This is a genomic window from Salinisphaera sp. SWV1 (assembly GCF_052044155.1).
In the GTDB taxonomy this organism is placed as follows: Bacteria; Pseudomonadota; Gammaproteobacteria; order Nevskiales; family Salinisphaeraceae; genus Salinisphaera.
Genome location: NZ_JBQDYE010000037.1, coordinates 1 through 41,048, shown reverse-complemented (window position 1 = coordinate 41,048; position 41,048 = coordinate 1). Strand labels below are relative to the sequence as shown.

Genomic DNA, 41,048 nt, shown 5'->3' with positions numbered 1-41,048 from the left:
CTGGTACGCCTCGGCCGATTCCATCCTGCGCAAAATCGAACGACTATGTGAACGAATTTCCGTTACAGGACACTAGGGTCTGTTGCCGTTTCGTACACGTGCCGCGTTGGAGACCGCAAATCGTGTCCGGCAAGGCGCGAGTCTGGGTCGTGGCGCGCCACGACCCAGACTCGCAACGCCGCCGGGCGCCCCTAGTAAATTTTTTGGGCGGCCCAACCCTTCGGGACAAGTGCCCAATATATCAACAATACGACGGCAATCCAGCGTTGTAGCCCTCTCACGTAGAACGACTACGCCACGTTCGCTACGCCTCGTCTTGCCGCAAAACAGCGCTTGGCGCGGACGCGTACGAAACGACAACAGGCCCTAGCCTTGCCGGCGAAACGCTCACGGGGCGCGAGTCGGGGGGTGAAAGCGATCGATACCGGGCAGCACGCCACAGGCATGCGACGCCAGTTCCTCGGCCGAGCCGAAGTTGCCCGCCAGTCGATGGGTGCGCGTGGCAAGCAATACGGGACCGGCGCCGTTGACCGCGGTCAGCGCCATGCCGTAGTCGCCCATATGCTGGCGCGCATGGTCGTGGTCGGCCAACAGCCGCACCGCACTCTCGCGCTCGAGCCGGTGGATCGAAACCCGGCGGGCGATGTAGCGATGTCCGCGCAACGGCTGCGGCAGGGCGGCCCAGTGCCGGCCGATCCGGTCCGCCATGGCGGTGAGCCGCTGCTTGACCACCGGATCGATACAGGAGATATGGATGTGCAGTTGGTTCTGGGTCCGCCCGTGGCGCGAGTTCAGGGCCAGCAGGATGTCATCGTCGGGGATCGGGTGTCCGAAGCGCCGGGCCATGATGCCCCGGCGCCGCCATGCCTCGGCGAAATAATGGGGCGAGCCGGGGGCGAGTACGGCCGGGCTTTCGATTCCGGTCACGCGCCGGGTTGGAATCAGCAGATACTGCAGCGGCCCCACGAGATCCTTGAGCAGCGCATAGCCGCCCGCGGTATCGACGCGCGCGCAGGGTCCGGTGCCATGATCAGCCCGGGCGGCGGGTACGCACTTGTCATGCACGATGTGCCAGAGCGCATTGGGATCGTGCGCGCAGGCGGTGCCCGCGGCGATCATGCCCGACAGGCCGATCGCGGCCAGTAGCACAAGTGCGACGCGTGGGCGTGAAGGGCGCATGACGTTCCACGGCGGATCGAGGTCACCGAGCTTAGCGCAAGTGCCATCCGTGTAGCACGGGATGCGTACGCGCCATGTTGCGTGCATGATGCATTCAGTTACTCAGGGCCTGGAGGCCGGACATGGCTTTGACGGTTGGTCGGCCTTGCAGGCAAGGCTGCCGCTGATTCCGGGCCCTCGAGTGCGCCGGCGTGCCGCGGCGTTTGTCGTGCCTCGCGTCGCTCACGGCCGCCCGGGTGATCGGCGTCGCCGCGATCTTGCTATCGAATCGAATCATCCAATGGAGTGACCATGGAATACCGCACACTCGGTCTGACCGAACTCAAGACCGCCCCGCTGATTTTCGGCGGTAACGTGTTCGGCTGGACGCTGAACGAAAAAGACAGCTTCGACATGATCGATGCCTGGCTGGATGCGGGCTTCAACATGATCGATACCGCCGATGTCTATTCGAAGTGGGCCGAGGGCCACGCCGGCGGAGAATCGGAACGCCTGCTGGGGCGTTATTTCGCCGAACGCGGCAATCGCGATCGCATCGTGCTGGCGAGCAAGGTGGGCATGGAGATGCCCGGTCAGGGCCAGGGGCTGTCGCGCGACTGGATCACCACGGCGATCGAGAACTCGCTGCGGCGCCTGAATACCGATTATCTCGATCTTTACTTCGCCCATACCCACGATGACAGCACGCCGATCCACGAAACCATGGCGGCTTTCGATCGGTTGATCGACGACGGCAAGGTTCGCAACATCGGGGCATCCAACTACGATGGCTCGCGCCTGGTCTCGGCGCTGGGCGCGGCCCGCGATCTGGAGGTGCCGCGCTATGAAGTGCTGCAGCCGTTCTACAATCTTTACGACCGCTTCGATTTCGAGAATGATCTGGCCGAGATCTGCCGCGAGCACGAGCTCGGTGTAACACCGTACTTCGCGCTGGCCAGCGGTTTCCTGACCGGCAAGTATCGCAGCCGCACCGACGCCGAAGGCCGTGCGCGGGCGCCGTTCGTGGACAAATACTTCGACGCGCGCGGCATGCGCATTCTCGATGCGCTGGACGCGGTCGCCGCGCGCTACGAGACCACGCCGGCCGCGATCTCGCTGGCCTGGCTGATCCAGCGGCCGAGCGTGACCGCGCCGATCGTGTCCGCGACGTCGATGTCCCAGTTCGACCAGCTCGTTGCCGCCACCTCGATCACACTCGACGAACAGGCCCTCGCCACGCTGGATGAAGCGAGCACCACCGCGCCCGAAGAGCGCGAATAATCGACCCACGGCCGGTCGCGTCGCGCCGACGGCGCGGCCGGCTATCCATCAGTCAATGCTCAGGAGGACGAGATGAGCGATTTCAAGCATTCCGGGCCACGCCTGGACCGCATGGGATTCGGCGGCGCGCCGTTGGGCGACATGTTCGCCCATTCCGACGACGACCGCGCCCGCGAGACCCTGGCCACTGCCTGGGATCATGGTATCCGGTATTACGATACCGCCCCGCATTACGGCGCCGGCCTGTCGGAGCAGCGCTTCGGCTCGTTCCTGGCGCGCCGGCCGCGTTCCGAGTACGTGTTGTCGACCAAGGTCGGGCGTGTGCTCGAGCCCGCCGACGCGCCCGAGGCCACCGGCCCGTTCGTGGGCGGGCTGTATTTCAAGCGCCGTATGGATTATTCCTACGACGGCGCCAGGCAGGCCGTGCACGACAGCCTCCAGCGCCTGGGCGTAGGCTATCTGGATATCGTCTATATCCACGACCTGTCGCCGGACGCGCTCGGCGATGCCTGGACCGAGCATTTTGCCACCGCGATGTCGGGCGCGGCGGTCGCCCTGACGGAAATGCGCGACCAGGGGCTCATCCATGGCTGGGGCCTGGGCGTGAACACCATCGAGCCGTGTCTGCGCACGCTGGACGAAGCGGACCCGGATATCTTTCTGTTGGCCACCCAGTACCATTTGTTGAACACGGCCGGTGCCGACGATCTGTTCCCGCGTTGTCTGGAGCGGGATGTCAGCGTGGTGGTCGGGGCGCCGTTCGGCTCGGGATTGCTCGCCGGCGGCGATCATTATCTGTACGAAAAGGCCGCCGCCGAGCCGGTCCGTATTCGCGATCGCATGGCCGCGATCTGTGCGGCGCACGATGTCGACCTGAAGGCGGCGGCGCTGCAGTTCGCGGCCGCGCACCCGGCGGTGGATTCGATCATCCCGGGCGCGAGCAAGCCCGAACGCATTCCCCAGAACAAGGCGTTGTTCGAGGCCGATATCCCCGCCGAGCTCTGGGCCGGGTTCAAGCGCGAGGGACTGTTGCCGGAATCGGCGCACGTGCCGGACTAGGGCCGCTTTCGCGTCTTGAATGCCGCCTACCGGGCCGGCCCGATCAGCCCGATCGGGCCGCTTTTTTCTGACCGGCGGGGTGCTGGCGATGGAATGGGCGGGCTATAGTGCCACCATCATTCAGATCATGATTGGTTTCATGCACAACCAATTTCGGCGCTGTCTTCGTCTCGTCTGCGCCGCGGGGTTCGTGGCTGTTGCGCTTGCCGGCAGCGGGGTCGCCGGCGCCGCCAGCGCGAATGCTTCCGGCATTGCCGCCAGTGCGCTGGACGTCACCGCACCGCCCACCACGCAGGCCGCCCTGGCAAAAGCCAAACCGGTGACCGCCCGGCACGCCATGGTGGTGACCGCACAGCATCTGGCCACGCGCGTCGGCGTGAAGGTGCTGGCCGATGGCGGCAATGCGGTCGATGCCGCCGTGGCCGTGGGCTATGCACTGGCCGTGGTACACCCCTGCTGCGGCAACATCGGTGGCGGCGGTTTCATGGTGCTGCATCTGGCCGGTTCGACCGGTCACCCGGCCCGGAATCTGTTCCTCGATTTCCGCGAGAAAGCGCCCGAAAAAGCGACGCCTACGCTGTTCCAGGATGCCCACGGCAACGTGGTCAAGGGCCGCAGCACGAAGACCTATCTCGGCACCGGCGTGCCCGGCACGGTGATGGGGCTGGAGCAGGCCCGACGTCGTTTCGGCACGATGAGCCGCCAGCGGCTGATGGCGCCGGCGATCAAGCTGGCGCGCCAGGGCTTTACGCTCGAACAGGGCGACGTCAATATCCTGCACGAACGCAGCGACGATTTCGCTGACCAGCCCAATGTGGCGAAGATATTCCTGAACCATGGCCAGCCCTATCAGGTGGGCGATACGCTGAAGCAGCCACAACTGGCGCACACGTTGTCGCTGATCTCGAAGCGGGGCACGAAAGCCTTCTACCAGGGCCCCATAGCGAAGGCGGTGGTCAAGGCCAGCAAGGCCCATGGCGGTATCCTCACCATGCAGGATTTTGCCGATTACACCGCCCCCTGGGGTAAGCCGGTCACCTGTGGCTACGAGGGCTATACCGTGGTTTCAACGCCGCCGCCAAGCTCGGGCGGCACCACGATCTGCGAGATTCTCGGCATTCTGGACCCGTTGCCGCTGAAAAAATGGGGCTACGGCTCGGTCAAGACCTCGCATTATCTGATCGAGGCCGAACGGCGTGCCTTCGCCGACCGCAATACCTATCTCGGCGATCCGGCGTTCGTCGACAACCCGATCGGCAAACTGCTGTCCGCCGATCACCTGAATCGTCTACGTGGCGACATCGACCCGGACAAGGCAACGCCGTCGTCACGGATCCACGGCAGCCTTGGCCCGCGCGAGGGCCAGCACACCACGCAGTACTCGGTGGTCGATGCCAAGGGCGATGCGGTGAGCGTGACCTACACCATCAATTATCTGTTCGGCAACGGTCATATCGCCGGCAACACCGGATTCTTCCTCAACAACGAAATGGACGACTTCACCGCCAAGCCGGGCGTGCCCAACTCCTTCGGCCTGGTGCAGGGCAAGGCGAATCAGGTCGAGGGCGGCAAGCGGCCGCTGTCGTCGATGTCGCCGTCCCTGGTGCTCAAGAACGGCAACCTGTTCATGGTGACCGGCAGCCCGGGCGGCTCGACCATCATCTCGACCACGCTCGAGAGCATGCTCAACGTGATTGATTTCGGCATGAACATCCAGCAGGCAGTCGACGCGCCGCGAATCCACAATCAATGGTTGCCGGATCACACCAAGGTCGAGCCGGGCTATCTGACCGATGCGGTGAAACAGAAACTGGAAGCCATGGGGCACAGCTTCGACGTGGTGCGCTCCTGGGGCGCCGATGAGGCGATCCGGCGACGCCCGGACGGATCGCTCGAAGGCGCCAACGATCGCCGGCGCCCGGCGGGCCTGGCGGCCGGGTACTGATCCGGCGCGTGTCGCCCGGCGAGCCGGCGGTGCTCGACCACGGCCGTTGGCCGTGGCCGGGCTCACCACATCAGGTCGTCGGGGACTTCATATCCGGCGTAGGGATCGTCCGGATCGGTCGGGCGCTTGTCGGCTTCGGTGATGCGCGATACCGCCTTCGGGACCAGCGCCTCCAGGCGCTCGGCGGTCTCGACGTCGACCAGTGAGGTCTGGCCGTCGTAGCGCACGATGGCCAGCCGGCCGTCGGCCAGCCGGCGACGCTGGTCGCGACTGACCGGCAGGCGGCGGATCTTGCCCTTGACGGTATAGCTGTAGGGCGGCTCGTCGGCTTCCGGCGCCTCGATGGCGATGCGGTGCTCGTTGATGATCTGGATCACCTGGCGCTTGCGTTCGCGCTGCTGGCGCTCCGCGTTGGCCACTTCGGCGCGCTTGCGGTCGGCTTCGCGCTTCGCGGCGGCCGCGGCCTCGACTTCCTTCGACAGTTTGCGCTGTTCCTCATCGCCGGCGCTGCCTGCCCGGCGTGCCGCCTTGTTGCGACGCGCCTTGTCGTGGCGTGCCTTTTTGGCCTGTTTCGGCTTGGCGATACCGGCCTTGAGCAGCTGGTCCTGTAGCGACTGACCCATGATGATGCGTCGATTGCGGTAGATCGGGGACTATTCTAGGGCCTGTCGTCGTCTCATGCGACGTCGAGTTAACGGACGTTAACGGACCGGGGCGGGTTGCGGCGCCACGGCTCACCCATGGTCGCCGCTACCAATCGATGTCGCAGCAGACGACCTGCGTGGGCGGGTTGCCGCGCGCGATCGAGAGCGTGACACACATGTAGGCGCCCGTGCTCGACAAATAGGGGCGCGAGGTCTGCAGGCGGTGCGGTTCGGCCATGGCGGCGCGGAAATACTGGCGTCGATACCAGGTGCCACCCGAGGTGTCGGTGATCGGACCGGCATGGAGGATGCGGCGCGTACGCAATGAACGACCGACGACATGCATGGTCTGTTCGCCGCGCTCGTTGAGAATATAAAAGCGCGCGGCGCGCGGCATGGTCATCAGCTGGCGCGCGGCGGCATGCGGCGCCTCGCCGCGACCGATGCGCTCGACGGCGTCGCGAAAGGCCGCGGCGTAGGGCGCGATGCGGTCGGCCTCGATGCGCTCCTCGATCGTGGCCGTGGTCTCGAAATGACGGGTGATATCGCTGAGTATCGGCAGGCCGTCGATCCGGAGGTGATCAATTTCGCGCGATGGGCGAGCGAAGTAGAAGCCCTGGACGAAGTCGACATCGGCATCCATGGCGAGCAGTGCCTGCTCACGCGTTTCGATACCTTCGGCCAGTACCAGGGAGCCGGCTTCGTGAATCAGCGACACGAGGTTGGGCAACATCTGCCGCAGCCGGCCGGTGCGGTGTTGTTCGGCTTCCACGATCAGGCTGCGATCGAGCTTGATGATGTCGGGCGCGAGCCGCCAGATACGGTCGAAATTGGAATGGCCGGTGCCGAAGTCGTCGAGCGCGACCAGTGCGCCGATGGAGCGAAAGTAGTCGACCGCCGCGAACAGCTGCGGCTCGTCGTCGATCGCGCCCTCCACGATCTCGATGACCAGGCGCTGCGGCGGTACGCCGGCCTCGCGCAACGCCCGGGTGAGCGTTCCGTCGTGATACCAGCGGTCGGCGATGGTGCTGGGGTCCAGGTTGAGGAAAAGCCAGCGTTCTTCGGGCGCCTGGGCCGAGAAGTTGCGGATGTGCAGGCTTTGGCAGAGCGTATCCAGCAGGCGGATGTCGCCGTGCTCGGCGGCCTCCCGCATGACATCGACGGGTGCATGCGCGTGGTTGTCGGCATCCGTGGAGCGCAGTAGCGATTCGAAGCCGACGCTGCGTCGGTGGCACAGGCTGAGAATGGGCTGGAAGACGCTGTGTAACTGGTAACCGTTGTACTGCTCCGTGATCGCGTTCATGGCAGCTGCGGCGCCTGCCAATGGGGCCCGGCCGGAGCACGTCGCGATACGCGCAAGTGCGCGGATCGGCCCGGTGGTCCGGCCCGGTGGCGACAAGGCGAAGGCGAAAGCGGATTGGTCATGGGTCGTCTCGGTAGACCAGGCCGGCGATTGTCCCGGTCACGCCGCTCATCGAGCCTTGTGGGCGGGCCGGGGTATCGATGGCGTGCGCGTATTGTCACGGACTGTAATAAAGGATACGCGCAAGATCGGGGCGAATCGAGCGTTTCGTGCGCCATCTTGATTCGGTTGCGAACGCCGCTATCTTGAGCATGAGTGTTCGGGTTGCTTGTTTGAAAGAGGGTGCTTGAAATGAATGCGTTGCGTACGACCATTCTGCTGGCCGGCCTGACCGCGTTGCTGGTTCTCGTCGGGGGCGCGCTCGGCGGCCGTGGCGGCATGCTGCTTGCCCTGGTGATCGCGGCGGCGATGAACTTCGGCAGCTACTGGTTTTCCGATCGCATGGTGCTGAAGATGCATGGCGCGCGTGAAGTGTCGGCCGCGGATGCCCCCGAGCTCTATCAAGTGGTACGGGAACTCGCACAGAGCGCCCGGTTGCCGATGCCGCGCGTCTACGTAATGGAATCGGACACGCCCAACGCCTTTGCCACCGGCCGCAGTCCGACGCATGCGGCGGTGGCCGCGACCACCGGCCTGCTGCGGATCATGAACCGTGATGAGTTGCGCGGTGTACTCGCCCACGAGCTGGCGCATGTCCGCCATCGCGATACGCTCATCAGTGCCGTCGCGGCCACTTTCGCGGGCGCAATCACCATGATCGCGAACATGGCGCAGTGGGCGATGCTGTTCGGCGGTTTCCGCGGTAACGACGATCGCGAAGGCGCGGGCGGCATGCTCGGCGCCTTGGCGACGATCATACTGGCGCCGCTGGCTGCCGCCCTGATCCAGATGGCCGTTTCGCGGTCGCGCGAGTTCGCGGCCGACAAGGGCGGCGCCGAAATCTCGGGCAGCCCGATGGGGTTGGCCAACGCGCTGCGCAAGCTGGAGCAGGCCAATGAGCAGCACCCGATGTCGTCGGCCGAGCGCAATCCGGGCACGGCGCATCTGTTCATCGTCAACCCGCTGGCGGGTGTCAACATCGGCAAGCTGTTTTCGACCCATCCGCCGACCGAGGAGCGTATCCAGCGGCTGGAAGCGATGTCCGGGCGCGCCCGGATGTAGCCGCCGCCGGTGCCGGACCAAAAGAGGCCGCCGATCATCCCGGCGGCCTTTTGTCGCTCGGCGGCGTCTAATGCCCGGTAATATAATGCTCGAGTTGCTCGATCATGAATTCCTTGTCGGCGATCACCCCTTTGACCAGGTCGCCGATCGAGACCAGCCCCACGAGCTTGTCGTTGTCCATGACCGGCAGATGCCGGAAACGTTTTTCGGTCATCAACGCCAGGCACTGCTCGATCTCGGTTGCCGGGGCGATATAGGCCACCCGCTGGGTCATCACGTCCTGCACCGGGGTCTGTTTCGATGACCGGTTCTCGAGCACGAGCTTGCGGGCATAGTCGCGTTCGGACAGCAGGCCGACGAGGCGGCCGGCGTCCATCACCAGCACGGCACCAATGTTCTTGTCCGCCATCAGCTGCAGCGCGTCGTATACCGAATCATCCGGCGCCACCGTCCAGATATCCGATGGCTTGTCACGAAGTAAATCGTTGATGGTTGTCATGGCTGCTCTCCTCCCTCAAATCGTGGAATCCGGATCGTACCGTGTTCGCGTTCCCGATAACGAGTGGCGCGGCGCGGACACCGCAACAAAATGGCCCGGCTTGAGAAGCCGGGCCATTGCGTTCGGAGCGGGCGCGCCTAACCGTTGTTGGCGGTCTTGGGTTTTTTAGGTGTCTCGCTATTCATCCGGGCCTGTTGGGTCGGCGTCAGCAGATTCTGATGTTTCCAGCTGATACCCAGGATCGATGACTTGTCGTAGTGTGAAAAGCCATAGACCGGCCCGACGACATCCTGCATATCGCCGGTCTTGGCGTTATAGAACGCGATGCCGAATTTGGCCACGCCGGTGCGGCGCGCTTTCTTGTAGAAGGCGAGCTCTGGCGTGCTGACTGTCCCGGTCAGCGGGATCGGGATCGGAATGCTGGGGATGCCGAGCATGGTGTTGGCCTGATCGATCGACAACGCGCCGTTGCTCACCAGCGCGATGGTGTCCGCCTTGTCGGCCGAACCGACGAGCTTGTAGCCATCGGCCAGCAGTTGCGACTGGATCTGTGCGATGGCGTATTTCGTCTTGTACTCGGCGTTGTCGGTGAACTCGCTGGAATCCACGTAGATGGCGTTGCCGCGGGGCACGTTCGGCTTGATCTGGGCGCTGGCGTGATCGGCCGCGGTGGACAGCATGAGCTGCTCGCGAGCCGTTTGCGTCGGCTGGGTCTCGCGCACGGTCGTGCAGCCAGCCACGGCCAGACACGCGCCCACGATAGTCCCCGTGACCAGGATCTCTTTCGGCATTGATTTCATATTGGGAGCTATTAATTCGACGGACGATCGACCGTACCAGAGCGGTGTGTCGAAAGCGAAAACGGGCGTCGAATCCTTATGTTATAAGGGCGCATCCCAGCAGGTGCCGGCGGGCATGAAAAAGGCCGGCGCCCGGCGAAGCGAGCGTCGGCCCTGGATCGGCCGCAAGCCGGCCGGCTGCTGACCGGGCTATTTGCGGTTCGCGGCCACCATCGCGATGGTCTGATTGAGCGTGGCGCTCGGGCGCATCACTTCGGTGGCGCGCTGCGGATCCACGAAGTAATAACCGTTGAGCTCGACCGGCTCGCCCTGAACCGCGTTCAGTTCCTCGACGATCTTGTCCTCGTTGGCCTCGAGCGCGTTCGCCAGCTCGGCGAAGGTCTCGGCGAGTTCGGCATCGTCCTTCTGATCGGCGATCGCCCGGGCCCAGAACATGGCCAGGTAGAAGTGGCTGCCCCGGTTATCGAGTTCGCCGACCTTGCGCGAGGGCGACTTGTTCTCCGACAGGAAGCGGCTGGTGGCCTGGTCCAGCGCTTCGGCCATGACCTTGGCGCGTTCGTTGTCGAAGGTCTTGCCGAGATGCTCGAGCGAGGCGGCCAGGGCCAGGAATTCGCCCAGCGAATCCCAGCGCAGGTGGTTCTCGCGCTGCAGCTGGCGCACATGCTTGGGTGCCGAACCGCCGGCCCCGGTCTCGAACAGGCCGCCGCCGGCCATCAGCGGCACGATCGACAGCATCTTGGCGCTGGTGCCCAGCTCCATGATCGGGAACAGGTCGGTGAGGTAGTCGCGCAGCACATTGCCGGTCACCGAGATCGTGTCCTGGCCGGCGCGTACACGTTGGAGCGTGTGGTTCATGGCTGCGACCGGTTCCATGATCCGGATGTCCAGACCTTCGGTGCCGTGCTCGGGTAGATACTGCTTCACCTTGGCGATGATCTGGGCGTCGTGGGCCCGGTTCTCGTCCAGCCAGAACACGGCCGGCATGCCGGAATCGCGCGCCCGGGTGACCGCCAGCTTGACCCAGTCGGCGATCGCCGCGTCCTTGGCCAGGCACATGCGCCAGATATCGCCGGCATCGACCTCGTGCTCGAAGACCGTCTCGCCGGCGCTGTTGGTCACGCGGACCGTGCCGTCCGCCGGGACCTGGAAGGTCTTGTCGTGCGAGCCGTATTCCTCGGCCTTCTGCGCCATCAGGCCCACATTGGGCACGGTGCCCATGATGGTCGGATCGAAGGCGCCGTTTTTCTTGCAGTCCTCGACCGTAGCCGCATAGATGCCGGCATAGCAGCGGTCCGGGATCAGTGCCTTGGCTTCGTGCTGGTCGTCGTCGGCGCCCCACATCATGCCGGAGTCGCGGATCATGGCCGGCATCGAGGCATCGATGATGATGTCGTTGGGCCAGTGCAGCACCGAGATGCCGCGGTGTGAATCCACCATCGCCAGCGGCGCGGATTGCTCGTTGACCTTCGCGATCTCGGATTCGATCGCCGACAGCTTGTCGTCGGGCAGCTGCTGGATGTTCTTGTACAGGTCGCCGAGCCCGGAGCGCGGATCGAAGCCGACCTCGTGCAGCGTGTCGCCGAACTTGTCCATCACGTCCTTGTAGAACTGGGTGACCACCCAGCCGAACATGATCGGGTCGGAGACCTTCATCATCGTGGCCTTGAGATGCACCGAGAACAGCAGGTTCTTGGCCTTGGCATCGGCGATCTCGCGATCGATGAACTCGCGGAATGGCCGGGCATGCATGACGGCGGCATCGACCACTTCACCCGCGGTCACGGCGATGCCCTTCTTGAGGACCCTGGTGTCGCCGGATTTCGGATGCAGCGTGACGGTGAGCTTGTCGGCCGCGTCGAACGTGGTCGATTTCTCGGTGGCATAGAAGTCGCCGTCGTCCATATGCGCAACTTCGGCCTTGTTGTCCGGCTCCCAGGCGCCCATGCGATGCGGGTACTTGCGCGCGTAATCCTTGACCGAGGCCGGGGCGCGGCGGTCCGAGTTGCCCTGGCGCAGTACCGGGTTCACGGCACTGCCCTTGACCTTCTCGTAGCGCTCGGCGATCTCTTTTTCGGCGTCCGTTTCCGGCTCTTCGGGATAGTCGGGCAACGCGTAGCCGGCGTTCTGCAGCTCGGCGATCGCTTCCTTGAGCTGCGGCACCGAGGCGCTGATGTTGGGCAGCTTGATGATGTTGGCCGACGGGTTGGCCGTCATCTCGCCGAGCTCGGCCAGGTCGTCGGCGGCCTTTTGCTCGTCGGTCAGGTAATCCGGGAAGTGGGCGATGATGCGTGCGGCCAGCGAGATGTCGCGGGTCTCGACGCGGATGCCGGCCGAATCGGTATAGGCATCGATGATCGGCAGCAGCGAATGCGTGGCCAGGGCCGGGGCTTCGTCGGTGAGCGTGTAGATGATCTTCGGCGTGTCGGACATCGTCGCGTTTCAACCTCGCAGAGCTTGTGTGTCATCCCGTGGGGATGGAAATGGTGACAGCTTGTCGCAAGCCGGGTCGGCGCCGCGCGCCGCCGGCGAATGACCTTTCCCATAAAGGCCGGTTTTTCGTTGTACGGGTCAGCCGGGCCGCCCCGGGGCCGCCGGCCACCGAGATGGTTGGTCTATGCAGCTATTGTACGGCACGCCCGCCGGGCCTTGGCCCCGGGGCGGTCGCGCGCTGCGTTATTCAGGGGCGCTATTCTAGCGCGTCATCGCTCTCGACGCTGATCGCGTCAGCCCGGTGCCGCCCGCGCGGCTGCCGCAGTGCCGCCCTGTCGTGTCGCGAGGCAGGGTGTTCCTGGGCTGCGTCGGGCGCCGGGCACGCGCGTTCCGCGGGTGCGCCCGACGACGCCGGATCGCGCGTCCGCGCCACCGAGGGCGGGCGCTCGCCGAACAAGACTGGCGCCGCACGACGCGGCCGCAGAACGGCGCGCGGCGGGGTTCGCGAAAACGTACCGGCGCCGTCGCGGCTTGGCGGGCGGCCGATTCCGGTTGTTTTATCGTGGGACCGATTCCGGCGTGAATGCCTGGCAAAACCTGCCTAAATTATTATTTAAGACTTTAGTATTAGACTCGGGGCGTGTATTCTACGTGCCGATTCCCTTGGCCCGTGTCGGGCTTTTTTCCTTCGATTTCGCTTATGCCGAACAGAGTGCTTCAAGTGCTGGTGTTCGTGGCGCTGGCGACCGGTGGTTTTGCGATCGGCACGACCGAGTTCGGAACCATGAGCCTGCTGCCGCTGATCCAGCGCGCATTCACTGTGGACGAATCGACCGCCAGCCATATCATCAGTGCCTATGCGCTGGGCGTGGTGGTCGGGGCGCCGATCATCACCGTGCTGTCCGCCCGGATTTCGCGCAAGCCGCTGCTCATCGGGCTGATGGCCGTGTTCGCCGTGGGCAATGGGCTGAGCGCGCTGGCGCCGAGTTATCACTGGCTGATTCTGTTTCGTTTTGTCAGCGGTCTGCCGCATGGCGCTTACTTCGGGCTGGCCTCGTTGATGGCGGCGTCCGTGGTCCGGCCGCATCGCCGGACCCAGGCGGTGGGCTACGTCATGCTCGGGCTGACGCTGGCAACGATTCTCGGCGTGCCGGCGGCGACCTGGCTGGCGTCGCTGGCGGGTTGGCGTGCCGGTTACTGGACGGTAACCGCGATCGCCATCGCGGCCGGGGTGCTGATCGCCCTCTTCGCGCCGTATCAGGGCGCGCACAGCGATGCGCACCCGCTGCGCGAGCTGACCGCGCTGGCCCGGCCCAATGTCTGGTTGACGCTGTCGATCGGCGGCATCGGTTTCGGCGGCGTGTTCGCGGTGTATACCTATCTGACGACCACGCTCACGCACGTCACCCACATGTCGAGCGCGCTCGCCCCGGTGGTGCTCGCCGTGTTCGGGGTGGGCATGACCATGGGCAACATGATCGTGCCGCGCTTTGCCGATCGGGCGCAAATGCCCACGGCCGGCGCGATGCTGGTCTGGAGCCTGCTTGCGCTGCTGGCCTTCCCGCTGGCCAGCCATCACGGCATCGCGGTCACCATCGACGTGTTCTGCATCGGCTTTGGCGTGTCGCTGGCAGCCATTCTGCAAACCCGGCTGATGGATGTGGCCGGTGATGCGCAGAATCTGGCGGCGGCGCTGAACCATGTGGCTTTCAACTTCGCCAACGCGCTCGGCCCGTTCCTGGCCGGGCTGGTCATCGCCTTTGGTTTCAGTGCCGAGATCGCCGGCTATGTCGGCGCCGGTCTGGCTGTCGCCGGCCTGGTCATGTGGGGGCTGACGTGGCATTACGACCGCCGCGTCGGCCATGTGCCGAACGCGGCGTCGTAGGTCGCGCCCGCCGTCGTTTCACCTGGCGATCGGTCCCGCAAGGCGGGCGGCAGACGTCGGCGACCTCCTGCGATACGCTGCGCCCGTCCGGTCGCCGCGGAATCGGCGCGTCGCAGCGAACAGGGAGAGCCGCAGGACATGAGCGAGATCATTTCCATCCAGAGCCATGTCGCCTATGGCTATGTCGGCAACCGGGCCGCGGTATTTCCGTTGCAGCGGCTCGGCTGGGACGTCACGGCCGTGAACACGGTTCAGTTCTCGAATCACACCGGCTACGGCCGTTTCACCGGCGAGGTGTTCTCGGCCGCGCATATCCGCGAGGTGGTCGATGGCATCCAGGCGCTGACGGGCTTTGCCGGTGTGCGCGCACTGCTGACCGGCTACATGGGCGATCAGGCCACCGGGGCAGCCGTGCTCGATGCGCTGGCGCGGCTGCGGGCCGTGCAGCCGCGGGCGCTGTACTGCTGCGATCCGGTGATGGGCGATACCGGCCGCGGTTTTTTCGTGCGCGACGGGCTGCCGCAATGGATGCGCGACCACGCGCTGCCGGCGGCCGACATCGTTACACCCAACCAGTTTGAACTGGCCTGGCTGGCCGACCGCGACATCACCACCCGCAACGACGCGATGACCGCGGCGGCGGCTCTGCGCAGGCGCGGGCCGAGGGTGGTGCTGGTCACGTCGCTGGTGGTCGACGACAGTCAGGCCGACCGCATTGCCATGCTGGTGGACACGGCCGACGGCAGTTGGCGGGTTTCCACGCCGCTGATCCACTTCGATCCCCCGCCCAACGGCGCCGGCGACTTCACCGCCGCCGTTTTTCTGGCGGGCTGTCTCGAACTGGGGCTGGGCGGCGACGGCCCGGCCCGCGCCCTGGCTCGCACGGCAGCCGCCGTTCGTATCCTGTTCGAGGCCACCCAGGCGGCCGGCGGTCGCGAACTGGCGCTGATCCCGGCCCAGAACGAGATCGCGGCGGCCTCCGGCGATACGGTGACGATCGAGCGGCTGCGCTGAGGTTACAAGGCGCTTGCCGGCGCGAGTCCGAAGCGCGCCAGGCCGGGGGTCAACGCAGTGCAGGCGGCGGCGTCGCCCGTCGTCACCGTCACGCCGACGGGGACATGCGCCGGCCATTCTTGATGCGTGAGCAGCGCAGCACAGCGCCGGGCAATGCCTTCGGCGCCGTCGACGAATTGCATCGCGGCGGGCGCCGCGCGCTGCAGCGCATCCCCGGCCAGGGGGAAATGCGTACAGGCCAGCACGACGGTGTCGATGGCGTCGCCGCCCGGTTGAGCGAGCAGCCCGGCCAGCGCGTGGCGCGGCGCCTCAGGGTCGGCGGCCGTCTCTTCGCGCAGCATCGATTCCACGTAGTCGACCAGGGCCGGGGCGCCGTGGCGTAACACGCGGCAGTCGCCGGCAAAGCGTTGCGCCAGATCGTCGACGTAGGCCTGGCGTACGGTGGCGCGCGTGCCGAGCACGCCGATCACGCGGCTGGATGAGCGTTCGGCGGCCGGCTTGATGGCCGGCACCGTGCCCACCACCGGGGTCGCGAGCACGTCGCGGACCGCGGCCAGCGCGATGGTGGAAGCCGTATTACAGGCGATCACCACGAGACAGGGGCGATAGCGCTCCACCAGCCGGCCGAGCAGGGCCGGAACGCGGGCGGTGAGTTCGGCATCGTCGCGCTGGCCGTAGGGATAGCCGGCGCCGTCCATGGCATACACCAGCGGCGCCCGCGGCAGCCGGGCCCGAACCGCGGCGAGCACCGACAGGCCGCCCACGCCGGAGTCGAAGATCAGGATCGGGGCATGGGCGGAAATGCGACCGGACACGATGGGGACGACGGCATGCAGAAAAACCAGGGGTGGTATTGTCGCGGCGGAGGGCCGGTTTCGCCACCGCCCGGGCGCTTGCGATACCGCACACATCGGCCCGGCCAGCGAAGCCGGGCCCGCGGCTCGGCGCGAACCGATCCGTTTACTGGCTTGCCACAACCCGAAAACAATAATGTCGAACGATGATCGCCACGCGGCGGAGACCGCATCGGAGCGCCGCGCGCGGCATCAGCGCGTTCGGCTGCAGAGGCTCGGGTTGTCCTGTGTGTCTTATGCGCTGCAGATCGCGCTGGCTGCGGTGCTCAGTCTGCTCGGCGCGGTTTCGCCGCAGTTCGTGGCCGGCTATGCCATCGCTCAGTGCGTGATCGTGGCGATGTTCTACGTGGCGTTTCGCAGCGGCCTGAACCTGCGCTCGCGCGAACCGAACCTGACGCTGCCGCAGGTACTGGTGCCTGCATTGCCCGGCTTCATCCTGCTCTATCAGCTCAATTCGGCCGAGGCTCAGGCGGCGCTGGTGCTGACGACGGTCGTGCCCCTGCTGTACGGCACCCTCGATCTGAGCATGGACCGATTCATCGTCGCGGCCTTGGTCTACTCGACGGGTTATCTCGTGGTGGTGTTCTGCCATGGCTTGTTGCACACGGAAGCCGGCTTGTTCTTCCACAACTGGATGCTGCTGGTGTCGTTGATCATCGTCATGCCGCAGATCGTGCTGCTGAGTGCGCTCATCAACCGGATGCGCCGGACCCTGCGCGAACGCAACCACGAGATCCGCGAAGCCATGGCCCGGATTTCGGCCATGGCCGTGCGCGATCACCTGACCGGGCTGTACAACCGGCGCTGGCTGATGGAAATGCTCGAACGCGAGCGCATCCGTTGCCAACGCTCGCCCTATGTATTCTGCGTCGGCGTGATCGACATCGACCACTTCAAGCGCATCAACGACACACACGGCCACGCCGTGGGCGACGAGGTGCTCAAACGCCTCGGTCGGAACATGGTCGAAGGAGTGCGCGAGATCGACAGCTTCGGCCGGTTCGGAGGCGAGGAGTTTCTCTGGATCGTGCCGGCGACCGCTCTCGAGCGTGCGCTGGAGGCGGCCGAGCGCTTGCGCCAGCGTGCTGCCGAACTGGTGTTCACCGGCGAGGGCGGCGCGCCGTTCTCGGTCACGCTCTCGATCGGGCTGGCGCAGAACGACAGCGACCGGCGGCTGGCGAACGACACCCTGCTGCGCTTGGCCGACGAGGCGCTATACGACGCCAAGGCAGGCGGCCGTAATCGTATCGTGGCGGCGCCGCGCGACGCGCCGGTGCACCCGGTCACGCGTCCGCGGATACGCGAGCGCCGGGGCGAGGGTCAAAATTAATCGATCTCGGCCAGCAGGGCCTGGGCCGGGTGCAGGGCGGTTTCTCCCTTGAGACGCGCGATCTGGCTGCGACAGCTGTAGCCGGGCACCAGGGGTTGCGACGTGCCGCAGGACAGCGCGCTTGTCCAGGACAGCTCGAAGACGGTTTGTGATGTCTGACGATGGCGCGCTTCGTGGCCGTAGGCGCCGCTCATGCCGCAGCAGCCGACGTTGCCGGTTTCCAGCGACAGCCCGAAGTACGCGAAGGCATCACGCCAGGCACGGGCGCTCGCCGAGGACGCTGTCTGGGCGGTGCAATGGTTGAGCAGAAGATAGCCCGGCGACGACACGGCCGTTCGCGTTGGCGCGCGTGTGGCGAGCGCCGAGGCCAGCCATTGTTCGAACAGTTGCACCGGCAGTGCGCGGCCGATCGCCTGCTGATAATCGGTCGCGAGCGCCAGTGTCACGCTCGGCTCGATGCCGACCAGAGGCCGCCCGTGGGCCGCGAGCACGTCTATGCGGCGGGCGTGTCGGCGCGCCACGCGCTCGAACTCCGGCAGGAAGCCCTTCACATGCAGCGGTTTGCCGCTGGCCGAGAAGGGTGCGACCTGGGGCCGGTAACCGAGCGCCGCGATCAACTCGATCACCGCGATCGCGACCGGGGCATCGAAGAAACTGGTAAAGGCATCCTGGACCACGAACACGCTGCGCGCGCGCTCGGCGTCGCTCATCAGTGCCCAACCGTCGGCGCTGTAACGAAAGCCGGGATGTCGCCTCAGCCAGCCAGGAAGACCCGGCCGGCTCAGCGGCGGCGGATCGACCAGGCCCAGCCTGTCGGCAAGAAGTCGCCGCAGCGCGGGTACGCGCAGCGCCGCATTAGCGAGCCCGGGCAGGCGGCTGGCGAGCGCGGCGCCGGTCTCCAGCCCGGCCAGGGCATAGTCGGCCGGCGGACGCGCATAGCGGCCGTGGTACAGCGCCAGAAACTCGCTCTTGAACGTCGGTACGTCGACCCGGATCGGGCACTGGGTGGCACAGGCGCGGCACGACAGACAACCGTCCATCGCCTGCCAGACCTGGTGCGAGAAATCGGCCTCGGGATCGGCCGGCCCGGCCGTCAGGTCACGCAAGGCGCGCCAGGCCAGCGGCGATTCGGCCGGGGCGAGATCGCCGGTACCGGTGCCGGCCTCGGCGAGCTGGCGCAGCCATTCGCGCATGGCGCCGGCCCGGCCCTTGGGCGAATGCAGCCGGTCGCGGGTGGCGCGGTACGACGGACACATGACGTGGGTCGGGTCGTAATCGAAACAGGCGCCGTTGCCGTTGCATTGCATCGCACCCGGGAATGCGCCGCGCTCGTCGGCCGGGATCTGGCGATCGAAGGTGCCGCGGGTAGGCTCGTCCATCGACGCCAGCGGGACGCGCTCCGGTTCCAGGGCCACGATCTTGCCGGGGTTGAGCTGGTTGCGCGGATCGAAGGCGCGCTTGATATCGGCGAGTGCGGCGTAGAGCTGTTCGCCGAAGAAGGGCTTGTTGTATTCCGAGCGAAAACCCTTGCCGTGCTCGTTCCACAGCAGACCGCCATAGGATTCGGCCAGCTTCGCCACGCGATCGGTGATTTCGCGCATGATGCGCTCGTCGTCCGGATCGGTGAGATCAAGCGCCGGGCGCACATGCAGGCAGCCCACGTCGATATGCCCGAACATGCCGTAGGACACGCCGTACTCGTCGAGAATGGCCCGGAAATCGATGACGTAGTCGGCCAGCACGCGCGGGTCGACTACCGTGTCCTCGACGAACGGCAATGGCTTGCGCGCGCCGGGCGCCGACCCGAGCAGGCCGACGCCGCCCTTGCGCAGATCCCAGAGTGCCGCCCGGGCCGCCGCGCTTTCGGCGCGATAATGGCCGGTCGCGCCGCTGTCGCCGGCTTCGAGTGCCACGTCCAGCCGTGCCGCCCCTTCCGGCAGGCGATCGCGGCCGGCGAACTCGACCAGGTTCACTGCGCCCGGCGTGGAGCCGTCGTCGTTCTCAATAGCGTCGCGCACCCGTTCGTAGATCGGATTGTCGCGGGCCAGGCTCATCACCGTCTCGTCCACCGATTCGATCGCGCTCGGATCGTATGCCACCAGCGATTCGGCATCGCGCAGGGCGGCATCGAAGCTGGCATAGCGCAGCGCATAGAGTACGGTCGTATTCGGGATGGGCGTGAGCCTGAGCGTCAATTCGCTGACCAGCGCCAGTGTGCCCTCCGAGCCGCCGATCAGCTTGTTGAGATGACAACGACCGGCCGCGTCTACCGCCTGTGCCAGGTTGTAGCCCGACAGATAACGCGACAGATCGGGAAATACACGGGCGATCTCGCCGCGGTTGGCATCGATGATCGATGTCACGCGTTGGTTGATGGCCGCGATGCGCTCGTCGGGATCGTCAGCGCCGCGCCGCGAGTCAATTACGTGGGCCGCGCCATCGGTGAGCACCACGCGGGTGGCCAGTACGTGATCGCTGGTCTTGCCGTAGATGCGCGAGCCCTTGCCGCAGCCGTCGGTGTTGGCCATGCCGCCGAGCGTGGCGCGCGACGATGGCGCCACGTTGGGCGCGAAGAACAGCTCGTATTCGGCAAGCGCGGCATTGAGCTGGTCCAGCACCACGCCCGGCTGCACGACCGCTTCGCCGGCTTCGGGGTCGATCGACAGAATGCGATTCATGTGCCGCGAGCAGTCGAGCACGAAGCCCGCCGTCAACGAACAGCCGATGGTGCTGGTGCCGCCACCGCGCGGCGCGAGATGAACGCCGTGAAAATCCGGCTCGGCGAGCAGGGCGGCCACGCGCTCGATATCGGCTTCATTGCGCGGAAAGAACACCCCGGCGGGCAGCTGCTGGAACGCGCTGTTGTCGGTGGCCAGCGTGAGGCGCGTCGCATAGCGCGTATCGATATCGCCGGCAAAGCCGCTGGCCGCCAGCCCGTCGACGAATGCGCGGTGCCGCGGGTCTAGGGTGTTGTCAGGCGAGAGCGTGGGCAGCATCGGGGCAGGAACGGCGGATATCCTGTGCGGCAGCATAAACCCGATGGCCCGTGCCCATCAGCTGCCGCGGGCGATCACGCGATTGCGGCCGGCAACGGATAGCGCCGGTCGGCCTTGCCGGCCTTGACCACCTGGCCGGGCACGTCATGCCCGATCAGGTCGGGCAGGGTCTCGCTGACCGCGATCAGGCTGTCCAGATCCACGCCGGTGTCGATGCCCATGCAGGCGAACATATGCACCAGATCCTCGGTGCAGATGTTGCCGGAAGCCCCCGGCGCATAGGGGCAGCCGCCGAGGCCGCCGAGGGCGGCATCGAAGCGCGTTACGCCCACTTGCCAGGCGGCCAGGGCGTTGGCCAGGCCCATGCCGCGCGTATTGTGCGGATGCAGGGTGAGATCGAGTGCCGGATGCCGCGCGCGCACGGCCTCGCACAGGGCGGCGACCTGCAGCGGATTGGCCACGCCGGTGGTATCGCACAGTGTGACCCCGGCGATGCCCAGATCCGCGATCCGCGCGACGATCTCCATCACGCGGTCGGCCGGCACGCGGCCTTCGAACGGGCAGCCGAAGGCGGTGGAGATGGCGGCGTTCAGGCGCACGTCGGCCCCCTCGGCGGCCGCGACCATGTCGGCAAAGCGTGCCAGCGATTCGTCGGCGGTCATGCGCAGATTGGCGCGGCCATGGCTGTCCGAGGCCGACATCACGAAATTGAGCTCGTCGGTGCCGACCGAAAGTGCGCGTTCGACGCCTTTGACGTTCGGGATCAGCGCCACATAGTCGACCTGGGCCGCGCGATGGATGCCGCGCATCACCTCCGCAGCATCCGCCAGATTGGGGATCGCCTTTGGCGAGGTGAAAGAAGTCGCCTCGATCTTGGCCAGCCCGGTGGCCGACAGCCGGTCGATGAAGGCGATCTTGTCCGCGGTCTCGATCCAGCGCGGCTCGATCTGGAAGCCGTCGCGGGCGGCGACATCGTTGATGAATACGCGATGGCTCATTGCGCATGCTCCGAGTCGTAAAGAACGCCGCGCTCGTACAGCGCATCCTGGGTTTCGCGGTCGATGCCCAGTTCGTCCATCACCGCGCGGGTATGCGCGCCCAGCGCCGGCCCGCCGCCGTCGATGCGCCCCGGCGTGCGCGACAGTCGCGGCATCACGGCTGGCACCTTCAGCTCGCGGCCTTCGGCGGTGGTGATGGTCTCGATCATGCGGCGGGCCGCATAGTGCTCGTCGGCCACGATATCGGCCGCCGTGTAAGGGCGACCGGCCGGTACGCGGGCGGCTTCCAGCGTCTCCAGCACGTCCTCGCGCGAGTGAGATCGGCTCCAGTCAGCGATGGCACCGTCGATACGCTCGGCCTGCTTGGCGCGGCCGTCGTTGTGGGCCAGATCCGGGTCCTCGGCCAGGTCCTCGCGGCCGATCGCGGTCATCAGGCGCTTGAAAATCGAGTCGCCGTTGCCGGCGATCAGCACCTCGGAACCATCGGCGCAGGGATAGGCGTTGGACGGCGTGATGCCGGGCAGGGCGCTGCCGCTGGGTTCGCGCACGATCCCGGCGGCGTCGTATTCCGGAATCAGCGATTCCATCATCGCGAACACCGATTCATACAGCGCGACGTCGATGTACTGACCCTGGCCGGAGCGCGCGCGCTCGTGCAGTGCCAGCAGGGCGCCGATCACGCCGTACAGCGCCGCTAGCGAATCGCCGATCGATATGCCCACGCGCACCGACGACTCGCCCGGATGGCCCGACAGATAACGCAGGCCGCCCATGGCCTCGCCGATCACGCCGAAGCCGGGCAGGTCCCGATACGGCCCGGTCTGGCCGTAGCCGGAGATACGAACCATGATCAGGCCCGGATTGATCGCCGCGAGCTCTTCCCAGCCCAGGCCCCATTTCTCCAGCCGCCCGGGCGAGAAATTCTCGATCACCACATCGGCCTCGGCGACCAGTTTCTTCACGATCGCCTGGCCTTCCGCGGATTTCAGATCCAGCGAGACCGAGCGCTTGTTGCGTGTCTGGACATGCCACCACAGCGACGTGCCATCGCGCATTACCCGCCAGCGCCGCAGCGGATCGCCCGTGCCCGGCGGCTCGATCTTGATCACGTCGGCGCCGAATTCGCCGAACAGCTTGGCCGCGAACGGGCCGGCGATGAGCTGGCCGAGCTCGAGCACCTTGATACCGGACAGGGCCTGGGGCGATGCGGTGGCGGGGTCGGTCATGGCGGTCAACGTTTGGAATCCACACCTAAGCTAAGCGGGCAAGCCAGCGGCGACAATTGCCGGGTCGACAAGCGAGGTTTCGCGGTTCGTTAAGGCTCGTTGTCGTTGTTCGAAAATGATTGTCCGCAGATCGACACGGATCAACGCAGATAAGGCAGGGCATAGGCACGCCACGCGGTCAGGTGATGGGGCAACAACGCCAGTTGAACCGTGGTGCTCGGCGTCGCTTCGCCTCTATTGCCGATCGATGGGTCTTCGTGGAGGCTATCGGCCAGAAGCGGACTTCAATGCCGCATCTGATTTGCCGCTTTCGGCGGAGTTACTCGATCCATTCTTCAGGCCCCATTTCCAACCGCACGCTCAGCATGAAGCAGTCGCTCCGCAGCATCACTACCTACGAAAGCCAATAGAGCGAACGGGTCGTCTGGGCTACTTTCTCCACCCACTGTTGCGGCTAATGCTTGACCAACAACCACCTCCCAAGGCTTTTTAGAGCCAGTAACGGATACGATAAGCTGTCGAATATCTTTAATTTTTTCATTTCTTAAGCGATCTTCGGAATCTACGAGCTTGCGCAGCGCACAAGCGTCTTTATGCCCAGCATTTTCCGCAAGCCAAGATTCAGAAAGTTGCTGTAACTGCCTCCAATCGATCCCTAAATTAGCAAGACACTCCGTCGTAACTAGCGCGTTCTCGATTGCGTAGCATCGCAAGCGAAAACGAACCACAGGCCCGACCGGCGCAAGTTGATCGGATATCCCATCCCCATCACGAAGAGAGTAGGCCACAGGCTCGTCGTAGAGTGCGCCCAAGATTGGCCCAGAGAAGCTTTCCAATTCCGACTGCTGAGACACGGAGTGGGCTAATACCGGGAAAACGCGAATACGCCCTTGCGAAGATCGAGCAGCTTGCTGCCAAACCCTTTCGTCATCTTCCCCCTCAAGAATTAACATCGGATCGCGACTGAGGCTTAGCGATAGAGGATGACCGAAGAACGGTGCGACCTTCTTAATATGGTCAGATACAGGAGATAATCGCACTGTGTCTGAATCAAATTCCTTGGTACCAACAGAAGTGTAGGCGCTACTAGCCAGCGAACAGACGAGGGGCGTGCTGTGCGTGGCTAAGCAGATTGCTATTTTTGACTGTTCATCCTGATTTAAAGATTCGAGTTGATCCACGAGATAGAAGCCGAAGCGGGCTTGCAAGTCGGGGTGTTGGTGTACATCTGGCTCATCTAGAAGAAGAACGTTTATCTTATTGGTATCCAAGTTCTGCATAAAATTTAAAACTTCTGATGCCAAGGCTATAGTCTCAGACTCGCCGCTGCTTAGCTTGTCTGCCTCGACCAGGTCACCGTGAGCGCTGCGAAATACGAAATCTGGATCAGCTTGTTCTATAGATACGTTACTGAGCATCCGATTTATTGGTTCAAGGCAGTCGACTTGAAAACTACGGCCACGGGCATCGGTATTCTGCAATTTTCTAAGGTAAGCACTTTCCGTATTGCGCAGATAAACATGCGACATAGATTTGAAGCTCGACGCTTGGTTTGATCGTCGCGTGTTATTCGCCCAGTTCTGATCTGACGTCATGTTCGTGTCAATATTACCCTCGCGCCTGAATACTCCTCCTCTTTCCGGGGTGACATAACGGACGCGGTATGTCTCTTCATTGCCCATCGTCTCGTCAAGAAGCCTTAGAAATCGGCTTTTACCCGCGCCATTTCTCCCGAGAATTATGTTGATGAGGTTAAGCCTCTGGAGCGCGAACGATTCTCCGTCCCTTTTTTGGAATGTAAAATCTTCCATTACAACCTCAAATATTGATCTTCATCTGGACGCTAACATTAGCCTGTAAGCATTGACGGCCAAGCTCGATTCGTACTTTCACACTAAGTTATATTTAGCTGTTTTGGCGTTGCCCTTATCTTACTGGAAAGCCTTCGGTCTTCTCTCAATTAGACGTCGGCTTTGGGTCGAACGCGAACACGGAGCAATCGTGCGCTCACATTACGCGCTTTATCGATTGCTAATTGATTCCCTATCCGCGCCACTCGGCCGACGAGCCAAACCATTCCTCGAGCAACTCGATGAAGCGGCGTACTTTGGCGCCGACCAACCGGGCCGAGGGATAGACCGCATGAATGCCGAGGCTTCGGGTCGTGTAATTTCCCAGGATCTGTTCCAAGTCGCCGGAGGCCAGATGGCGGTGGAACACGAAGCGGGGTCCATAAGCGATTCCGGCCCCACGCAAGGCGGCGGCTAACAGCATTTCCACGCTGTTGGCGGAAAACCGTGAACGACCGGAGGCGTTATGCATTTGGCCGTCCGTGCCGGTAAAGCCCCAGTCGCCGGCCGAAATGGCTTCGCTGAACGCGAGGCGATCATGATGGCTCAAATCTGATGGCGCTGCCGGCCGGCCGTGTTCGGCCAGATAGGATGGGGCGGCGCAGGCGATCATCTCGGTACGTGCAAGGGGGCGTGCGACCAGACTCGAGTCCGGCAGGTCACCGATCCGGATCGCGACATCGAAACCGCCGGCCACGAGATCGATAAAGCGGTCGTCGAGCGTCATCTCGACGTCGACGTGCGGGTAGCGCCGAATGTATTCGGCCACCGGGGCGCCCATGTGCAGTGCCCCGAACGTCGTCGGAGCAGTGACTCGTAACGTGCCACGCGGCTGATCCTGCAATTCGCGTGCGGCGCGGTCGGCGTCATCGAGCGATTGGAGGATATGCCGGCTGCGCTGATAATACTCCTGGCCGACGTCGGTCAGATGAAGACGGCGCGTGGTGCGGTGCATGAGCCGCACGCCTAATGATGCCTCGATCGCGGCGAGATGCTTGCTGGCCATGGCCGGCGTGATCCCAAGGGTTCGTGCCGCCGCTGCCAGGCTGCCCTGTTCGACGGCGGCCGTAAAAACCGAAGGTCCGGTGAATCGGTCCATGATTTATTCGATACCTATGTTATCGAGTGCATGTCGAAAAAAAGGGATTATCGCTTAAATCGAGGCCTCCTATGATTTGTTTCGACGCTCGAAGCGCTTTAACGCATAGGAGACAAGCCATGAAGATCAACGCGAACGGATTGACGCTGCACGCCGACGATAGCGGCCAAGGCCCGCTAGCCCTCGTTTTCCTGCATTACTGGGGCGGCACGGCGCGAACCTGGCAAGCCGTGATGGCAGCGCTACCGGCGAATCTACGCAAGATCGCTTTGGATGCTCGCGGATGGGGCCGATCGGATCGCCCCGACGACGGCTACGATATTGCAACCATGGCCGACGACGTAGAAGCCGCAATCGCCGCGCTCGCCCTGAATCGCTATGTGCTGGTCGGCCATTCGATGGGCGGCAAGGTGGCCCAGCTGCTGGCTTCGCGTCGCCCCTCCGGTTTGGCGGGGCTCGTACTGGTGGCGCCGTCACCCGCGGAAGGTAAATCGTTGCCGCAGCCGGAACGCGACGCGATGGCAGGCGCCTATGCCGCGCCGGAATCGGTCGGCTGGACGATCGATAACGTCCTGAGCGAACGCAAGCTATCGCCCACCATGCGTGACCAGGTGATCGCCGACAGTCTCGGCGGCACGGACGCTGCAAAACAGTTCTGGCCGCATACAGCGATATCCGAGGACGTGAGTGCCGACCTGGCGCGGATTGACGTCCCGGTTCGAGTGATCGGCGGCGAACACGACAAGGTCGATTCGATCGACATGTTGCAACGCGTCGTCCTGCCGTCGCTGCCCGGTGTGGCGATGCAGACCATACCGGGCGTTGGGCATCTTATCCCGCTGGAAGCGCCGCAGGCGCTGGCGGCCCTCATTGCTGAATTCGTCGATACCGAATGTTCGGGCGCATCGGAGGCGGCGGCACGGCCGGAGGCGGTGGCCGCGCTATTCGACGCGGCGCTCAATCGCGGCGATCTCGACGCGGTTATGTCGCTCTTTCACCCGGAGGCAACGATGCGGATGCAGGATGGCCGCACGATCGCCGAAGGTCACGACGCACTGCGCGACGCATTCGCTCGGCTGATGGCCGCACGGCCCCAAATACGTAACGGCGTTCGCCGGGTCATCGCAAGCGGTGACATCGCACTACTGCTACTCGAGTGGACGATCCGTATCGCCCCGCCCGATCAGGATGAGATCGTAGAGAGCGGCGTTGCGACCCAGGTGGCCGAACGCAGCGCCGATGGTATCTGGCAACTGCGGATCTCGAACCCTTTGGGGATCGATTGAGGCGATGACCATAGCCGTCGTCTGCTAATGATGAGTCCCGCTCGTCGGGCACGTCGAGTGATTTTCGAGTCACTCGACGTGCAGCGCTTTGATACCGAGCGCTTGCTCAGAGCGCGGGTGGCCAATTAACGAAGCGCTTTTCGCGCGGCTCGCTGAACATGCGAGCCTTGGATGTCGACAGGTTCTGAGCGACCAAGCCTTCGGCAAGCTTGACCGCGGCCGATACGCCGTCGATGACCGGCACGCCGGTTTGTGCCACGACTCGGCTCGTGAGCCCGGCCATGCCGCCGCAGCCGAGACAGATCGCCTCCGCGCGATCGACCTCCACAGCGTGCAAGGCCTTGGCCACAATAGCTTCGATCGCGACCTCGGGGTCTCGCTCGAGTTCGAGCACGGCCAGGCCGCTGGCATGCACGGACGCCAGCCGATCGCTCAGTCCGGCCAGTTTGAGCCGGTCTTCGATCATCGGTACGGCGCGGTCGAGCGTGGTAACGACCGATTAGCGATGACCGACGAACAAGGCCGTGGCTGCGGCGGTCTCGGTGATGTCGACCACCGTGACAGCGAAAAGCTCCTGGAGCCCCTCGCGGCCGTGTTCGCCGTACCCGGCTTGGATGATGGCATCGAATTCGCCGTCATAGGCCCGAATGGTTTCCATGACGGCCACGGCGGCCACATAGCTTTCGTAGTTGCCTTCGATGGATTCGGCGCCGAAGGCCGGGGTGATGGGGATGATCTCGGTGCCGGGGTTCGCCACGGCGCGCGCCTGCTGCGCGATGGCGTCGGTCATCGAGGTCGTCGTGTTCACATTGGCAACGAGAATGCTGAAGCTCATTGAAGGGATTTATTGCGACGGGCGGGCGATGGCTTCGCCCTCGACGTGTTGATACGTCCGGTCTTTCGGCGCCAGCATCAGGTGCAGGGGAGAAAGGGGTCAGACACGGGCGGCTTCGAGAACCCAGGGAGAAAGGGGTCAGACACGGACGGCTTCGAGAACCCAGAAAGCGCATGCTTACGCGTGCACAGGCGGTAAACGTGTCAAATGCGTTGTTCCCGGCTATGCCATACACGGATAATGATGACGGTGCCGCCGTCGAGTCGGTAGCGCAAAACATAGGATCCAGCGCCGAGCGGTAAGTATAGTTCCCGACGGTCGCTGCTGTCGTTTATTGGCCGCCCGATTTCAGGCATCTCCAACAACTTGTTTGCACCCTCTGCGATCAACGTCATTGCTCGTTCTGCAGCAAGGGTGTCTTGATGTAAAAGAAATTCAAACAGTCGTTGAATGTCATCCCGTGTTTCGGGCAGCCAGCGCAATCTCACTTCGGGGCATCAGCTTTATCGCGTGCGGTCGCCGCTAGCGCGCTTAGGTGCTCGCGCATATCAGCATCATCGATGTAGGCGCCGGACTCTTGGTACTGTCGCCAACGCTGCATATCTTCTTTCTTTTCGCGTTCGTAGCGTTCTTCGCGATCAAGATATTCTGCGATTGCACGCTTCATCAGCCAATGCGGCGAGCGCTCTTTCAGGCCTCCGAGCGCCTGCAATCTCGCCCGTGTTGCTTCATCCAGCTTGATGCCTGTTGTCGTCTTCATCGCTAGTAACACTCGGTTGCACCTTTAGCAACTGTACCATGGGGGGGGAGAAGTGGAGAAAAGGTGGAGAAAAGGGGTCAGACACGGGCAGCACTCTGAGGGGAGGAAAGGGGTCAGACACGGGCAGCACTCTGAGCACCTTGATACCGGACGGGGCCTGGTGCGATGCAGTGGCGGGTTCGGTCATGGCGGTCAACGTTTGGAATGCACATCTAAGCTAAGCGGGCAGGCCAGCGGCGACAATTGCCGGGTCGACAAGCATGGAGCGGCGCGGATAACAGCGCTAAAAACAGCGGCGTGGCATCATCCGGAGCGCCGCGCGAAGGGCGTTGGTTCGGCGCGATGGGAACGAGCCGTGGGGCGGCTTTTCAGTACGCCGCCCGTATCTCTTGCAACGATACTTCGCGCCGCATATCGATCGTGTCCGGCTGGACCTGTTGCTCGGAAAGACAGTTCAACCAAGCCTGTGACGGTCTGGCTCGATAAAAGCGCCGCAGACCGGAATCGAAGAAATTGTCCAATTGGACTTCTTCGCCGGGATAGAGCAGTTCGTGCGCGGCTCGTGCTTCGTCGTAATCCTCAACGACCACGGCCTCGCATTGAAGATAGAGACATCGAAGATTGTTCATGCCGCGCGGCCGGGTGGAATCGTAGTAGGTGATAAACGCACGCGGATTGGCGAGGATATTTTTCGAATGCACGGCTTCGGTCCAGGACGACCAATAGATATCGAGATTCGAATCGGGAATCGCCGTGGCCGGCGTGTTCCATGGCTGATCGTCGCCGCACGTCGCGATGTTGGCGTACAGGCAGATGTTCAGGATTTCGGCACAACGTGCGCCTAGATCTTGTGCTTCCATGACAGTCTCCATTGAGTCGAAGTGTGAGTCGCCGGACAGGGATTGCGTGCCTATCAACGGGGGGCATTTGGCGGCGAACTCGATCGGCGGCTTGTGCGTTGCGCGAAGCGGGCGGGGTCGCCGAACCATGCCAGAATGAAGGCGATCGCCAGAACGGCCGCGCCGATCGCGAAGGTTGGGCGATAACTGCTCATCACCGTCGCAAGCCCGGACAGGCCGTAGCCGGCGATCGCCTGCGCCAAGGCGAACGCGGCGGTAGCACGTCCCCACAAGCGCTTGTGCTGGACGGGCCCGACCAGTTCGGCCAGCCGACCGGATGTGAGGGCGACGATGCTCGGGATGAGCGCGCCCACGAGGATCGATGACAGCGAGCGCGCCCCGATAGTGATCGCGAAAAACGGCAAGCCTACGGCCAGGGATTTGATGATGAACCCCGTTGTGAGGCTGGCCCGCCAGCCGGCGCGGGGTACGATGTAACGCGTAACGACCGGCCCCAGCATGGCGCCCAGCCCGAACAACGCCCACTGAAGATTGGCGGGGCCCATGCCCAATCCGACTTCGCGGGCGAGATAGTCGACCCAGAACACGGTATGCGGCACGAAGCCGATACCGTCGCAGGCATAGGCGGCGACGACGAGCGCCACGGCCCAGCGAATCGCCGGGTTCGAGGCCGGCGTGTGGGATTCGGTCCGATCGTTCGCCCCGGACTGAGCCGGAAGTCGATAAAGCGCCACGTCGCCCGCGGTGCCGGCGATGAGTGTCAGAGCGCCGAGCGTGACCCACGTGACCCACAGCCCGGCGTGTAGCAACGTCGGAATCACCAGGGCGGACGACAGCGCGCCCAGGCCGATCCCCATGAACATCAAAGAGCCCACGATCGGGCGTCGATCGGGATCGGTCCCGGCCAGGGCGATCGCGGGGCCGACCACCATCAGCCACGCGCCCGCCACACCCGAAAGCAGTCGCCAGAAAAAGAACCAACCAAAAGGCGCTGCGTGCACACAGGCTAGAAAACTCAGCGCCGCCAGCCCGAACGATGCCGCGAGCGTGGCGCGTGCACCGAAACGTTCTGAAACCGAGTGCGCCGTGACGGCGCCGATGAGATAGCCCAGCAGGTTGGCTGCACCCAGATAGACGGCGCCCGAGGTGGTGAACCAGTGAGCGGCCACGACCGCCGGGATGAGCGCCGTGTAGGCGAAGCGGGTCAAGCCGATGCCGACCAGCGTAGACGTCAGGCCCACGGCGATCGCCGGAACAGGCGAGCGCTTCCTGGAGGTCATTGCCGTCATGGACTCGTGCCGTTGCGGTCGTAGGCTGAGCCCGGAAGATAAGCGACGCGTTATTTCATTGAAAACGATTTATATCGATAATGCGTATCGTTTTTCATGATGGCAGGGCGGTGCCCATGCAGATCCATTCGCTACGCTTGTTTGTCGCCGTGGCCGATAACGCCAGCTTCAGTGCTGCAGCTAAGCAGATGCATACGGTCCAATCCAACGTGACCGCCCATATCAAGAAGCTGGAAACCGAGCTGGGCGTGACATTGTTCGAGCGGCACGGTCATATTCATCTCACCCCGGCCGGCCATACCTTGATCACGCATGCCCGCCGGACCCTCACCGCGCACGACAACGCCCGGGCCGTCTTTCAGGACGCCGGGGCGCCGCGCGGTATATTGCGTATCGGCTCGATGGAAAGCACGGCCGCGGTACGGCTGCCGGATCTGCTTGCCGCGTACCACGAACAGTATCCCCGCATCGATCTCCAGGTGATGACGGGCACCACCACCGATATCGTCGCGCAGCTTCTGGACGGGACGATCGACTGCGCTCTCGTCGCGGGTTCGGTGCCCCATTCGAGCCTGTATGCGATCGAGGCTTTTCAGGAGTCACTCGTGCTGGTCGCCGACGACCCGATCAAGGCCATGCCCGGTAGCGACCAGCTTCTGGAAACGCCGTTTCTGGCATTCAAGCAGGGTTGTCATTACCGGCATCGCATTGAGCGCCTGTTGGCTCGTCAGGGCATCGCCGGCGGACGGGTGTTCGAGTTCGGTTCGATCGACGCCATTCTGGGATGTGTCGCGGCGGGGATGGGCTATGCGTTATTGCCGAAAGCGGTCGTCGACGCACAGCAGTCCCGGTTTGCGATCCATTATCTGGATTTGCCCGACGATATCGGCCATGTCGCAACCTGGTTCGCAGCCACGGAAGTCGCCGGCTGGTCGCCGGCGCTGGTGGCGTTCGAGCGGATGGTTCAGGCGCGCGCCAAGTGACCGGGGCGGGACGAGGGCCGGCTGTGCTGAAACAGCATGAGTCGGCGATTCCAGCCCGGCGGGCTTTCCCTGTCGCGTCCGCTATCCATCAAGCTGGAACAATGGGCTGATTTCAGATCGGGCTCAAATGCTCGACCATCTCGCGCGCCAGCACGGGGAGGGCGTCGAGGTCGCGGTAGGCGATACGCAGCTCTCGGTGTGCCCAGGCGTCGGCAAGCTCGACGGTGCGCAGGCCGAGGGTGGCCACGTGTGTGCTCACCGCCCGGTCGGGCAAAACGCCGATACCCAGGCCACAGGCGATCATGCGGCAGATGCCTTCGAAGCTGCGCACCTGGACCCGCATGCGCAGCGGTTTGCCGGCGGCGCGCGCGGCATCGTGGATCAGTGCGTGCAACGAAGCATCGTGTTGCAGGCCGACGAAATCGTGTTCGATGGCCTGGCGAAGTTCGATCGGCCCGGCGCCCGCGAGGGCGTGTTCCGTGGGGGTGACCAGCACCAGCCGATCGCTGCGATAGGCCCGTGTCTGCAAGCCGTCGGCGCCGACGTGGGCCGCGTACACGCCAATGTCCGTGAGCCCGTCGCGCACAGCCTGAATCACCGCCAGCGAGACGCGTTCCTCGATATCGATGCGCACCTCGGGTCGGGCGCGGGTGAAGGCGGCCAGGTCCTCGGGCAGGAATTCGATGATCGCGGACGTGTTCGCGTGCATACGGACGTGCCCGCGCACGCCGGCACTGTATTCAGACAGATCTGCGGTCAGTCGCTCCATCGATTCCAGCACGCTGCGCGCATGATGCAGCAGGGCGTCGCCGGCCGGGGTCAGCTCGACGCCGCGTGGGCGTCGATAGAGCAGCGGCGTATCGAGCTGGGCTTCGAGATCACTGATTCGCTTGCTGACCGCGGCCAACGCCATGTGCTCGCGTTCCGCTGCTGCGGTCAGGCGCCGCTCCCGCGCGATGGAAACGAACAGCCTCAGGGTGACGAGATCGATACGGGGCATGGGCATTGTCGAAGCGAGGGCAAACGGCCGAGTGGCCACGCCAGTGTAGCGGCTTCGCCATTCGCGAAGTCAGCCTTGCCGATTACTTGATTGTCTGCCGCCGTGACCTCGCGCATGCTCCAGACGGGGCCGGGCCAGGCCCCCGGCCAGTGCCGAATTGAAGTAAAAATATAAATAAAAACAAACTTATAAGTAATCAGAGGAGATGTTGATGAGCGCCATCAAATGGCACGAGGGACTGACCGCCAAGCATGGGCAGGTGCTGCTCGCGAGCTTCATGGGCTGGGTTTTCGATGGCTACGAAACCTATGCGCTGATCGTCGTGCTGGGGCCGGCGCTGGGTGCGTTGCTGACCCCCGAACAAGCCGCCGCCCATTCGTTGTGGGCCGGCATCGCGGTCGGGGTGACCTTGTTCGGCTGGGGCGTCGGTGGGCTGATCGGCGGCGTGCTGGCCGACTATATCGGCCGCAAGCGGATGATGCTGATCTCCATGATTCTCTACGCGTTGTTTAGCGCCATCACCGCTTTCAGCCAGACGATCGGCGAGTTGATTGCGCTGCGTTTTCTGACCGGGTTGGCGCTCGGCAGCGAGTGGAGCACCGGCATTGCGTTGATCGCCGAGACCTGGCCGGAGCGGGCGCGCGCCAAGGGGGCGGGTTTTCTACAGTCCGGCTTTGGCTGGGGCGGGTTGCTCGCGGCGCTGGTCTGGCTCGTGCTGTCTTATCTGCAACCGCTGGGCGATGGTTCGTGGCGGCTGATGTTCGTCATCGGCGCGTTGCCCGCGCTGTTGTCGTTGTATGTCCGGCGTAATCTCGATGAATCCGAGCGCTGGCAGCAAGCCGTGGCGGAAAAACGATGGTCGACCACCGAGGCTGCGGTTGACCGTGCCAGCGCCGCCAGCGACAAGCGCCCCTTCACCTTGACCGAAATCTTCCGTCAGCCGGAAAGTCGCCGCCGGGTATTGCTGACCAGCGCGCTGTCGATGGTGACAATGGTGGGCTGGTACGGCGTGTCGACCTGGCTGCCCTCGCATACTGCGGTGCTGGCCAAGGCCCAGGGCTTGCCGGACCCGAGCAGTTGGGGCGCCTGGATCGGCACCCTGTACATGCTCGGCGCTATCGTGGCCTATCTGCTGTCGGGCTTTCTGATCGATGCCATCGGCCGACGCCCATTCCTCTGGCTGACCTATGCCGGCTCGCTGGTGATGGCGCCGATCACCTATGGGCTGACAACCACCGCGACCACCATGCAGATCGTGGCGCCGATCAACGGCTTCTTTACCCTGGGGCTGGCGTTTTCCTGGATGGCGATCTACCCGGCGGAGCTGTTCACATCCACGGTCCGGACCACCGCGGCCAGCTTCATCTTCAATGCCTCGCGACTGGTCGCCGGGTTCTTCCCGATCATCGCGGGCTCGATTATTGGCGGGCTCGGTGGCGTGGTCACGGCGGCGCTGATTATCAGCAGCGTCTACATCCTGGGTTTGATCCTGCCATGGTGGCTGCCCGAAACGCGCAACCGGGGGCTGCCCGGGTAAGAGGCTATTCCAGTAGGGCGAGGCCGCATTGCGCCGCAAAGCCATGTCGGCCAAGGGGCAGGGGGCCCGTCGTAGTCGCCCTGCGGTCGCGCCCTGCAATGCCGGAGGGCGCGAGCTGGCGTCACTGGACAGCCCTATTTATCCGCAGATCAACATGGATTCATGCAGCTAAGAAAGGAAACCGTCGCTCGATCAGGTGCAAAATTCAGTCAAAAGATTGACAACGCGATTGTCCCCGCACCCGAAGCAGCAGTGACTTGACTTTCCTTCTTATTGACGCTCGTTCGAGGGCATTTGCGAAAAAAAGACGCGAGCTCTCCGCAGATCGACGCAGATGTGCGCAGATCAAGAACGGCAGCATTCCGTGCGCGGCCGGTATATCGCAGAAGCGAGCGGCCTGCGCGGCTTTTCGTGCAAGTCCGCTCGACTGCTGGGTTGGCCCAGGCGTGTGACAGTACACCGTAAAACTCAGGTCGGCGCGCCCAGCTTTGACGCCCACATTGCCATGACGGTACGTATTGCCGGTGCTAGCGCTTTCTGCGTTCCGTTATCAAGCACGACAAATACTATTGCGGCCTCGCCAAAAGCACCTTCGCCCAATGAAGTCTGGAATATTCCTGGCGAGCTTTTAATCTGCGCCGACGAGGAGACCTCGCGCACTGAGTTTTTCGGCACAGAGAGTTGGGCGTGTTTCGATGCATCTGCAATATCTTTGATTAAGGAGAAGTCAGGACATTCGGTAATCAGTTCTGCGTTGAGTCTGTCCAGTCGATCCCTCATAACCGTTCGATCCTCCCCCTTGTAACCAGCGAGAGCCAGATAATCGGCCATGTGGTAAAGAACGATAGCGGCTAGACGCCCACGGCGAGTGTTCCCGACGTCCGTGAGAAATTCGGTGACCGTTGGCTGGACGGTAGACGCGAAAAAGTCAGCTGCACGTGACGACATGGCATGTCTCCGGTTGCGGGCGCGACGCCGATACACGCGGATCGAAAAAGACAGCATTCCCGCGCGCGGCTGCTAAACCACCCAGCCGGCGTTTTTTGCCGTCAAATTTGGACGCGCCGAGCCGTGGTCGTCCATCCGCGCCCGTTTGCGTGTATCGGCGGATGAGTCAAGAAAACCAGCCGCAGATTGTGGCTGGTTGGAAAGGGCAGCCTACCCCACGGCGCTCGGGCTGGCCGCCGTCCTGGCGCGCAATCGGAGCGGCCGGATCGTGGCGGGTGTCAGCGGTACGACGGTAACGTCGGACGCTGCGGTGCTGGGCCGGATACCAGCTGACCTTCAGCGCGAACGTATTACGAGCATGGCAGCGCTCCTCGATCGTGAAACCCCGTTCGCGAAAATGCTTGACGATGCGCTCGAGATCCTCGACTTCGATGTGCTTGCGTTCGGGAAACACGGTGGTATGACCGCGATTCTCCGACGATGCCTCGCGAATCGCGTCGTTGATCGAGGCAACGGCCTCGGCGGGGCCGTTGCTGCGGGTCTTCATGTTCTGTCGCGCCTGTTCGGCGTTGATCGTATCCTGAACTTGCATGAAGGGCCTTCTTGTTTCGTGATCGCCGAACGTCGGTCAATTCCTGTCGAGTTTGAGTTTATTAATCCGAAATCAAAGAAGATGACGTAATAAGCTGTTTTCAAAGGATGCTCTGCCGATTGCCGCGGTGAGTATGCGGTCACATATGCGCGCTATTAACCCGAAAAATCATCTATTTTTGTGCCGGGTTAATAGGTATCCGAAGCTCGCGTTACAATTAGCGAAAGTGCTGATTCAATTTGCTCGGTCGACCCGCCAGCGCTTAGATTGAAGGCGTCATCATCATCGTTGATTACTCGCATGGATATTCCCGTACTCGAAGCCGCCGGCAGTGCTTCGGCCATCGGTCGCGCGCATGGCATGACGTATGCCGAGCCGATCCGGCGGTTCGCGGACGAGCGTGTCGAGCGGGCCGGTCAGGCACTCTGGGTGGGCAAGGACCGGCCGCGTGCGGACGTGCTGGCTCTGGCGGAAGAGTGCCTGGCGGCGCACGAGGCCTATTCGCCGCGATTGACCGCGGAACTACGGGCCATGGCGGATGCGGCCGGTTTGTTACCGGAAGAGATGCTGGTCGTCAGCGGCTTCACGGATTTCGTGGATACCGGCTTTGCGGCGTTCAGCGGCAGCCGACCGGTGCCGCACGCGGCTGATAACTGCACGGCGATGATCGTGCCTGGTGCCCGTAGCGCCACCGGGCAACCCCTGTTCGCCCAGACCTGGGACATGCACGAAACCGCGACCGAGCATGTGTTTGTGCTGCGCGGTACGCCCGACGATGCGCCGGCCTTCACCGTGTTCACCAGCCGCGGCTGCCTGGGCATGATCGGCATGAACGAGGCCGGCATCACCATCGGCATCAATAACCTCTCCGGCAACGATGGGCGGGTCGGCGTCACCTGGAATTTCGTGGTCCGCGAAGTGCTGGCCCAGACCGATTTCGAGGCGGCCGCCGCGCGTCTGGCCGACGCCGAGCTGGCCGGCGCCCACAATTATCTGCTGGTGGGGCCGGACGGCCAGGGGATGAACGTCGAGGCCACGGCCACCCGGCGCGAGATCACACCGCTGGCCGACGACGTGATCGTGCATACCAATCATTGTCTGGCCGATGCCACGCGGGAAGCCGAGCGCCCGCGGCTACCCGAGGCACAGGCCCACAGCGAGAAACGGCTGGCCCGCGCCCGGGCATTGCTGGCCGAGCCCGGCCCGATCGATGTCGCGCGTCTGGCAACCGTCACCCGGGACACGCAGGCGATCTGTTACCCGCCCACGCCAGTCACCCGGATGACGACCTGCGGCGCGGTTGTGGCCGATCCGGCGGCCCGCCGGCTCTGGGCACTGCGCGGACGGCCCAGCGAACAGCACTACACGGTGTTCGATGTCGCCGGCGTCACCGCACCCCAGGCGTAAGCGCCTATTGGAGCAGGGGCCAAGTCCACACTCGGCCGGGCGCGCCCACGAAGCCTGCTACCAGCGGGAACCTGCGGTGGCGCGGCCCGGTCGCGGCCGATACGCCCGCACGAACGTGCGTCGTTGTCGGGCCACGATATTGCATACTGCACGCATTCGGTGCGCCCGTCGTGCCACGAAGGCCGGCCGACCGGTCATGCCGCTGGCTCGGGCGATGGCGCGTTTCTTGCGCGCCCGGGCGTGAAACAGGGGGCGCCGCGGGTTGCGGCTCTCGCGGGTGATTCGAATAACAAACGAGGGATTCCATGGCTTTGAAGACAGTTCTGGGTAGCGCGGCGACGTTGTTCGCGGTAACGACCGCTGTGATCCCGATGGCGCATGCCGACACGGCCCAAAAGCCGGCTGCCGGTGCCAGGCAGTCCGCGCCGCCGTTGATGCGTTATCCGACCGTTCATGGCGACACCGTGGTCTTCGAGGCCGGCGGCAATCTCTGGAAAGCCGACATCCACGGCGGCATGGCCACGCAGCTGACCGACGACCCGGGTTTCGACGAGGACGCGCATTTCTCGCCGAACGGCAAATGGGTCGCGTTTACCGGCTGGTACCAGGGCAACACCGATGTCTATCTCGTGCCCGCCGCCGGCGGCCGGGTGCGGCGCCTGACCTATCACTCGATCAACAACCCGAGCGAGGGCGGCAAGCTCAAGCCGACCAAGGACAACCGCGTGATCGGATGGACGCCGGACAGTAAACAGGTGGTGTTTCTTTCCCGGCGCGACAGTTTCAATCCGCAGGTCATGCATGCCTACACGGTGCCGGTTGGCGGCGGCCTGCCGAAGAAGCTGCCGATCCCGTGGACCGGGCCGCTGTCGTTCGGGCCCAACGATCACACCGTGGCCTACAACAAGCTTGCCCGGGTCTACCGGCCGTTTCACCGCAAGCATTATTACGGCGGCCAGGCCCAGGATATCTGGACCTTCGATTACAAGAACGGCAAGAGCCATCGCATCACGCACTGGAAGGGCGCGGACGTATGGCCGATGTGGTCGGGCGATACGATCTATTTCAGTTCCGACCGTGGCCCCAACCATATCCAGAACCTCTGGGCCTACTCGCAGAAGACGAAGCAGTTCAAGCAGCTGACGCATTTTTCGACCTACGACATCGATTTCCCGACGCTGGGCGGCGACAAGATCACCTTCTCCGACGGCGGCGATCTGTATGTCTACAACACCGGGAGTCAGGGCCTGACCAAGCTCAACGTGCGCGTGCCGCTCAACGGCGTGAAGGCGATGCCGCACTGGGCCAAGGTCGAGGGCCACGTCGATGAATCGGCGATCGCGCCGAACGGGCATCTGGCGGTGTTTTCGGCTCGCGGCGCGTTGTTCACCGTGCCGGCCAAGTACGGCAGCGCCAACACACTCACCCAGAATCCGGCGGCCGACCAGCGCGATCCGGCCTGGTCGCCGAACGGCAAGCAGATCGCATACATCGGCGCCGAGGGCGATCACCAGGCGGTGTACGTTCGCCCGGCCGATGGCGGCAAGCCGAAGGCACTCACGCACGACAAGCTCAGCGTGCACGGCCCGCTTTCCTGGAGCCCGGACAGCAAGCACCTGACCTATGTCGACGCCGATCAGACGCTCTGGATGATCGACGTGAAATCGGATAAGCGGACCCGGATCACGCGCGACCCGAGCAAGACGCGCGGCAATTTCTCCGATCTGCACTGGTCACCGGGCAGCGACTGGCTGGCGTTTTCCAAGGCGATCCCGCAGCCGATCGGCAACATGACCGTGCCGAATATCCAGGCGATTTATCTGTACCACGTCACCGACGGCAAGCTGACCCGGCTCGGCGACGGCCAGTACAACGATTCGGACCCGTTCTTCTCGGACGATGGTAAATATCTGTTCTTCGTATCCCAGCGTATCGTCAATCCGACCTTCTCCAACTTCGACGAGATCACCGCGGGCCTGAAAAGCAGCGGCCTGTATGCCGCGACCCTGAAAAAGGATACCCCTTCACCGATCGCCCCCCGTGTGCGTTCGGCCACCAAAGGGCTCGACGACGATTCTGCAAGCAGCGACGACGATAGCCCCAAGAAGAACGCCAAAGCGCACGACGGCAGTTCGAACAAGGGCAAGGAAAGCGACAAGAAATCCAAACACAAGACCGATCGCAAGCCGGTCGATATCGACGTCGCCGGGCTGATGGGCCGCGCGGTGCGCCTGCCGGTGCCGGATGCCGATATATCGAGCGTGGCCGAGGCCAAGGGCGTCGTCTACTACACCACCCAGCCGAGCCAGACCATCGAAGGCCCGTTGTCGGGCGAGCAGTCGGCGCTGCGCGCCTACGACATGGACAAACGCAAGGACCACACGCTGGAGACCGACGTCAAACACGTCGCGCTTTCAGCCGATGGCAGCACGCTGTTCTACCAGCACAAGGGTGACTGGATGACGCGCCCGGCGTCGTTCGCCAAGGACCCGGGCGACGATGCCGTCGACAAGATCGATCTGTCGGGCCTGAAGCGCTGGGTCCAGCCCGAGGCCGAATGGCCGACCGCCTACGGCGAGGCCATGCGCGACGTGCGCGATTACTTCCTCGATCCGAAGCTGATCCACAAGATCTGGCCGGCGATCGACGCGCGCTATCGCAAGCTGCTGGATCGCGCCGCCACGCGCGAAGACGTGGATTGGCTGATTGCCAATGCCATGGGCACGCCCGGCGAAAGCCATATGTATGTGCGCGGCGGCAACGACGGCTGGAAGACCCCGGCCAACCCCACAGCCGACCTCGGCGCCGAGTTCGCGCTGGACCCGGACTCCGGCCGCTACAAGATCGCGAAGATCTACCAGGGCGACAACACGGTGCCGGGCTACCGGGCGCCGCTCAACCAGCCGGGCCTGAAGGTCAAGGCCGGCGACTATCTGCTGGCGATCAATGGGCAACCGCTCAAGGCCCCGACCAACCCGTACAAGTTGCTTCAGGGTACCAATGGCGACACCATCTCGCTCAAGGTGGCGGACGATGCCGACGGCAAGAATGCGCACGTCATTCATGTCGAGCCGGTCGCGAATGCACACAAGCTGCACCTGCTGGCCTGGATCCGGCATAACCGTCAGACCGTCGACAAGATGTCGGACGGCCAGATCGGCTACGTCTATCTTGAAGACATGGAAGCCACGGGGATGAAGGAGTTCATCCGCCAGTACTACAGCCAGCGCAACAAGAAGGCGATCATCTTCGACGACCGCTGGAACCTGGGCGGCTTCATCGACCCGATGCTGTTCGATCGCATCGATCGCCCGCTCGATGGCATGTTCACCAATCGCTATCGGGCCACCAGCCCGACCCCGAATGCGCCCATGGGCTACATGGCCGCGCTCATCAATCGCGGTTCCGCTTCCGATGGCGATATCTTCGCCTACATGTTCAAGAAGGATCATCTCGGCCCGACCATCGGCAGCCGGACCTGGGCCGGCGTGCGCGGCTACGACGGGTCGTTCGATCTGCTCGGTGGTGGCAGCCTCGTGGTCTCCGACAACGGCATGTACGGGACCCACGGCCAATGGATCGTCGAGAACATCGGCGTGAAGCCCGACGTGCGCGTCCACGACAAGCCGGGGGATCTCAACGCCGGGCACGATGCGCAGCTGGAAAAAGCAGTGCATATGCTGATGGCCAGGATAAAGGCCCATCCCAAGACCTATCCGCAGGCGCCGAGCTGGATGCCGGCTTTTCCGCCACAGCCGGATTATCCGGCCTGCGACAGCGACAAGGTCGGCAATGGGGTGTGCGACTGGGACAACGGCAACAGCGGCAGCTGAAAGCGTCCGGCCGCCGCGGCGGCCATCGGCCGCGAAGTCGTCAAAAACAAACTTGATTAGTTCGCAAACTCAGCTTGCCTCAATTGGGTTTCGGTACAAGGGGTTGTGCGAGCAGCGGCTTTCGCC

General features: G+C 64.0%; 31 protein-coding genes and 1 pseudogene. 12 read left to right on the top strand and 20 right to left on the bottom strand.

The annotated features are described in order from the left end of the window. Nucleotides 1-387: 387 nt before the first annotated feature. Complete coding sequence (locus ACS8YF_RS15885) at nucleotides 388-1,179, bottom strand: CDP-diacylglycerol diphosphatase (RefSeq protein WP_440851126.1); 792 nt, start codon at nucleotides 1,177-1,179, stop codon at nucleotides 388-390. A gap of 291 nt (nucleotides 1,180-1,470) precedes the next feature. Between ACS8YF_RS15885 and ACS8YF_RS15880 the strand changes: the two genes are divergently transcribed. The 3 genes from ACS8YF_RS15880 (at nucleotide 1,471) to ggt (ending at nucleotide 5,443) form a co-directional block, all read left to right on the top strand. Then, the gene (locus ACS8YF_RS15880; protein ID WP_440851125.1) at nucleotides 1,471-2,439 is read left to right on the top strand and encodes an aldo/keto reductase; all 969 of its coding nucleotides are present in this window, start codon (nucleotides 1,471-1,473) and stop codon (nucleotides 2,437-2,439) included. A gap of 72 nt (nucleotides 2,440-2,511) precedes the next feature. Further along, nucleotides 2,512-3,498, top strand: a complete 987-nt coding sequence (locus ACS8YF_RS15875) for an aldo/keto reductase (protein ID WP_440851124.1) — start codon at nucleotides 2,512-2,514, stop codon at nucleotides 3,496-3,498. Between the two features lie 139 nt (nucleotides 3,499-3,637). Further along, nucleotides 3,638-5,443 (top strand): gamma-glutamyltransferase, encoded by a 1,806-nt coding sequence (ggt, locus tag ACS8YF_RS15870; RefSeq protein WP_440851123.1) that lies wholly within the window; start codon nucleotides 3,638-3,640, stop codon nucleotides 5,441-5,443. Between the two features lie 62 nt (nucleotides 5,444-5,505). Here ggt and ACS8YF_RS15865 read toward each other — a convergent pair whose 3' ends face one another. After that, the gene (locus tag ACS8YF_RS15865; RefSeq protein WP_440851122.1) at nucleotides 5,506-6,066 is read right to left on the bottom strand and encodes a DUF2058 domain-containing protein; all 561 of its coding nucleotides are present in this window, start codon (nucleotides 6,064-6,066) and stop codon (nucleotides 5,506-5,508) included. A 127-nt stretch (nucleotides 6,067-6,193) separates the two neighbouring features. Continuing rightward, nucleotides 6,194-7,390 (bottom strand): EAL domain-containing protein, encoded by a 1,197-nt coding sequence (locus tag ACS8YF_RS15860; RefSeq protein WP_440851121.1) that lies wholly within the window; start codon nucleotides 7,388-7,390, stop codon nucleotides 6,194-6,196. Nucleotides 7,391-7,741: 351 nt separating this feature from the next. Between ACS8YF_RS15860 and htpX the strand changes: the two genes are divergently transcribed. Beyond that, nucleotides 7,742-8,611, top strand: a complete 870-nt coding sequence (htpX, locus tag ACS8YF_RS15855) for a zinc metalloprotease HtpX (RefSeq protein WP_440851120.1) — start codon at nucleotides 7,742-7,744, stop codon at nucleotides 8,609-8,611. A 67-nt stretch (nucleotides 8,612-8,678) separates the two neighbouring features. On the opposite strand, the gene ACS8YF_RS15850 is transcribed toward htpX, so the two are convergent. From ACS8YF_RS15850 to ACS8YF_RS15840, 3 genes are all read right to left on the bottom strand, one after another. After that, nucleotides 8,679-9,110 carry a CBS domain-containing protein gene (locus ACS8YF_RS15850; protein WP_440851119.1) on the bottom strand — a complete coding sequence of 144 codons (432 nt, stop codon included), beginning with the start codon at nucleotides 9,108-9,110 and terminating at the stop codon, nucleotides 8,679-8,681. Nucleotides 9,111-9,247: 137 nt separating this feature from the next. Further along, nucleotides 9,248-9,901, bottom strand: a complete 654-nt coding sequence (locus ACS8YF_RS15845; RefSeq protein WP_440851118.1) for a DUF6655 family protein — start codon at nucleotides 9,899-9,901, stop codon at nucleotides 9,248-9,250. A gap of 198 nt (nucleotides 9,902-10,099) precedes the next feature. Then, on the bottom strand, nucleotides 10,100-12,340 hold the full coding sequence (locus tag ACS8YF_RS15840) for an NADP-dependent isocitrate dehydrogenase (protein ID WP_440851117.1): 2,241 nt from the start codon (nucleotides 12,338-12,340) through the stop codon (nucleotides 10,100-10,102). Between the two features lie 700 nt (nucleotides 12,341-13,040). On the opposite strand from ACS8YF_RS15840, the gene ACS8YF_RS15835 reads away from it, so the two are divergent. After that, a complete protein-coding gene (locus ACS8YF_RS15835) occupies nucleotides 13,041-14,225 on the top strand; it encodes an MFS transporter (protein ID WP_440851116.1) in 1,185 nt (394 codons plus the stop codon). A gap of 138 nt (nucleotides 14,226-14,363) precedes the next feature. Then, entirely contained in the window at nucleotides 14,364-15,239 is an 876-nt protein-coding gene (gene pdxY, locus ACS8YF_RS15830) for a pyridoxal kinase PdxY (protein ID WP_440851115.1), read from the top strand. A gap of 2 nt (nucleotides 15,240-15,241) precedes the next feature. Here the strand turns inward: pdxY and murI are convergent, their stop codons facing one another. Beyond that, a complete protein-coding gene (gene murI / locus ACS8YF_RS15825) occupies nucleotides 15,242-16,042 on the bottom strand; it encodes a glutamate racemase (protein ID WP_440851127.1) in 801 nt (266 codons plus the stop codon). Between the two features lie 187 nt (nucleotides 16,043-16,229). On the opposite strand from murI, the gene ACS8YF_RS15820 reads away from it, so the two are divergent. Further along, nucleotides 16,230-17,423: a diguanylate cyclase gene (locus tag ACS8YF_RS15820; RefSeq protein WP_440851114.1), complete on the top strand. Its 1,194-nt coding sequence runs from the start codon at nucleotides 16,230-16,232 to the stop codon at nucleotides 17,421-17,423. On the opposite strand, the gene ACS8YF_RS15815 is transcribed toward ACS8YF_RS15820, so the two are convergent. From ACS8YF_RS15815 to ACS8YF_RS15795, 5 genes are all read right to left on the bottom strand, one after another. Continuing rightward, entirely contained in the window at nucleotides 17,420-20,419 is a 3,000-nt protein-coding gene (locus ACS8YF_RS15815; protein ID WP_440851113.1) for an FAD-binding and (Fe-S)-binding domain-containing protein, read from the bottom strand. The two genes, ACS8YF_RS15820 and ACS8YF_RS15815, sit on opposite strands and share 4 nt — an antisense overlap. A gap of 74 nt (nucleotides 20,420-20,493) precedes the next feature. After that, complete coding sequence (locus tag ACS8YF_RS15810; RefSeq protein WP_440851112.1) at nucleotides 20,494-21,417, bottom strand: hydroxymethylglutaryl-CoA lyase; 924 nt, start codon at nucleotides 21,415-21,417, stop codon at nucleotides 20,494-20,496. Continuing rightward, nucleotides 21,414-22,643: a CaiB/BaiF CoA transferase family protein gene (locus ACS8YF_RS15805; protein ID WP_440851111.1), complete on the bottom strand. Its 1,230-nt coding sequence runs from the start codon at nucleotides 22,641-22,643 to the stop codon at nucleotides 21,414-21,416. The genes ACS8YF_RS15810 and ACS8YF_RS15805 overlap by 4 nt, the downstream gene beginning before the upstream one ends. A 335-nt stretch (nucleotides 22,644-22,978) precedes the next feature. Further along, entirely contained in the window at nucleotides 22,979-24,454 is a 1,476-nt protein-coding gene (locus tag ACS8YF_RS15800) for an AAA family ATPase (RefSeq protein WP_440851110.1), read from the bottom strand. Between the two features lie 232 nt (nucleotides 24,455-24,686). After that, a complete protein-coding gene (locus ACS8YF_RS15795; protein WP_440851109.1) occupies nucleotides 24,687-25,592 on the bottom strand; it encodes a LysR family transcriptional regulator in 906 nt (301 codons plus the stop codon). Nucleotides 25,593-25,711: 119 nt separating this feature from the next. Between ACS8YF_RS15795 and ACS8YF_RS15790 the strand changes: the two genes are divergently transcribed. Next, the gene (locus ACS8YF_RS15790; protein WP_440851108.1) at nucleotides 25,712-26,878 is read left to right on the top strand and encodes an alpha/beta fold hydrolase; all 1,167 of its coding nucleotides are present in this window, start codon (nucleotides 25,712-25,714) and stop codon (nucleotides 26,876-26,878) included. A 106-nt stretch (nucleotides 26,879-26,984) separates the two neighbouring features. Here ACS8YF_RS15790 and ACS8YF_RS15785 read toward each other — a convergent pair. The 5 genes and pseudogenes from ACS8YF_RS15785 to ACS8YF_RS15765 all read right to left on the bottom strand — a co-directional run bounded on the left by ACS8YF_RS15785 (nucleotide 26,985) and on the right by ACS8YF_RS15765 (nucleotide 30,622). Beyond that, a pseudogene (locus ACS8YF_RS15785) lies at nucleotides 26,985-27,713 on the bottom strand (aspartate/glutamate racemase family protein). A 203-nt stretch (nucleotides 27,714-27,916) separates the two neighbouring features. Then, a complete protein-coding gene (locus ACS8YF_RS15780; RefSeq protein ID WP_440851107.1) occupies nucleotides 27,917-28,201 on the bottom strand; it encodes a type II toxin-antitoxin system RelE/ParE family toxin in 285 nt (94 codons plus the stop codon). Next, nucleotides 28,198-28,473 (bottom strand): ribbon-helix-helix protein, CopG family, encoded by a 276-nt coding sequence (locus ACS8YF_RS15775; RefSeq protein ID WP_440851106.1) that lies wholly within the window; start codon nucleotides 28,471-28,473, stop codon nucleotides 28,198-28,200. Before ACS8YF_RS15775 ends, ACS8YF_RS15780 begins: the two co-directional genes overlap by 4 nt. 368 nt (nucleotides 28,474-28,841) lie before the next feature. Next, nucleotides 28,842-29,333: a pyridoxamine 5'-phosphate oxidase family protein gene (locus ACS8YF_RS15770; RefSeq protein WP_440851105.1), complete on the bottom strand. Its 492-nt coding sequence runs from the start codon at nucleotides 29,331-29,333 to the stop codon at nucleotides 28,842-28,844. Nucleotides 29,334-29,386: 53 nt separating this feature from the next. After that, a complete protein-coding gene (locus ACS8YF_RS15765) occupies nucleotides 29,387-30,622 on the bottom strand; it encodes a YbfB/YjiJ family MFS transporter (protein ID WP_440851104.1) in 1,236 nt (411 codons plus the stop codon). A 116-nt stretch (nucleotides 30,623-30,738) separates the two neighbouring features. On the opposite strand from ACS8YF_RS15765, the gene ACS8YF_RS15760 reads away from it, so the two are divergent. Continuing rightward, nucleotides 30,739-31,605, top strand: a complete 867-nt coding sequence (locus ACS8YF_RS15760) for a LysR substrate-binding domain-containing protein (protein ID WP_440851103.1) — start codon at nucleotides 30,739-30,741, stop codon at nucleotides 31,603-31,605. Nucleotides 31,606-31,717: 112 nt separating this feature from the next. Here ACS8YF_RS15760 and ACS8YF_RS15755 read toward each other — a convergent pair whose 3' ends face one another. After that, nucleotides 31,718-32,605, bottom strand: a complete 888-nt coding sequence (locus tag ACS8YF_RS15755) for a LysR family transcriptional regulator (RefSeq protein WP_440851102.1) — start codon at nucleotides 32,603-32,605, stop codon at nucleotides 31,718-31,720. 211 nt (nucleotides 32,606-32,816) lie between these two features. Here ACS8YF_RS15755 and ACS8YF_RS15750 point away from each other — a divergent pair, with 211 nt between their 5' ends. Further along, nucleotides 32,817-34,142 (top strand): MFS transporter, encoded by a 1,326-nt coding sequence (locus ACS8YF_RS15750; RefSeq protein ID WP_440851101.1) that lies wholly within the window; start codon nucleotides 32,817-32,819, stop codon nucleotides 34,140-34,142. Nucleotides 34,143-34,610: 468 nt separating this feature from the next. On the opposite strand, the gene ACS8YF_RS15745 is transcribed toward ACS8YF_RS15750, so the two are convergent. Further along, nucleotides 34,611-35,090, bottom strand: a complete 480-nt coding sequence (locus ACS8YF_RS15745; RefSeq protein ID WP_440851100.1) for a hypothetical protein — start codon at nucleotides 35,088-35,090, stop codon at nucleotides 34,611-34,613. A gap of 166 nt (nucleotides 35,091-35,256) precedes the next feature. Further along, nucleotides 35,257-35,637, bottom strand: coding sequence for a hypothetical protein (locus ACS8YF_RS15740; protein ID WP_440851099.1), 381 nt, complete (start codon nucleotides 35,635-35,637; stop codon nucleotides 35,257-35,259). A gap of 345 nt (nucleotides 35,638-35,982) precedes the next feature. On the opposite strand from ACS8YF_RS15740, the gene ACS8YF_RS15735 reads away from it, so the two are divergent. Continuing rightward, a complete protein-coding gene (locus tag ACS8YF_RS15735; RefSeq protein WP_440851098.1) occupies nucleotides 35,983-37,089 on the top strand; it encodes a C45 family autoproteolytic acyltransferase/hydolase in 1,107 nt (368 codons plus the stop codon). A gap of 305 nt (nucleotides 37,090-37,394) precedes the next feature. Continuing rightward, the gene (locus ACS8YF_RS15730) at nucleotides 37,395-40,922 is read left to right on the top strand and encodes a S41 family peptidase (protein WP_440851097.1); all 3,528 of its coding nucleotides are present in this window, start codon (nucleotides 37,395-37,397) and stop codon (nucleotides 40,920-40,922) included. Nucleotides 40,923-41,048 lie beyond the last annotated feature (126 nt).

Excerpts from the sequence above, each read along its gene's own strand:
- ACS8YF_RS15885 (WP_440851126.1), bottom strand. The coding sequence starts at position 1,179 with ATGCGCCCTTCACGCCCACGCGTCGCACTTGTGCTACTGGCCGCGATC.
- ACS8YF_RS15800 (WP_440851110.1), bottom strand. The coding sequence starts at position 24,454 with ATGGAAGATTTTACATTCCAAAAAAGGGACGGAGAATCGTTCGCGCTC.
- ACS8YF_RS15840 (WP_440851117.1), bottom strand. The coding sequence starts at position 12,340 with ATGTCCGACACGCCGAAGATCATCTACACGCTCACCGACGAAGCCCCG.
- ggt (WP_440851123.1), top strand. The coding sequence starts at position 3,638 with ATGCACAACCAATTTCGGCGCTGTCTTCGTCTCGTCTGCGCCGCGGGG.
- htpX (WP_440851120.1), top strand. The coding sequence starts at position 7,742 with ATGAATGCGTTGCGTACGACCATTCTGCTGGCCGGCCTGACCGCGTTG.
- ACS8YF_RS15760 (WP_440851103.1), top strand. The coding sequence starts at position 30,739 with ATGCAGATCCATTCGCTACGCTTGTTTGTCGCCGTGGCCGATAACGCC.
- ACS8YF_RS15810 (WP_440851112.1), bottom strand. The coding sequence starts at position 21,417 with ATGAGCCATCGCGTATTCATCAACGATGTCGCCGCCCGCGACGGCTTC.
- ACS8YF_RS15755 (WP_440851102.1), bottom strand. The coding sequence starts at position 32,605 with ATGCCCCGTATCGATCTCGTCACCCTGAGGCTGTTCGTTTCCATCGCG.
- ACS8YF_RS15805 (WP_440851111.1), bottom strand. The coding sequence starts at position 22,643 with ATGACCGACCCCGCCACCGCATCGCCCCAGGCCCTGTCCGGTATCAAG.
- ACS8YF_RS15865 (WP_440851122.1), bottom strand. The coding sequence starts at position 6,066 with ATGGGTCAGTCGCTACAGGACCAGCTGCTCAAGGCCGGTATCGCCAAG.
- ACS8YF_RS15770 (WP_440851105.1), bottom strand. The coding sequence starts at position 29,333 with ATGGAAGCACAAGATCTAGGCGCACGTTGTGCCGAAATCCTGAACATC.
- ACS8YF_RS15835 (WP_440851116.1), top strand. The coding sequence starts at position 13,041 with ATGCCGAACAGAGTGCTTCAAGTGCTGGTGTTCGTGGCGCTGGCGACC.
- ACS8YF_RS15850 (WP_440851119.1), bottom strand. The coding sequence starts at position 9,110 with ATGACAACCATCAACGATTTACTTCGTGACAAGCCATCGGATATCTGG.
- ACS8YF_RS15820 (WP_440851114.1), top strand. The coding sequence starts at position 16,230 with ATGTCGAACGATGATCGCCACGCGGCGGAGACCGCATCGGAGCGCCGC.
- ACS8YF_RS15875 (WP_440851124.1), top strand. The coding sequence starts at position 2,512 with ATGAGCGATTTCAAGCATTCCGGGCCACGCCTGGACCGCATGGGATTC.
- ACS8YF_RS15815 (WP_440851113.1), bottom strand. The coding sequence starts at position 20,419 with ATGCTGCCCACGCTCTCGCCTGACAACACCCTAGACCCGCGGCACCGC.
- ACS8YF_RS15845 (WP_440851118.1), bottom strand. The coding sequence starts at position 9,901 with ATGCCGAAAGAGATCCTGGTCACGGGGACTATCGTGGGCGCGTGTCTG.
- ACS8YF_RS15740 (WP_440851099.1), bottom strand. The coding sequence starts at position 35,637 with ATGAAGACCCGCAGCAACGGCCCCGCCGAGGCCGTTGCCTCGATCAAC.
- ACS8YF_RS15750 (WP_440851101.1), top strand. The coding sequence starts at position 32,817 with ATGAGCGCCATCAAATGGCACGAGGGACTGACCGCCAAGCATGGGCAG.
- ACS8YF_RS15775 (WP_440851106.1), bottom strand. The coding sequence starts at position 28,473 with ATGAAGACGACAACAGGCATCAAGCTGGATGAAGCAACACGGGCGAGA.
- ACS8YF_RS15790 (WP_440851108.1), top strand. The coding sequence starts at position 25,712 with ATGAAGATCAACGCGAACGGATTGACGCTGCACGCCGACGATAGCGGC.
- ACS8YF_RS15745 (WP_440851100.1), bottom strand. The coding sequence starts at position 35,090 with ATGTCGTCACGTGCAGCTGACTTTTTCGCGTCTACCGTCCAGCCAACG.
- ACS8YF_RS15765 (WP_440851104.1), bottom strand. The coding sequence starts at position 30,622 with ATGACGGCAATGACCTCCAGGAAGCGCTCGCCTGTTCCGGCGATCGCC.
- ACS8YF_RS15880 (WP_440851125.1), top strand. The coding sequence starts at position 1,471 with ATGGAATACCGCACACTCGGTCTGACCGAACTCAAGACCGCCCCGCTG.
- ACS8YF_RS15795 (WP_440851109.1), bottom strand. The coding sequence starts at position 25,592 with ATGGACCGATTCACCGGACCTTCGGTTTTTACGGCCGCCGTCGAACAG.
- ACS8YF_RS15730 (WP_440851097.1), top strand. The coding sequence starts at position 37,395 with ATGGCTTTGAAGACAGTTCTGGGTAGCGCGGCGACGTTGTTCGCGGTA.
- pdxY (WP_440851115.1), top strand. The coding sequence starts at position 14,364 with ATGAGCGAGATCATTTCCATCCAGAGCCATGTCGCCTATGGCTATGTC.
- ACS8YF_RS15860 (WP_440851121.1), bottom strand. The coding sequence starts at position 7,390 with ATGAACGCGATCACGGAGCAGTACAACGGTTACCAGTTACACAGCGTC.
- ACS8YF_RS15735 (WP_440851098.1), top strand. The coding sequence starts at position 35,983 with ATGGATATTCCCGTACTCGAAGCCGCCGGCAGTGCTTCGGCCATCGGT.